The 55,461-nt window shown below is 64.0% G+C and carries 53 protein-coding genes and 2 tRNA genes (2 of these 55 running past the window's edge); 22 read left to right on the top strand and 33 right to left on the bottom strand.

Going from position 1 to position 55,461, the window contains the following annotated elements:
• A protein-coding gene (locus ASG39_RS03025) for a hypothetical protein (protein ID WP_062592647.1) crosses the window boundary here: on the top strand, positions 1–41 show its 3' end. 142 nt of this gene lie to the left of the window's left edge; 41 of the gene's 183 nt are visible here — the last part of the coding sequence; its start codon lies beyond the left edge, outside the window; it ends in the stop codon at positions 39–41.
• On the opposite strand, the gene ASG39_RS23610 is transcribed toward ASG39_RS03025, so the two are convergent.
• Positions 38–448 carry a hypothetical protein gene (locus ASG39_RS23610; RefSeq protein ID WP_156467988.1) on the bottom strand — a complete coding sequence of 137 codons (411 nt, stop codon included), beginning with the start codon at positions 446–448 and terminating at the stop codon, positions 38–40. The genes ASG39_RS03025 and ASG39_RS23610 overlap by 4 nt on opposite strands.
• A 41-nt stretch (positions 449–489) precedes the next feature.
• On the opposite strand from ASG39_RS23610, the gene ASG39_RS03020 reads away from it, so the two are divergent.
• Positions 490–1,173 carry a TerC family protein gene (locus tag ASG39_RS03020; protein ID WP_062592645.1) on the top strand — a complete coding sequence of 228 codons (684 nt, stop codon included), beginning with the start codon at positions 490–492 and terminating at the stop codon, positions 1,171–1,173.
• A 483-nt stretch (positions 1,174–1,656) separates the two neighbouring features.
• Here the strand turns inward: ASG39_RS03020 and ASG39_RS03015 are convergent, their stop codons facing one another.
• Positions 1,657–2,697: a glutamine synthetase beta-grasp domain-containing protein gene (locus tag ASG39_RS03015; RefSeq protein ID WP_062592644.1), complete on the bottom strand. Its 1,041-nt coding sequence runs from the start codon at positions 2,695–2,697 to the stop codon at positions 1,657–1,659.
• Positions 2,698–3,120: 423 nt separating this feature from the next.
• On the opposite strand from ASG39_RS03015, the gene ASG39_RS24055 reads away from it, so the two are divergent.
• Positions 3,121–3,297, top strand: coding sequence for a DUF2735 domain-containing protein (locus tag ASG39_RS24055; RefSeq protein ID WP_162242405.1), 177 nt, complete (start codon positions 3,121–3,123; stop codon positions 3,295–3,297).
• A 108-nt stretch (positions 3,298–3,405) separates the two neighbouring features.
• Here the strand turns inward: ASG39_RS24055 and ASG39_RS03010 are convergent, their stop codons facing one another.
• On the bottom strand, positions 3,406–4,392 hold the full coding sequence (locus tag ASG39_RS03010; protein WP_062593378.1) for a YihY/virulence factor BrkB family protein: 987 nt from the start codon (positions 4,390–4,392) through the stop codon (positions 3,406–3,408).
• A 63-nt stretch (positions 4,393–4,455) separates the two neighbouring features.
• Positions 4,456–4,797, bottom strand: coding sequence for a hypothetical protein (locus ASG39_RS03005; RefSeq protein WP_062592642.1), 342 nt, complete (start codon positions 4,795–4,797; stop codon positions 4,456–4,458).
• A 114-nt stretch (positions 4,798–4,911) separates the two neighbouring features.
• Between ASG39_RS03005 and ASG39_RS03000 the strand changes: the two genes are divergently transcribed.
• From ASG39_RS03000 to ASG39_RS02990, 3 genes are all read left to right on the top strand, one after another.
• Entirely contained in the window at positions 4,912–5,511 is a 600-nt protein-coding gene (locus tag ASG39_RS03000; protein ID WP_156468020.1) for a DNA-3-methyladenine glycosylase, read from the top strand.
• A gap of 74 nt (positions 5,512–5,585) precedes the next feature.
• Entirely contained in the window at positions 5,586–5,738 is a 153-nt protein-coding gene (locus tag ASG39_RS02995; RefSeq protein WP_062592638.1) for a hypothetical protein, read from the top strand.
• Between the two features lie 176 nt (positions 5,739–5,914).
• On the top strand, positions 5,915–7,405 hold the full coding sequence (locus ASG39_RS02990) for a PAS domain-containing protein (protein ID WP_062592636.1): 1,491 nt from the start codon (positions 5,915–5,917) through the stop codon (positions 7,403–7,405).
• Between the two features lie 21 nt (positions 7,406–7,426).
• On the opposite strand, the gene ASG39_RS02985 is transcribed toward ASG39_RS02990, so the two are convergent.
• Positions 7,427–8,218, bottom strand: coding sequence for an aldolase (locus tag ASG39_RS02985; protein ID WP_062592634.1), 792 nt, complete (start codon positions 8,216–8,218; stop codon positions 7,427–7,429).
• 16 nt (positions 8,219–8,234) lie between these two features.
• Positions 8,235–8,939 (bottom strand): haloacid dehalogenase type II, encoded by a 705-nt coding sequence (locus ASG39_RS02980; RefSeq protein WP_062592632.1) that lies wholly within the window; start codon positions 8,937–8,939, stop codon positions 8,235–8,237.
• A gap of 91 nt (positions 8,940–9,030) precedes the next feature.
• Here ASG39_RS02980 and ASG39_RS02975 point away from each other — a divergent pair, with 91 nt between their 5' ends.
• Positions 9,031–9,888 carry a LysR family transcriptional regulator gene (locus ASG39_RS02975; protein WP_062592630.1) on the top strand — a complete coding sequence of 286 codons (858 nt, stop codon included), beginning with the start codon at positions 9,031–9,033 and terminating at the stop codon, positions 9,886–9,888.
• A 59-nt stretch (positions 9,889–9,947) separates the two neighbouring features.
• Here the strand turns inward: ASG39_RS02975 and ASG39_RS02970 are convergent, their stop codons facing one another.
• The 3 genes from ASG39_RS02970 to ASG39_RS02960 are packed head-to-tail and all read right to left on the bottom strand — an operon-like array spanning position 9,948 to position 15,204.
• Entirely contained in the window at positions 9,948–13,058 is a 3,111-nt protein-coding gene (locus ASG39_RS02970; protein ID WP_062592628.1) for an efflux RND transporter permease subunit, read from the bottom strand.
• Positions 13,055–14,122 carry an efflux RND transporter periplasmic adaptor subunit gene (locus ASG39_RS02965; protein WP_062592626.1) on the bottom strand — a complete coding sequence of 356 codons (1,068 nt, stop codon included), beginning with the start codon at positions 14,120–14,122 and terminating at the stop codon, positions 13,055–13,057. The genes ASG39_RS02970 and ASG39_RS02965 overlap by 4 nt, the downstream gene beginning before the upstream one ends.
• A complete protein-coding gene (locus tag ASG39_RS02960; protein ID WP_162242404.1) occupies positions 14,119–15,204 on the bottom strand; it encodes an efflux RND transporter periplasmic adaptor subunit in 1,086 nt (361 codons plus the stop codon). Before ASG39_RS02960 ends, ASG39_RS02965 begins: the two co-directional genes overlap by 4 nt.
• A gap of 128 nt (positions 15,205–15,332) precedes the next feature.
• Between ASG39_RS02960 and ASG39_RS02955 the strand changes: the two genes are divergently transcribed.
• Positions 15,333–15,986: a TetR/AcrR family transcriptional regulator gene (locus tag ASG39_RS02955; protein WP_062592621.1), complete on the top strand. Its 654-nt coding sequence runs from the start codon at positions 15,333–15,335 to the stop codon at positions 15,984–15,986.
• 191 nt (positions 15,987–16,177) lie between these two features.
• Positions 16,178–17,824, top strand: a complete 1,647-nt coding sequence (locus ASG39_RS02950) for a Na/Pi cotransporter family protein (RefSeq protein WP_062592619.1) — start codon at positions 16,178–16,180, stop codon at positions 17,822–17,824.
• Between the two features lie 59 nt (positions 17,825–17,883).
• Here the strand turns inward: ASG39_RS02950 and ASG39_RS02945 are convergent, their stop codons facing one another.
• A complete protein-coding gene (locus tag ASG39_RS02945; RefSeq protein ID WP_062592616.1) occupies positions 17,884–19,113 on the bottom strand; it encodes an ROK family transcriptional regulator in 1,230 nt (409 codons plus the stop codon).
• 222 nt (positions 19,114–19,335) lie between these two features.
• Between ASG39_RS02945 and xylF the strand changes: the two genes are divergently transcribed.
• The 3 genes from xylF (at position 19,336) to ASG39_RS02930 (ending at position 22,686) form a co-directional block, all read left to right on the top strand.
• Complete coding sequence (gene xylF, locus ASG39_RS02940; RefSeq protein WP_062592614.1) at positions 19,336–20,376, top strand: D-xylose ABC transporter substrate-binding protein; 1,041 nt, start codon at positions 19,336–19,338, stop codon at positions 20,374–20,376.
• A gap of 142 nt (positions 20,377–20,518) precedes the next feature.
• Positions 20,519–21,832 carry a sugar ABC transporter permease gene (locus ASG39_RS02935; RefSeq protein WP_062592612.1) on the top strand — a complete coding sequence of 438 codons (1,314 nt, stop codon included), beginning with the start codon at positions 20,519–20,521 and terminating at the stop codon, positions 21,830–21,832.
• Positions 21,833–21,930: 98 nt separating this feature from the next.
• Positions 21,931–22,686, top strand: a complete 756-nt coding sequence (locus ASG39_RS02930; RefSeq protein ID WP_062593376.1) for an ATP-binding cassette domain-containing protein — start codon at positions 21,931–21,933, stop codon at positions 22,684–22,686.
• A gap of 9 nt (positions 22,687–22,695) precedes the next feature.
• On the opposite strand, the gene ASG39_RS23605 is transcribed toward ASG39_RS02930, so the two are convergent.
• The gene (locus tag ASG39_RS23605) at positions 22,696–22,872 is read right to left on the bottom strand and encodes a hypothetical protein (RefSeq protein ID WP_156467987.1); all 177 of its coding nucleotides are present in this window, start codon (positions 22,870–22,872) and stop codon (positions 22,696–22,698) included.
• Here ASG39_RS23605 and ASG39_RS02925 point away from each other — a divergent pair.
• Positions 22,871–23,857: an aldo/keto reductase gene (locus tag ASG39_RS02925; protein ID WP_062592610.1), complete on the top strand. Its 987-nt coding sequence runs from the start codon at positions 22,871–22,873 to the stop codon at positions 23,855–23,857. The genes ASG39_RS23605 and ASG39_RS02925 overlap by 2 nt on opposite strands.
• Positions 23,858–23,938: 81 nt before the next feature.
• Here the strand turns inward: ASG39_RS02925 and ASG39_RS02920 are convergent, their stop codons facing one another.
• A complete protein-coding gene (locus ASG39_RS02920; protein ID WP_062592608.1) occupies positions 23,939–24,874 on the bottom strand; it encodes a dihydrodipicolinate synthase family protein in 936 nt (311 codons plus the stop codon).
• A 175-nt stretch (positions 24,875–25,049) separates the two neighbouring features.
• Between ASG39_RS02920 and ASG39_RS23600 the strand changes: the two genes are divergently transcribed.
• Positions 25,050–25,208, top strand: coding sequence for a hypothetical protein (locus tag ASG39_RS23600; protein WP_156467986.1), 159 nt, complete (start codon positions 25,050–25,052; stop codon positions 25,206–25,208).
• Here ASG39_RS23600 and ASG39_RS02915 read toward each other — a convergent pair.
• The 6 genes from ASG39_RS02915 to ASG39_RS02890 form a co-directional block, all read right to left on the bottom strand.
• Positions 25,199–25,274: transfer RNA gene (locus ASG39_RS02915), tRNA-Lys, on the bottom strand. The two genes, ASG39_RS23600 and ASG39_RS02915, sit on opposite strands and share 10 nt — an antisense overlap.
• Positions 25,275–25,408: 134 nt before the next feature.
• A complete protein-coding gene (locus ASG39_RS02910; protein WP_062592606.1) occupies positions 25,409–26,296 on the bottom strand; it encodes a dihydrodipicolinate synthase family protein in 888 nt (295 codons plus the stop codon).
• 59 nt (positions 26,297–26,355) lie between these two features.
• The gene (locus ASG39_RS02905) at positions 26,356–27,972 is read right to left on the bottom strand and encodes an ABC transporter ATP-binding protein (protein ID WP_062592604.1); all 1,617 of its coding nucleotides are present in this window, start codon (positions 27,970–27,972) and stop codon (positions 26,356–26,358) included.
• Positions 27,965–28,888 (bottom strand): ABC transporter permease, encoded by a 924-nt coding sequence (locus ASG39_RS02900; RefSeq protein WP_062592602.1) that lies wholly within the window; start codon positions 28,886–28,888, stop codon positions 27,965–27,967. Before ASG39_RS02900 ends, ASG39_RS02905 begins: the two co-directional genes overlap by 8 nt.
• Positions 28,889–28,898: 10 nt before the next feature.
• A complete protein-coding gene (locus tag ASG39_RS02895) occupies positions 28,899–29,813 on the bottom strand; it encodes an ABC transporter permease (protein ID WP_062592600.1) in 915 nt (304 codons plus the stop codon).
• 97 nt (positions 29,814–29,910) lie between these two features.
• Positions 29,911–31,410, bottom strand: a complete 1,500-nt coding sequence (locus ASG39_RS02890) for an ABC transporter substrate-binding protein (RefSeq protein ID WP_062592599.1) — start codon at positions 31,408–31,410, stop codon at positions 29,911–29,913.
• 318 nt (positions 31,411–31,728) lie between these two features.
• Here ASG39_RS02890 and ASG39_RS02885 point away from each other — a divergent pair, with 318 nt between their 5' ends.
• From ASG39_RS02885 to ASG39_RS02875, 3 genes are read left to right on the top strand one after another with little or no spacing between them, the layout of a single operon-like run.
• Complete coding sequence (locus ASG39_RS02885) at positions 31,729–32,925, top strand: exo-alpha-sialidase (protein ID WP_062593374.1); 1,197 nt, start codon at positions 31,729–31,731, stop codon at positions 32,923–32,925.
• A complete protein-coding gene (gene pdxA, locus ASG39_RS02880; protein WP_062592597.1) occupies positions 32,922–33,887 on the top strand; it encodes a 4-hydroxythreonine-4-phosphate dehydrogenase PdxA in 966 nt (321 codons plus the stop codon). The genes ASG39_RS02885 and pdxA overlap by 4 nt, the downstream gene beginning before the upstream one ends.
• Positions 33,884–35,017: an iron-containing alcohol dehydrogenase gene (locus tag ASG39_RS02875; protein WP_062592595.1), complete on the top strand. Its 1,134-nt coding sequence runs from the start codon at positions 33,884–33,886 to the stop codon at positions 35,015–35,017. The genes pdxA and ASG39_RS02875 overlap by 4 nt, the downstream gene beginning before the upstream one ends.
• A 105-nt stretch (positions 35,018–35,122) precedes the next feature.
• Here ASG39_RS02875 and ASG39_RS02870 read toward each other — a convergent pair whose 3' ends face one another.
• The 3 genes from ASG39_RS02870 to ASG39_RS02860 form a co-directional block, all read right to left on the bottom strand.
• Entirely contained in the window at positions 35,123–35,818 is a 696-nt protein-coding gene (locus tag ASG39_RS02870) for a FadR/GntR family transcriptional regulator (protein ID WP_062592593.1), read from the bottom strand.
• 3 nt (positions 35,819–35,821) lie between these two features.
• A complete protein-coding gene (locus ASG39_RS02865) occupies positions 35,822–36,850 on the bottom strand; it encodes a four-carbon acid sugar kinase family protein (protein WP_062592591.1) in 1,029 nt (342 codons plus the stop codon).
• Between the two features lie 138 nt (positions 36,851–36,988).
• On the bottom strand, positions 36,989–38,689 hold the full coding sequence (locus ASG39_RS02860; protein WP_062592588.1) for a PAS domain-containing methyl-accepting chemotaxis protein: 1,701 nt from the start codon (positions 38,687–38,689) through the stop codon (positions 36,989–36,991).
• Positions 38,690–39,023: 334 nt separating this feature from the next.
• Here ASG39_RS02860 and ASG39_RS02855 point away from each other — a divergent pair, with 334 nt between their 5' ends.
• A complete protein-coding gene (locus ASG39_RS02855) occupies positions 39,024–39,695 on the top strand; it encodes a GntR family transcriptional regulator (protein WP_244481103.1) in 672 nt (223 codons plus the stop codon).
• A 133-nt stretch (positions 39,696–39,828) separates the two neighbouring features.
• On the opposite strand, the gene ASG39_RS02850 is transcribed toward ASG39_RS02855, so the two are convergent.
• The 4 genes from ASG39_RS02850 to ASG39_RS02835 all read right to left on the bottom strand — a co-directional run bounded on the left by ASG39_RS02850 (position 39,829) and on the right by ASG39_RS02835 (position 42,875).
• Positions 39,829–39,904 (bottom strand) — tRNA-Lys (locus ASG39_RS02850).
• A gap of 98 nt (positions 39,905–40,002) precedes the next feature.
• Positions 40,003–40,920 (bottom strand): PhzF family phenazine biosynthesis protein, encoded by a 918-nt coding sequence (locus ASG39_RS02845; protein WP_062592583.1) that lies wholly within the window; start codon positions 40,918–40,920, stop codon positions 40,003–40,005.
• Positions 40,921–41,008: 88 nt separating this feature from the next.
• Entirely contained in the window at positions 41,009–41,779 is a 771-nt protein-coding gene (locus ASG39_RS02840; RefSeq protein WP_062592581.1) for an NUDIX hydrolase, read from the bottom strand.
• On the bottom strand, positions 41,772–42,875 hold the full coding sequence (locus tag ASG39_RS02835; RefSeq protein WP_062593372.1) for an endonuclease/exonuclease/phosphatase family protein: 1,104 nt from the start codon (positions 42,873–42,875) through the stop codon (positions 41,772–41,774). Before ASG39_RS02835 ends, ASG39_RS02840 begins: the two co-directional genes overlap by 8 nt.
• Before the next feature lie 167 nt (positions 42,876–43,042).
• Between ASG39_RS02835 and ASG39_RS02830 the strand changes: the two genes are divergently transcribed.
• Positions 43,043–44,101, top strand: a complete 1,059-nt coding sequence (locus ASG39_RS02830) for an aldo/keto reductase (protein WP_062592579.1) — start codon at positions 43,043–43,045, stop codon at positions 44,099–44,101.
• Positions 44,102–44,153: 52 nt separating this feature from the next.
• On the opposite strand, the gene ASG39_RS02825 is transcribed toward ASG39_RS02830, so the two are convergent.
• The 5 genes from ASG39_RS02825 to ASG39_RS02805 form a co-directional block, all read right to left on the bottom strand.
• On the bottom strand, positions 44,154–45,092 hold the full coding sequence (locus tag ASG39_RS02825; protein WP_062592577.1) for an SHOCT domain-containing protein: 939 nt from the start codon (positions 45,090–45,092) through the stop codon (positions 44,154–44,156).
• Positions 45,093–45,212: 120 nt separating this feature from the next.
• Entirely contained in the window at positions 45,213–46,442 is a 1,230-nt protein-coding gene (locus tag ASG39_RS02820; RefSeq protein ID WP_062593370.1) for a PLP-dependent aminotransferase family protein, read from the bottom strand.
• 572 nt (positions 46,443–47,014) lie between these two features.
• On the bottom strand, positions 47,015–48,034 hold the full coding sequence (gene ilvC / locus ASG39_RS02815; protein WP_062592575.1) for a ketol-acid reductoisomerase: 1,020 nt from the start codon (positions 48,032–48,034) through the stop codon (positions 47,015–47,017).
• Between the two features lie 37 nt (positions 48,035–48,071).
• Positions 48,072–48,716, bottom strand: coding sequence for a TetR/AcrR family transcriptional regulator C-terminal domain-containing protein (locus ASG39_RS02810; protein WP_244481102.1), 645 nt, complete (start codon positions 48,714–48,716; stop codon positions 48,072–48,074).
• 168 nt (positions 48,717–48,884) lie between these two features.
• Complete coding sequence (locus ASG39_RS02805) at positions 48,885–49,349, bottom strand: Lrp/AsnC family transcriptional regulator (protein WP_062592571.1); 465 nt, start codon at positions 49,347–49,349, stop codon at positions 48,885–48,887.
• 164 nt (positions 49,350–49,513) lie between these two features.
• On the opposite strand from ASG39_RS02805, the gene ASG39_RS02800 reads away from it, so the two are divergent.
• A complete protein-coding gene (locus ASG39_RS02800) occupies positions 49,514–50,248 on the top strand; it encodes an aspartate/glutamate racemase family protein (protein WP_062592569.1) in 735 nt (244 codons plus the stop codon).
• A 9-nt stretch (positions 50,249–50,257) separates the two neighbouring features.
• On the opposite strand, the gene ASG39_RS02795 is transcribed toward ASG39_RS02800, so the two are convergent.
• Positions 50,258–50,662: a helix-turn-helix domain-containing protein gene (locus tag ASG39_RS02795; protein ID WP_062592567.1), complete on the bottom strand. Its 405-nt coding sequence runs from the start codon at positions 50,660–50,662 to the stop codon at positions 50,258–50,260.
• 167 nt (positions 50,663–50,829) lie between these two features.
• Between ASG39_RS02795 and ASG39_RS02790 the strand changes: the two genes are divergently transcribed.
• Positions 50,830–51,714, top strand: coding sequence for an SDR family oxidoreductase (locus tag ASG39_RS02790; RefSeq protein ID WP_062592565.1), 885 nt, complete (start codon positions 50,830–50,832; stop codon positions 51,712–51,714).
• Positions 51,715–51,748: 34 nt separating this feature from the next.
• Here the strand turns inward: ASG39_RS02790 and ASG39_RS02785 are convergent, their stop codons facing one another.
• A complete protein-coding gene (locus ASG39_RS02785; protein ID WP_062592562.1) occupies positions 51,749–52,504 on the bottom strand; it encodes a pyridoxine 5'-phosphate synthase in 756 nt (251 codons plus the stop codon).
• Between the two features lie 605 nt (positions 52,505–53,109).
• On the opposite strand from ASG39_RS02785, the gene ASG39_RS02780 reads away from it, so the two are divergent.
• Positions 53,110–54,393, top strand: coding sequence for a hypothetical protein (locus ASG39_RS02780; protein WP_156467984.1), 1,284 nt, complete (start codon positions 53,110–53,112; stop codon positions 54,391–54,393).
• A gap of 86 nt (positions 54,394–54,479) precedes the next feature.
• Here ASG39_RS02780 and ASG39_RS02775 read toward each other — a convergent pair whose 3' ends face one another.
• Positions 54,480–55,461, bottom strand: partial view of an ATP-dependent RecD-like DNA helicase gene (locus ASG39_RS02775; RefSeq protein WP_062592559.1) — the 3' portion only. 146 nt of this gene lie beyond the right edge of the window; only the last 982 of its 1,128 coding nucleotides appear in the window; its start codon lies beyond the right edge, outside the window; it ends in the stop codon at positions 54,480–54,482.

Raw genomic sequence — 55,461 nt, 5'->3', positions numbered from 1 at the left:
ACCTCTTGATGGCCGCCAAGCGCCGTGTTCCCGCGCTTTAGGCCTGGAAACTTGGATTTATCCTGAACGGCAGGGCGACCTCTGGGCAAAAAAGGTCGTCCTGTCCATCGTTGAACCGGGGCGTTCTCAAGAGAGACGCAAAATGGACAGAGAAATCCTGATCTTCGCCGCCATGAACGTGATCGGCGGCCTGCTCGCCTTTGTCTTCGTCCACGTCTACTATCTCCCCAATGTAGAAAATAGCACCATCGAGCCGGCGCTCTACGAGTTGACGCAACGCGATCACCTGGCCGTCGATCCGACGCGCCGATAGGACGTCCCAAGGCTGGCGGGTTCCGGCCATGCGGAATTGCGACAGGGCGACCTCCGGAAGCACGCTGGAAACGGAAATGTGGCGATTTCCCCTTGCCTTGATGGTTTGAATGGCTTTAGCGAACAGGTAACGCAATTGTCATTCGGAATGAACGGCACGAGGGAGACAGATCCGACATGGAAATTTTTACAGCAGCCGGAATGGCTGCCTTTCTGCAGGTCATTGCCATCGATCTGGTGCTGGCCGGCGATAATGCCATCGTGATCGGCCTCGCTGCTGCGGGCCTGCCCACGGATCAGCGCCGCAAGGCCATCCTCGTCGGCATCATCGCCGCCACGGTCCTGCGCATTGCCTTTGCCGCCATCACCGTCCAGCTTCTCGCCATCGTCGGCCTGCAGTTCGTCGGCGGTCTCCTGCTGCTTTGGGTCTGCTGGAAGATGTGGAGCGAGCTTCGCCAGGCGGATCATAACGCCGCGCACGAAACCGGGGACGCAGCCGACGAGACGCGCGTCCGCAAGACGTTCCTCCAGGCGGCAACGCAGATCGTCATCGCCGACGTTTCCATGTCGCTCGACAATGTTCTCGCGGTCGCTGGTGCTGCGCAGGATCACCCGACGGTGCTGGTCATCGGCCTGATCGTCTCCATCGCGCTGATGGGTCTCGCCGCCAGCTTCATCGCCAACCTGCTGCACAAGCATCGCTGGATCGCCTATGTCGGTCTCGCCGTCATCTTCTACGTCGCACTCAGCATGCTCTACCATGGCGGCCTGGAGATCCTGCCTTACATCGACGGCAGCGCCGCCACGACGCCCGCGGTAACGACACCCGTCACGCCGCCGGCAGCGACACGGGCGCCGTAACATTCTTGCAGCGACGACACCCGATCTCGGCCAAAAGAGATCCCGGGGATTGAGAGCCAAGCCCTTCTGCCATCCCCGGCAGAGGGGTTTTTTCGTTTCTCCCTGCGGTCCACGCGACGAACGACCTGTGACCAGAAGCACGCTATGACGGCGCACAGGGCCTCGCGACGCACTGCCCTCAAAAGCGTTCCACCGGGATCTGTCGCAGACCGACCATAATGACCTTCGCGTGCGGTGATCGATGCGGAACGCCAGTCACACGACAGGCCTGTCGCACCGCAGGTCTGTCACGTGCAATGTCACCAGAGCTAAGCACTCCGCAGATAGCCAAAGGCCTTTCGCACACGGCAAGAATCGCGCCGGATCGCATCAACAAAAAAACGACGCCAGTTTCCCGGCGTCGTTTTACATTTTGTCACATCAGCCCGTCTTGCAGGCCAATCGCGCATCATTCCCACCGATCACCCGGCGAGGACGATCCGATCAGGCAGCGGCCGAGGCGAAGCCTTCGGTCGGGACTTCCGAAATCGTCTTGAGAACGGCGGAAGCGATCTGGTAGGGGCAGCCCTGCGAATTCGGGCGACGGTCTTCCAGGTAGCCCTTGTAGTCGTTCTTGATGAACGAGTGGGGAACGCGGATGGACGCGCCACGATCGGCGACGCCGTAGCTGAACTTGTTCCAAGGAGCCGTTTCGTGCTTGCCCGTCAGACGCTTGTCATTGTCGGGGCCGTAGACGGCGATGTGGTCCATCAGGTTCTTCTCGAAGGCACCCATGAGCGCTTCGAAATAGGCCTTGCCGCCGACTTCGCGCATATAGGCCGTCGAGAAGTTGCAGTGCATGCCCGAGCCGTTCCAGTCGGTGTCGCCGAGCGGCTTGCAATGGTACTCGATGTCGATGCCGTACTTTTCGGTCAGGCGCTGCAGCAGGTAGCGAGCGATCCAGATTTCGTCGGCAGCCTTCTTGGAGCCCTTGCCGAAGATCTGGAATTCCCACTGGCCCTTGGCCACTTCGGCATTGATGCCTTCGTGGTTGATGCCGGCTTCCAGGCAGAGGTCCAGATGCTCTTCGACGATCTCGCGTGCGACGTCGCCGACATTGCTGTAGCCGACGCCGGTGTAGTACGGGCCCTGCGGTGCGGGATAGCCCTGCTCGGGGAAGCCGAGCGGACGGCCGTTCTGGTAGAAGAAGTATTCCTGTTCGAAGCCGAACCACGTGCCTTCGTCATCGAGGATGGTCGCGCGGGAATTGCTTGCATGCGGGGTGACGCCGTCCGGCATCATGACTTCGCACATGACCAGAACGCCGTTCGTGCGGGCGGGATCCGGGTAGAGCGCGACCGGCTTGAGAACGCAGTCGGAGCTGCGGCCTTCGGCCTGCATGGTCGAGCTACCGTCAAAGCCCCAGAGCGGCAGCTGCTCCAGTGCCGGGAACGCGTCGAATTCCTTGATCTGCGTCTTGCCGCGCAGGTTCGGTACCGGTGTGTACCCGTCGAGCCAGATGTACTCGAGCTTATACTTGGTCATGGCAAATCTCTCATAAGTGGTGAGCAATCCAGGAGATCGACGCCGAAACCGGCAACCGAACCCTCTGACCAGAAGGGAATGCACATGCCGTGCCAGTTTTGTGACGAAGAGCGCCTCAAGCCGATTATTCTGTGTGTTCCAGCGCAGGAAATCGCAGCCTCGCCGCCTCCCGCTTGAAAAGATGCAGCAATTTGCGCCCTGCAGCACAGCACTTTGGCAGCCGGGCGGAACCCTGCAGGACCACGACGAGTTCGTACGGGGAAAATGCAGGCAGAAAAAATGCGCATTCAGCGCAAAATTGGCCGCCGAAGCAAAAATTGCGCGAAAACCCGACAGGAAATTGATTTATTTTTAGACATTCAGCGCAAAATATGTGCATATGAACGTCATATAACTCGGACAAATAAAAAGGGAGCCGATGCCATGCCAATGACACCACAGCGCCAGTCGGCAACGATCTACCAATTCCCGGTTGGAGGCCTGAAAGGATTGAACAGCTGGAAGACGGCCCCCGACGTCAAAGTCGAGACCCCCGCCTCCCCTGTCATCATCGACAGCTGGTATCACGAAGCCGCCATGAACGAGACGAAGCCCCAGTAAGGGTCGACATGCCATATTCTTCGAAACGTTAGGAGCGATTGCCGCAGGGATGCGACAGTCGCTTTTTTCATGGTCGCCAAATGCGGGCCTTGGACGTTTCAGTGCGGCTCAGGACGCGGGATCGCCGATCGTGTCGGCCACATAGGCACCGCGCTCTCCCATCGGCCTCGGATGCCCGGTGGTCGAATCGATCGTGGTCTGGTGCTCCAGCTCCGCATTGATTTCCGCCCCGACGATCAGGATGATCACCGACATCCAGGTCCACACCATGAAGCCGATCAAGGCGCCGAGCGTGCCGTAAGTCGCGTTGTAATTGGCAAAATTCTCGATGTAGTAGGAAAAGCCGAGCGATGCGCCAAGCCAGGCGAAACTGGTGAAGGCGGCGCCCCAGGTGAGCCAGCGGAGCTTGGCCGTCTCCCGGCTCGGGCCGTAGCGATAGAGCATCATCGTGGCAAAGCAGACGATCGCCAGCATCAGCGGCCAGCGCGCGAAACGCGCCAGAAGCTCCACCCAGCGGTCGAGCCAGAGAAACGCCAGAACGGCCGGCAGGATGCCGATGGCCGAGATGACGACGACCGCGACGCCGAGCGCACCGAGCGTGAACAGCAGCCCCAGACCGGTCAGCTTGAAGAACCCGCGCTTCTCCGTCTCGCCATAAGCGATGTTCATCGCGTCGAACAAGGCGCGCATGCCGTTATGCGCACTCCAGAGGGCGACGCCGAGGCCGAACACGAAGCCGATCGACAGCGTCGATGCCTTCTGTGTGGCGAGCGTCTTCAACTGCTCGAGAATGATATCGAGCGAGCCGGTCGGAACGACATCGGCAAGCAGGGTCACCTGCGCGCCGATCGCACCGGGATCCGCGACGAAACCGTAGATGGAGACGAGAGCGGCGAGCGCCGGGAACAACGCGAGCAGGAGATAATAGGTGACCCCGGCCGCAATCAGCGTCACGCGGTCCTCGCTGATCTCGGCAATCACCCGCCAGAAGACGTCCTTCAGCCCATGAAAGGGAATGGCGGACGGCGTCTCGGCGAGCCGCCCGCGGATATCGCTTTCCGGAGCCTGATCCCCGAGCGATACTGCGCCGCTCACTGCCTGCCTTCCGGCCTGATGTCCGTCTGCCATGAAACCCTCTCTCGGCCTTATGAGTGAGACTTACGGCTGTTGCGGCGGATTTCCATCCTTGGGCAGTTCATTTGGCGTGATCACCGGCATCTGGCCGGTCTGCGGTGCAGGCTCGACGATCTCGCTATCGCCGACGGCCGGTGGCTTGAGCACGCCGTTGCAGTCGTCGAGTTTTTCGGTCAGCGAGCCGCTGCCGGGATTTGCGTTCGGCGCCGTGCCCTTCTGCGGCGTGCCGACGGCGCACTCGCCCTGCTGCGCCTGGGCGAAGGCGGCACGGGTGGGCACGATCACGACGGACAGGACGGTCGCCGTAAAAGCTGCGGCGCCGGCGGCGGTCAGCAGCGCGTTTCGAAGGGAAGACTTGACGAGCATGGGGAATCTCCTTTTCCTCCCCAACGAGAAATCGTGCCGGATCGTTCCCTTGGGTTCGCGCCAGAGGACGATCCGAACCCCCTCGCTCAAAGGGCTGGACCACAGACGACCATGATGATCCACGCCGATTTTTTCGACCGTTCCGCTTTCGATGCCGCCCGCGACCTCGTCGGCGCGTCCCTGCTCGTCGACGGGATCGGCGGCGTCATCGTGGAAACCGAAGCCTATGAGCCGGACGATGCGGCCTCCCATAGCTTTCGCGGCCCGACGCCGCGCAACCGCGCCATGTTCGGGCCGCCGGCGCATGCCTATGTCTACCGATCCTATGGCATGCACTGGTGCATGAATATGGTCTGCCGCCCGGGGAGCGCCGTGCTCGTTCGCGCGCTGCAGCCGACAGCCGGCCTGCAGGCGATGGTCGATCGCCGCGGGCTCGACAATCCGAGGCTCCTCTGCGCCGGGCCGGGTCGCCTCTGCCAGGCGCTCGGCATCGATGCCGGTCATGACGGCCTGTCGCTGCTGGCCGCGCCCTTTCATCTCACAGCAGCGCAAAGTCCCGTCGACATCGTCGCAGGCCCGCGGATCGGCATCACCAAGGCAATCGATCATCCCTGGCGGTTCGGTCTGGCCGGCTCGCATTATCTCAGCCGCAGCTTCGCGGCGAAGAAACGCGGTCCGATGCCGGCGTCAGGCGAACCGCACGTCGAGGATTGACAAAGTCGCGGCTCGCCACATTTTCCGGATCGAGACCTGAATAACCCAACCGAACCTTGTCCGAAGGAGAAACCATGCGCCCGATCTTCATCGCCATCCTCACCATCTCCGCCCTGACGCTGGCCGGCTGCGGCAACACGGCCAACGGCTTGAAGCGTGACGGCCAGGACAGCAGCCGCGCTCTTGACGATGCGTCCAGCCGCGTGCTGTCGACGGGCAAGAAATAAGGCCGCAAGATCTCCGAGGCGGCCCTTCCCGGGCCGTCTCACACGATCCATCGACGTCCGACCGATCATGACGACCCAGATCCTCCGTTTCCCCAAGTTTTTGACTCGGATATTGTTTTTTTAAATGGCCGCCCTGAATTAACCGTCTAGGAGAAAGGCCACCGAGAGGACAGTCATTGAACGACGTCACAGAGCATCAGCGTATCGAGGCCCAGATTGCCCGGAGGGATGTCGGGCACGACCCCTTCGCAGCAGCGGTGCGCGCAACGCGCATGCCCATGCTGATTACCGATCCGTCGAGGCCCGACAATCCGATCGTGTTCGTCAACGAAGCCTTCCTGCGCTTCACCGGCTACGAGCGTCACGAGATCATCGACAAGAACTGTCGCTTTCTCCAGGGCCCGGAAACCGATCGCGACGATATCCAGAAAATTCGCGATGCGATCGACAATCTGTATCCGATCGAAATCGATGTCGTAAACTACAAGAAGAATGGCGAAAAATTCTGGAATCGCCTGCTGATCTCGCCCGTGTTCAACGAGGAGGGCGACCTCACCTACTTCTTCGCGTCGCAGCTCGATGTCACGATGGAGCGCGACCGGGTCGTGCGGCTGGAACGGGACCGCGACCTGCTGGAGGGTGAAGTCCAGAAGCGCACGGCCGAGCTGAAGCGCAACGAGACGCAGCTTCGCTTCGCCATGGAAGCGGGCCATCTCGGCTACTGGACCCTCAATATCGCGACCATGGAACTCGTCGCCTCACCGGACTGCAAGGCGAACTTCGGCTTCGCACCCGACCAGGATTTCACGGTCAGCGATCTCCTGAACGCCGTCCTGCCGGAGGATCAGGCGCGGGTCCACGAGGCGTTTCGCAACGCCGTGGAACGCCACGAGGAGTATGACGTCGAGCATCGCTGTGTCCTGCCCGATGGTCGGCTGCGCTGGGTGCACATCCGCGGGCTGGTCTATTACGAGCAGGACGGTCACGCGTCGCAGATGTCGGGGCTGTCGGTGGACATCACCGACCGCAAGCGCACCGAGGAGGCGCGCGCCATCACCGTGCGCGAACTCAGCCACCGCATGAAGAACCTGATGACCACGGTGCAATCCGTGATCAACCAGACGCTTCGTCAGGCCCCGGACAAGGAAGCCGCCGGCAAGGCCATCACGTCGCGCCTCCAGTCGATCGGCGCTGCACAGGACCTGCTGGTGTCCGGCAACTTCGCGGGCGCCGATCTCGGCCGCATCGTGCGCGCGACGCTCGATCCGTTCTGGGACAGCTACCCGAACCGGATCGATATCGACGGGCCGGATCTGCAGGTCTCCTCCAATCTCGTGCTGACGCTCGCCATGGCGCTGCATGAACTGGCGACCAACGCCATCAAGTACGGCGCGCTGTCCAACCTCGCCGGACGCATTCGCGTGCGCTGGCATGCCGTGCCGGACGCGCCGCTGAAACGCCTGAAGCTCACCTGGGAAGAGCGCGACGGACCGCCCGTCGCACCCCCGACCAGCCGCGGCTTCGGCACGCGCATGATCGAACGCGTGCTGTCCAACAGCCTCGGCGGCAGCGCCGAACTGCGATTCGACGTGACGGGCGTGGTCTTCACCATGGAAGCGCCGATCGGCGACGAGGACGAGGACGGCGAGGAAATGCACCCGCGCTGAGCGCGGGCTTCGCCGAATGCCTCAGCTCGTATAGTCCGGTTGCTGCCGGTCCAGAACCCGCCGCACGCTTTCCAGATGGAGCCTTGCACTTTCCGGGTCGCCCTCGCGCATCTGCCGTGCGGCAAGGGTCGCGATCTCCGGCGAGACCGGCAGCAGGCGGCGCCCGGTGCTCATCGCCTTCAGCTGCACCTCCGCCGCGCGCTCAAGGTAATAAAGGTCGTCCCATGCCTCCGCGATCGTCGGCCCACAGACCATGACCCCGTGGTTCTTCATGAACAGAATGTCCTTGTCGCCCAGGACCGCCGCGATGCGGTCGCCTTCGCTCTCGTCCAGCGCCAGCCCGTTATAGGCGGCGTCCACGGCGACGCGACCGTAGAATTTCAGCGCCGTCTGCCCCGCCCAGACCAGCGGCTCGCCTTCGACCATGCTGAGCGCGGTCGCGTTCGGCATGTGCGTGTGAAAGGCGGCGCCGACGCGTGGGTTCTGCTTGTGCAGCCGGGCGTGAATGTAGAAGGCCGTCGCCTCCGGCACCCCGTCGCCCGCGATCACATGGCCCTCGAAATCGCAGACGAGCAGCGACGAGGCGGTCGCCTCCTGAAACGCCCAGCCGAGCCGGTTGACGAGGAAGAGATCGGGATGCCCGGGCACCACGGCGGAAAAATGGTTGCAGATACCCTCCTCCAGCCCGAGCCGCGCCGCCATGCGCAGGCAGGCGGCAAGATCGGCACGCGCCTGCCAGATCTCGTCGGTCTCCAGCGACACGTTGCGCAGCAAGGCAGGGCCGGTCTTCGGGATCGTCAATTCATGCGCCATATCGGCCTCCAAAGTCTCATGTCATCCATCCGGCCGCCCGGAGCAGGCCGGGCACGTGGTCGAGCGAGGGGACGCGCGCCTCCGGCCGGTAATCCGAAGGCGGCTTGCGACCCGTTCCACGGTCGATCCAGATCGTACGAAAGCCCAGATCGCGCGCCGCGACAAGGTCGAGATGCGGGCTCGCGCAGATATGCACCAGTGCGTCGCGCGAAATGCCGAGGCTGTCCCAGGCATGCTGAAAGATCTGCGCCGTCGGCTTGTAGGCGCCGGCCTGCTCGGCCGTGATCACCCGATCGATGACCCCTCCGAGCTGGGAGACGTTTCCGGCGATGATCGCATCGTCCGTGTTGGAGATGATCGCGAGCTTGAAGCCGGCCTCCTTGAGCCGGCGAAGCGTCTCGACCACCTCTGGAAAAGGCGGCATGCGGCCGATCGATCCGGTGAGGATCTCGGCATCCGCGGCATCGAAGCGGAGGCCGAACGCCGCCATCGTCTTTTCCAAGGCGAGCGCGCTGACCGCGCGGAACGATCGGTGCGGCCGCTCCGCTTCCAGCGCGTGCTCGTGACCGTCGAAGGTCGCAATGAAGGCTGCGGGATCGACGGTCGCAACCTCGTCCGACAGAATTGTCTCGATCGCCGCCATCAGCCCCTCGTCCCACTGGATCAAGGTGCCGTAGCAATCGAATGTCAGCCATTCCGGCCGTGGTCCGGATAATGTCATCCCGGGTCCTCCTTTGCGTTCCGGCTCATGTTGACAAAGATCGACGTCATCGGGAAATTAAATGTTCCGATAAACCGAATTGCGGAATCCAATGAGCTACCCGTTCGACCTCGACCTGCTGCGCACCTTTGTGGCCGTCATCGACAGTGGCGGTTTCACCCGCGCGGCCGAGCGCGTTTTCCTCACACAATCCACCGTCAGCCAGCAGATCAAGAAGCTGGAAACCGGCCTGTCCCAGACCCTCATCCTGCGCGACCGGTCGAGCGGGACGCTGCAGACGACGGAAGCCGGCGAGCTGCTCCTGAGCTATGCCCGCCGGTTGCTCGCCACGGCCGACGAGGCGACCGAGGTGATGCGCCGGCCCTCGGCGCCACGCACCGTACGGCTCGGCGTTCCCGAAGATTTCGCCGGTCGGCGGCTGATCGATCTGCTGTCGGGCTTCGCCGATGCCTCGCCGCATCTTCGCCTGGATACGACGAGCGGCTGGAGCACGGGCCTCGGGCGGCTTCTGGAGGCGGGCGAGATCGATCTGGCGCTCGTCAAGCGCGAGCCGAGTGTGGGCGCCTGTCTCGCGAGCTGGAAGGAGGACCTCGTCTGGATCGGCAGCGAGAACCGCGCCGTCGAGGACGACATCGTGCCCCTCGCCGTCTTCCCGGTCGGCTGCATCTATCGGGAGCGCGCCATGCGCGCTGTGGAACGCAGCGGTCGGCGCTGGCGGATCGCCTATACCAGCCAGGGCCTGATGGGCGTGCAGGCCGCCGTCGCTTCCGGCCTCGGCGTCAGCCTCGTGCCGGCCAATGCCGTCCTGCCGGATCATCGGCGGCTGACGCCGGCCGAAGGCTTCGAGCCGCAACCCGAAGCGGAACTCGCTTTGGTGAAGGGCCGTGCGACGCTCGGACCCGAAGCGCAGGACCTCGCCGACTTCATCACGCGCAACCTTTCGCTCTGACGAAAACGCCGCCCGTCGGGTGGAGGGGCGGCGCTGAAAGATTGGGGCGCGGAAGGCCTTCAGGTCTGGGTCTGGGCCTGGGCCTGGGGCTGGGGCGCCGGATGGACATCCGCCTTGGGCTCGGCCTCCGGCGTGTCCTCATGGATGCGGAACCAGGCGACGTAGAGCGCCGGCAGGAACAGCAGGGTGAGGATCGTGCCCACGATGATGCCGCCGATCATGGCATAGGCCATCGGCCCCCAGAAGATCTCACGCGCGATCGGGATGAGCGCAAGGCTGGCCGCGGCGGCCGTCAGCATGATCGGCCGCATGCGATGCTCGGTCGCCTCCACCACCGCCCGCCAGGGCGCAACCCCCTCCCGACGCAGCGTCTCGATCTGGTCGATCAGGATGACCGAGTTGCGGATCAGAATACCGATCAGCGCGAGGATGCCGAGAATGGCGACGAAGCCCATCGGCGCGCCGCTCGGCAGCAGGGCCGCGACAACGCCGATGATGGCGAGCGGGGCGACCGCGAAGACGAGGAAGAGGCGGCTGAAACTCTGCAGCTGGATCATCAGGATCGTCGCCATGACGAACAGCATCAGCGGCACGACGGCGGCGATCGGCCCCTGGGCCTTGCCGCTTTCCTCGACGGCACCGGCCACCGCGATCGCGTAGCCGGGCGGCAGTGTCGCCTCGAACGTCTTGACCGCCGGGGTAAGCTCGGCCACGGCGGTTGCCGGCTGCACCTTGTCGATCATGCCGGCCCGCACGGTGACCGTGGGAATGCGCGAGCGCGTCCAGATCAGCGGCTGCTCGACATCGTAGCGGAACGTGGCGACGGCTGCGAGCGGCACGGATCGCCCGTCGCCGACCGGAAGCTGCAGGTCGCGCAGCGTCTCGATCGAGCTGCGCTCGGCCTCGACCGCGCGTCCGACGATGTTGACGAGATAGATATCGTCGCGCACCTGCGTCGCTGTCGTGCCGCCGACGATGCCGTTGATGGTCGTCGCGATGGCCTGCGAGGTGATGCCGAGCTGGCGCGCCTTGTCCTGCTGGACGTCGATCTTGACCACGCGGGACGGCTCGTTCCAGTCGTAGGCCACGTCGCCGAGATGCTTGTTCCCGCCGACGATGTTGCCGAGATCGAGTGCGAGCTGCCGCACCGTCTGGATCTCCGGCCCGCTGACGCGATAGGCGACGGGGCGGCCGACCGGCGGACCGATGTCGAGCAGCTTCACATAGGCATCCGTGCCGATGAAGGTCTTCTTGAGATAGGCCTCCAGATCGCCCTTCAGCCGGTCGCGCGCCTCGATGCTCTTGCTGACGATGATCGTCTGCCCGAAGGCCGGGCTGTTCGGCTGGACGTCGAACGAGAGTACGAAGCGGACCGCGCCCTGCCCGACATAGCTTGACCAATGCTCGACGTCCGGATTGCCCTTCAGCTTTTCGTTCTCGAACTGGGCGATCTGGCGCTGCGTCTCGCGGATCGAGGCGCTCTGCGGCAGGTTCCAGTCGATGATCAGCTCGTTGCGGTCCGACGAGGGAAAGAACTGTTGCTGCACGAACTGCATGCCGTAAACGGAGCCTGCGAAGACGATCAGCGTGACGGCGATGGTCACCCAGCGAAAGCGCATGCAGATCAGCAGAAGGCGCGAAAAGATCCGGGCGACGATGCCCTTGGAGCCGTGATGCTGCTTCATCGTCTTCGGCAGCATCAGCACGCCGAGAAGCGGGGTGAAGAGCACGGCGACGATCCAGGAGAGGATCAGCGATGCGGCGATCACGATGAACAGGGTGAAGGTGAACTCGCCGGCCGCACTGTTGTTGAGGCCGACCGGAATGAAGCCGGCGACGGTCACCAGCGTGCCGGTCAGCATCGGGAACGCCGTGGACGTGTAGACATAGGTGGCGGCCTTGCGCAGGTCGTCGCCAGCCTCCAGTCGCGCCACCATCATTTCCACCGCGATCATCGCGTCATCCACCAGCAGGCCGAGCGCGATGATGAGCGCGCCGAGCGAGATGCGCTGCAACGAGATGCCGAGATATTCCATGATGACGAAGGTCATCGCGAGCACGAGCGGGATCGCCACCGCCACCACCAGCCCGGCCCGCAGGCCGAGGCTGACGAAGGAGACCGCGAGCACGATGGCGATGGCCTCGAACAGCGCGCGCGTGAAGCCCGACACCGCCTCGTCCACGATCTTCGGCTGGTCGGACACCAGATGCGCATCGATGCCGACCGGCAGCTTCTGCTCGATCGTGTCCATGCGTTCGGTCAGCGCCTCGCCGAAGGCGAGAAGGTTGGCGCCCTGCTTCATGTTGACGGCCAGCGCGATCGCCGGCTCGCCATTGTAGCGGAAGATCGTGCTTGGCGGATCGGCATAGCCCCGGCGGATCGAGGCGACGTCGCTCAAGCGGAAGAACTGGTCGTTGACGCGCAGATTGAGGTTGCGCAGGCTCTCCTCCGAGGAAAACTGGCCGGAAACGCGGACGCTGATGCGCTCGGGGCTATCCTGCATGACGCCGGAAGGCGCCACCGCATTCTGGGCCTGCAGCGTATCGACCACGCTCTGCTGGTCGAGCCCGAGGGCGGCAAGCTGCCGCGAGGAGAATTCGAGGAAGATCACCTCGTCCTGCGCCCCGATGATATCGACCTTGCCGGCATTGGGCACGGTCAGCACCTCGGCCCGCACGGCTTCCACCGTGTCGCGAAGCTCGCGCTGCGAAAAGCCGTCGGAGGTGAAGGCGTAGATATTGCCGTAGACGTCGCCGAAGCTGTCGTTGAAGAACGGCCCCTGAACGCCCGAGGGGAAACTGCCCTTGATATCGCTGACGAGATTGCGCACCCGCACCCAGGTCGGCGCGACCTGGGCTGCCGGCGTCGTTTCGCGCAGATAGACGAACACGGTCGTCTGCCCGGCCACCGTCTGGCTCTTGGTGTAGTCGAGCTGCGGCAGTTCCTCGAGCTTCTTCTCGATGCGCTCCGTCACCTGCTTGATCGTATCCTCCACCGTGGCGCCGGGCCACTGGGCGGTGATGATCATCGTCTTGATGGTGAAGGATGGGTCCTCCTCGCGTCCGAGATTGAGGTAGGACAGGAGGCCGGCCAGCGAGAAGACCAGCATGAAATACCAGAGAAGCGAGCGGTGCCCCAGTCCCCAGTCCGACAGGTTGAACGGCTTCATTTCAAATCTCCGGAAATGCGGATTTTCTGCCCGTCGGTCAGGCTGTTGACCCCGGCGACGACGACGCGGTCGCCGCGCTTGAGGCCGGACGAGATGGAGACGCGGCCACTGCCGGCGTCACCGGTCGTGACCTCGCGCATCGCGACGGCCTCGGTGCCCTCCGGGATGATCCAGACGAAGGTCTTGCCGTCGCGCGTGACGATGGCGGCCGCCGGCAGCAGCAGTTCGGACGGGCGCGTGTCCGGCAGCGTGACGGAAATGACGGAGCCGAGACGAAAGGCGGCAGGCGCCGCCTGCAGCGCGATGCGGATGCGTTGCGAGCGGGTGACCGGGTCGGCCGAAGGCTCGATCCGCCGCACACGGCCTTTGACGACCGTCGTCGGATCGGACTGGAGGACGACGCGGAAGGGATCGCCGATCTTGGCGCCGGACGCGGCCGACGACGGAAGATCGACCACCGCATCGCGAAGATCGGGCCGCGCCACCGTCACCACCGTCTGCCCGGCCGCAACCACCTGGCCGGGCTCGGCGGCCGTGCTGGTGACCACGCCGGTATAGTCGGCGGAGATTTTCGCGTAGCTCAGCCGCTCCTTCGCCTTGGCGAGGTTCGCCCGCGCCCGAACCTCGGCGGATTGCGCGGCCTGCGCCGCCTGCACGGCATCCTCGACGGCGGCCTGCGATACGACCGTTTTGGCAAAGAGGCCCTGCTGGCGCTGCTCGACCACGCGGGCGTTGTTGGCGGACGCCTGGGCGCTGACGAGCGACGCCTGCGCGGCCTGAACGTCCTGTTCGAGCGCCGTCGCTTCGAGCACGGCCAGCAGCGTTCCCCGCTCCACGGGATCGCCCACCTGGACATTGCGCGAGATCATGCGCCCGAGGATCTGAAAGCTGTAATTCGTGACGATCTGCGGCTCGACGGTGCCGGCAAAGGACAGAGGCGCGGAATTCGTCTCTTCCAGCACCAGCGACTTGACCGGCCGCGGCGGTGGCGGCGCCGTTTCGCCGTCGTCCGAGCAGGACGCGAGCATCAGGGCGAGCGGCAGGAGGATAAGGACGGGCTTCATGGGGCGTTCCCCTCGGCAAGAAGGACGGTCTGGCCCTGACGCAGGAGCTTGGTGCCATCGACGACGACCCGGTCGCCGGCCTTCAGCCCAGTCGCGATGATCATCGCGTCGGTCTGGTACTCGGCAACCGTCACCGGCCGAAGCGACACGGTGGTCTTGGCAGGGTCGAGGACCCACACGGCCGGCTTTCCGCCGGACGCGGCAAGCGCGCTCGGCGGCAGCGTGAAGGCTGGCGGGCCGGCGAGCGAGACCGTGCCCCGCACGACCGAGGCAAGCGTCATGGCAGCCGGCGGCCGGTCGAGCCCGACCTTGACCCGCACGGTTCCCGTCTGCCGATCGACCGTCGGCGCGATTTCGCGCACCGGTCCGCGCGCGGCGACGGAGGGGTCGGAGGCGAGGCTGACGGTCACCTCCGGCGGCTCGCCGCTCCGCAACAGGGACTCGTAGATATCGAAGACCGCATCGCGCGGTCCATCGACCGCAACCGAGAAGACGGCCTGCGCCGCCTGCACCGTCTCGCCGACATCCGCATTTCGCGCTGTCACGACCCCGTCCGCGTCGGCTGTGAGCTTCGTATAGGACAGCGTCTCCTCAGCATTGGAGAGCGCCGATTCCGCCGATTTGACCGAGGCGCGCGCGACCTTCAGGTTCTCTTCCGCCAGATCATAGGTCGTCTGCGCCGTGGAGTTCGCGCGGAGCAGCGTCTGCTGCCGGGTAAAGGCGGCCGTGGCATGCGACAGGTCCGCCGTGGCGGCTAACAGCGTCGCGCGGGCCGATTCGAGATCGGCTTGCTGCACCTCGTCGTCCATCTGGGCGAGCAGCTGTCCCCTGCGCACGGCATCGCCCACATCGACCAGACGCTCGATGATGCGTCCGCTGGTGCGGAAAGACAGATGGGTTTCCGTCCGCGCCGCGATCGAACCCGTCAGGCTGATCTCGGTCACGGAAGGCTTGGGGGCGACGGTCTCGACGCGGACGCGCGGCAGCGGCTTTGGCGGCGGCACCTCCTCGTCGGAACAGGCGGTCAGCGACGTCACCGCCAAAGTCGCAGCAAGCGCCATGCGGGCGAAGGAGAAGGTCATGATCGGATCCATATTGCCGTTCTGCCCGAGGAAGAGGCCGAGGAACAGGCCAATCGGACTTGACGAGAAACCCTGCGGTTTCCTATCAATAGAAAACCCATCGGTTTCCGTAAGTCAAGAGGGACCTCATGAGCTGCTTCGGAATCGGCAAGAAGAGAGGACCGGGCCGTCCCGCGACCTTGAGCGAGGAGGACCGCCGGGACCAGATCCTCGACGCGGCAGAACATTGTTTCGTGTCTCAAGGCTATCGCTCGACCCAGATGAACGATGTCGTCAAAGCCTGCGGCATGTCGAAGAAGACGGTGTATCGCAGCTTCGGGACGAAGGAAAACCTGTTCGTCGCCCTGATCGACCGCGTCATGCACGAGGACATCACGCTCGACATGCCCGAAGAGGATCAGGCGGCCGATGTCGTCATCGCCGATGTCCTGTCGCGCCTTTCGGCCTTCGTGCTCTCGGATCGCCAGGTGAGCATCGCCCGCCTCGTCATTTCGGAAAGCGCGCATGCGCCGGAGCTCGCCGGCGCCTTCCACGACAACGGCCTGCGCTGCTGCAAGGAAAAACTCACCGATATCATCGCGCGCCTGCAGGCGACGGGTCGCCTGAACGGCGACCGTCCGGCGGACCTTGCAAGCCTCCTTGTCGGCGCCGTGATCGGCGAATCGCTGGTGACCGCGCTGATCAGGCGGCCGCAACCGATGACGGACCGGGAACGCGAGGGCCGCATCGAACACCTGCTCGCGCTCGTCCGGCCCGCCCTGATGCCCGATAGGGCACCTTGAACGGTCGGGAAACCGCGTCTCCGCCCCTTCGATCGAGGGAGAGCGACGGCCGACGTCGCAGGAACGCCGTGAAAAACGTGCCCAAGCTGCTACTTTCGGCCGTATCGTTGCCCCTCTTCGTCTCGCGTCCTATGCTCCGACATGTGTGCAGGCGAAGCCCCTTCTGCACGACATGCCGGGAATGAAGACGGATGCAATCCACCATCGTCATGATCAACCTGTTCGGCGCGATCGCGCTCCTTCTCTTCGGCCTGTCGCTGGTGAAGGACGGGGTCTCGCGGGCCTTCGGCGCCCGGCTGCGCACGGGCCTGGCGACGGGCACGAAGCATGGCTGGCGGGCTTTCCTCTCGGGTTTCGTCGCGACCGTCGCATTGCAGAGTTCGACCGCCACGGCCCTCATGGTGTCGTCTTTCGTGGAACGTCGCATGGTCAAGCAGCGGCTCGCCCAGATCGTGCTTCTCGGCGCCAATATCGGCACCGCCGTCACCGCCTGGATCGTGTCCACCGGCATCGAATGGCTGTCGCCGCTGCTGATTCTCTCCGGCACCGTGCTGTATCGCGGCAAGCACAGCGGACGGCAGGGTGGCGGCACCGCGCTGATCGGCATCGGCCTCATGCTGCTGTCGCTGCATCTCCTCAGCCTGGCGACGGAGCCGATGCGCACCTCGCCCGCGCTGGCCGCCTTCATTGCGCTGCTCGACGGCGCCTGGCTGGTCGCGCTCGTTTTCAGCGCCGTGCTCGCCTTCGTCTCGTCCTCGAGCCTTGCGATCGTCGTCCTCATCCTGTCGCTCGCCTCGACCGGCATCCTCTCGCCCGGCCTGATCGTCGTGCTCGTGCTCGGCGCCAATCTCGGCGGCGCCATCCCGCCCTTCGTCGCCACGCTCAACGGACCACCGGCCGCGCGCCGGGTGACGCTCGGAAATCTGATCGTGCGCACCTGCGGCTGTCTCATTGCCCTGCCGCTCGCCGGCATCGGCGCCGATCTCCTGCGGCAATTGCCGCTGCCGCCGGAAAAGCTGCCGGTGGACGCCCATCTGATCTTCAACATCCTTTTGGCAGCTGCCGCCTGGCCCTTTGCCCGCAGCCTCTCGATCCTGATGATGCGCCTGGTGCCGGACCAGCCCGAGCGCGAAAACGCACCGAAGTTCCTCGACGACCACGAACTGTCCACGCCCGTCGTCGCCCTTACCAGCGCCACGCGCGAGGTGCTCGGCGTCGGAGATCTCATCGAGCGCATGCTCATCCTCGCATCGGACGCCTTCCGCACGAAGGACATCGCGCCGCTGCGGCAGATCCCGGCGCTGGAGCACAGCGTCGACATCCTCCAGCAGGAGGTGAAGATCTATCTCTCCAAGCTCGGCCGGAAGGGTCTGGACGAGGAGAACGGCCGGCGCTCCATCGTCATCATCGACTATGCGATCAATCTCGAACATGTCGGCGATATCATCGAGAAGGGATTGCTCGATCAGGTGACGAAGACGGTCACGCTCGGGCTCAAATTCTCCGACGAGGGTTTCAAGGAGTTGCAGACCCTGTTCGACATGACGATCGACAACCTGCGCATCGCCCAGACGATCTTCGTCACCCGCGATATCGACCTAGCCCGCCAGCTGATGGAGGTGAAGGTCGAGGTGCGCAATCTCGAGAAGCAATCGGCGGAGCGGCATTTCCAGCGCCTGCGCGACGGCCATGCCGACAGCCTGCAGACCAGTTCGCTGCATCTCGACATGCTGCGCGACCTCAAGCGCATCAATGCCCACATCGTCTCCGTCGCCCATCCGATCATGGATGCAAGCGGCCTCCTGCGCGAAAGCCGGCTGAAGACGCTCGGGGTCTGAACATCGTCACGAACGGACGCAAACCGCTTTTCACGAAGAGGCCCCAAGAAAACGCCGCTTCAGGCCGACCGCTTTTCGGAGGGGGAAAGCCGGGCTTCGGCGATGGCCTGGTCGATGCCGGTCAGGGCCCAGTCGAGATGTCCCTCGAACACGAGGCGCTGCTCGTCCGGGTGCACGGCGATCTCCGGCCGGCCCTTCAGCCGCACCTCGTGCGAGGCGGAAAGCCCCTCCTCGATCCCCGGCGACAGAAGATCGAAATAGCGCGTTCCCGGACCGGTGAACACGACCGGCAGGCGACCGTGGAAACTCATCAGCCGTGACAGGCCGTTGCCGAGCGCGAGCCCCGCCTGCCGGAAGGCATAGCCCGCCATCCGGTTTCCCGCACGCGCCGTCTGCGCGATCTTGTCCATCTCCGGCAGCGGCACGAATTTCGCCGGAATCGTATCCGCCGGCACCTGAAAGGCCGTGCGCAGGATGCCGTAGAACCCGGCGGTCGCCTCGATGCATCCCTGCCCGCCGCAGCGACAGAGACCGCCGCCCGGTGCGTGCAGCATGTGCCCGAAATTCGGCGCGCTCGCTTCCACCTCGTCGTGCTGCCGCCGCCGGGCGATGCCGAGCCCGATGCTGTGGCCGAGCGAGACGACCGCGAGGGCGTGGCCCTCCGTTGCGGGCTTCAAGGCAATGCCGAGCGCCTGCGCCACCAGCAGCGTCTCGTTGCTGAGGGTCACCACGGCACGCCAGTCGGGGGACAGGAGCGCGGCAAAATCGATCTCCTGCCCGCCCAGGAGCGGCGACCAGAGAAGGCGGTGCCCATCGGCATCGACCGTGCCCTTGCTGCTGATCGAAATCGCCATGACCGCGTCGCGTGCAAGCCGCGACCGCTCGGCGAGCCGGGCCAGCGCCTCGCGAAATTGCGGCGCGAACCGCGACGTGCTCTGCTCGTCATGCCGCCGCGCCTCGTCGAACCGGTCGATCAGGCGACCCGCATAATCGACCAGCGAATATTGAACCGCATCCGAGGAAATCTGCGCGGTGATGAGGTAGCCGCAATCGCGTCTCTGCGAAAACAGAACCCGCGGTCGTCCCCGCCCTGCCCCCGGCTGCTGCTCGCTGCGCTCCAGCACACCTGCCTTTTCCAGCTCCATGGTGATCGCCGAGACCGTGGCCGACGACAGGCCGGTTCGTGTCGCGAGGTCCGTATGCGCCTGCGGTCCATGGCGTCTGAGCGCAGAGAGAACGAGCAGGATATTCTGCTGTCTCATCTGCTCGGAGCCAGCCTTGATGAGCATGCGAAGCTGACCTCCCCTGGGGCCATAAGCGCGGGAACCCGCACGAAAACGATGTCGAAATCCGAAACAGGAGGACGTGTTGACAGCCTCAAATTTCTCTGACATCTATTTTCTCGACTGTCGAGAAAAAACTCTCAGGAGGAGAGATCGGCAGGTTTTCGGGCTGGGCGGGGGTCGTGCGGGAGGTTCGCGCGAACGGTCAGCCGCGTTTGGGAGGTTTTGATGAAATCCGTTCTGAAACTCATGGCCGGCGTCGCCGTCATCGTATCCCTGCACACGGCCGTGCAGGCCAAGGACCTCGTCGTCGGCGTGTCCTGGTCGAACTTCCAGGAAGAGCGCTGGAAGACGGACGAGGCCGCCATCAAGGCAGCGCTCGAAGCATCCGGCGACAAGTACATCTCGGCCGACGCCCAGTCGTCCGCCGCCAAGCAGCTGACCGATGTGGAGTCGCTGATCTCGCAGGGCGCCAACGCCCTGATCGTGCTCGCCCAGGACAGCGAGGCCATCGGCCCGGCGATCGAAAAGGCCGCTGCGGAAGGCATTCCGGTCGTCGGCTACGACCGCCTGATCGAAAACCCTGCCGCCTTCTACATCACCTTCGACAACAAGGAAGTCGGCCGCATGCAGGCCCGCGAAGTGTTCAAGGCGAAGCCGGAAGGCAACTACGTCTTCATCAAGGGCTCCTCGTCCGACCCGAATGCCGACTTCCTCTTCTCCGGTCAGGTCGAAGTGCTGAAGGAAGCTATGGACGCCGGCAAGATCAAGAATGTCGGCGAAGCCTATACCGACGGCTGGAAGCCGGAACTGGCCCAGAAGAACATGGAACAGTTCCTGACCGCCGCCGACAACAAGGTCGATGCCGTGGTCGCCTCCAATGACGGCACGGCCGGCGGCGCGATCGCAGCGCTCGACGCGCAGGGGCTCGCAGGCTCGGTTCCGGTCTCCGGCCAGGATGCCGACAAGGCAGCCCTGAACCGCGTGGCGCTCGGCACGCAGACCGTATCGGTCTGGAAGGACAGCCGCGTCCTCGGCAAGCGCGCCGCGGAAATCGCCGTCGACCTGGCCAACGGCAAGAAGATGGACCAGATCGCCGACGTCCAGACCTTCGAAGGCGGCCCGAAGAAGGTGGCCATGAAGTCGGTCTTCCTGTCTCCCATGCCGATCACCAAGGACAATCTGAACGCCGTGATCGACGCCAAGTGGATCAGCAAGGAAGAAGCCTGCCAGGGCGTGAAGGCCGGCTCGGTCGCCGCCTGCAACTGATAGGCCTATCGACGTGAAACGGGGCGGACGGGGCATCGAGCATGCCGCGTCCGCCCCGATCGCGCACGGCAGGGGGCATGGCGAAGGGCACTGCCAGCCAGACGACATGCCTGCCCGGCTCATGAGGGAGAATGACGAGGCCATGGCCGAAACCACCAATACGATACCCTTCAACACTGCGCGGACGGCGACCGAGAACCCGGTGCGTCGCTTCTTTCGCGCCACCGAGATCGACACGCGCCTGCTCGGCATGATCGGCGCGCTGCTGATCATCTGGATCGGCTTTCACCTGCTGACGGGCGGCCTGTTCCTGACACCGCGCAACCTCTGGAACCTCACGGTCCAGACCTCCTCCGTCGCTGTCATGGCGACCGGCATGGTGCTGATCATCGTCACCCGCAACATCGATCTCTCCGTCGGCTCCGTACTCGGCTTCTGCGGGATGGTCATGGGCGTCATGCAGGCGCAGATCCTGCCGCAATATCTCGGGCTCGACAGCTCTCTCATCTGGATCGTCACGCTTGCCTGCGGCGTGGTCGTCGGCGGCCTCATCGGCGCGCTGCACGGCGTCATCATCGCCTTTCTCGGCGTGCCCTCCTTCATCGTGACGCTGGGCGGCCTGCTGGTCTGGCGCGGCGCCACATGGTTCGTCACCTCGGGCCAGACGGTCGCCCCGATGAACGCCACCTTCCGCCTCATGGGCGGCGGCACGGAAGGCTCCATCGGCGCCACCGCCAGCTGGGTCGTCGGGCTCATCGCCTGCCTTGCCATCGTCGGTGCCATCCTCAACGCCCGCAAGCAGCGCAAGCGCTTCGGCTTCCCGCGTCGCCCGGTCTGGGCCGAATACGTGCTGGCCACCCTCTCCTGTGCCATCGTCATCGGCGCGGTCCTCGTCGCCAACAGCTATTACTGGCCGATCAACATCGCGACGCGCTATGCCGAGGCCAACGCCATTCCGGTGCCGGAAGGCGGACTGAAGATCGCGCACGGCATCGCCGTTCCCGTCCTCATCGCCATTGCCGTCGGCATCGTGATGACCTTCATTTCCACCCGCCTGCGCTTCGGCCGCTATGTCTTCGCCATCGGCGGAAACCAGGAAGCGGCGGAACTGGCAGGCATCAAGACCCGCTGGGTCACGGTGCGCATCTTCGCGCTGATGGGCATCCTCTGCGCCATCGCCGCCGCCATCTCCACCGCCCGCCTCAACGCCGCCACCAATGCGCAGGGCGAACTCGACGAACTCTACACGATCGCCGCAGCGGTCATCGGCGGCACATCGCTTGCCGGCGGCGTCGGCACCATTGCCGGCGCCATGCTGGGCGCCTTCGTCATGCAGTCCCTGCAGTCGGGCATGGTGCTTCTCGGCATCGACAGCCCGCTCCAGCGCATCGTCGTCGGCTTCGTGCTGGTCGTCGCCGTCTGGCTCGACACCGTCTATCGCGCGCGCGCCAAGTAAGGAGGCCGATCATGACCACAACAACACCCCAAGGCATCCCGGCAACCGCCGCCGGCGGCAGCGCCGCGACGACACCATCCGGCACGCCTCTGGTCGAGATGAAGAATGTCTCGATCTCGTTCGGCGGCATCCACGCCGTCGACAATGCCTCGATCGATCTCTACCCCGGCGAGGTGGTGGCGCTTCTCGGTCATAACGGGGCGGGAAAATCGACGCTGATCAAGATCCTCTCCGGCGCCTACAAGCGCGATGCCGGCGACATCCTGATCAATGGCGAGCCTGCCGACATTTCCAACCCGCGCGACGCCAAGAAATACGGCATCGAGACGATCTACCAGACGCTGGCCGTCGCGGACAATGTCGATGCGGCCGCAAACCTCTATCTCGGCCGCGAACTGCGCACACCGTGGGGCACGCTGGACGACGTCGCCATGGAGGCGAAAGCCCGCGAGGTGATGGGACGGCTGAACCCGAACTTCCGCCGCTTCAAGGAGCCGGTGAAGGCGCTCTCGGGCGGGCAGCGGCAATCCGTGGCGATCGCCCGCGCGATCCTGTTCGACGCCCGCATCCTCATCATGGACGAGCCGACGGCGGCCCTCGGGCCGCAGGAGACCGCACAGGTGGGCGACCTCATCCGCCAGTTGAAACGCGAGGGGATCGGCATCTTCCTGATCAGCCACGACATTCACGACGTCTTCGATCTCGCCGACCGGGTCTCCGTCATGAAGAACGGCCAGGTCGTCGGCCACGCCCGCACCGAGGACGTGACCAAGGACGAGGTGCTCGGCATGATCATTCTCGGCAAGGTTCCGCCGAAGGCCATCCCCGGTCCCGGCGCCATGCAGACGGCCTGAGACGCCTCCTCACGCATCATCGAGCCGGGCATGTCCGCAATGCCCGGCTTTGTTTTTCGGAACCAACACCGCGAGCATGGCTTTGCTTGCCATGGCCCTATCCTTCGGCCATAGCCTTCGACCGGAAGGCGCTCTGAGGCCCGACATCCGGGTCGCCGAGGAGACTTCGACAAGGGAGATCACCATGAAAAACCATTCCTTCGGCAGACTGCCGTTCACCGTGTCCAATGTCGGCTTCGGCGCCTGGCAGATCGGCGGCTCCTGGGGCGATGTCAGCGAGGCCGATGGACGCGATGCGCTGAACGCAGCGCTCGATGCCGGCATCACCTTCATTGACACCGCCGACGTCTATGGCGACGGCCGCTCGGAAAAGATCATCGCCGACGTGCTGAAAACCCGCGGGGACACGCGCCCGATGGTGGCCACCAAGGCCGGCCGCCGGCTGAACCCGCATGTGGCCGACGGCTACACCAAGGCCAATCTGGAAAGCTTCATCGACCGAAGCCTGTCCAATCTCGGCGTCGACGTGCTCGACCTCGTGCAGCTGCACTGCCCGCCGACCGAGGTCCTCTATCGTCCGGACGTGTTCGAAGGCCTCGACGAACTGCAGTCCGCAGGCAAGATCCGGGGCTATGGCGTCTCGGTGGAGAAGGTCGAGGAGGCCTTGAAGGCGATCGCGTTTCCGGGCGTCGTGAGCATCCAGATCATCTACAACCTCTTCCGCCAGCGCCCCGACCACCTGTTCTTTGCGGAGGCCCGCCGCAAGAACATCGCCGTTATCGCCCGCGTGCCGCTCGCAAGCGGCCTCCTGTCCGGCAAGATCACGGCGGACACGCATTTTGCCAGCGACGACCACCGCAACTTCAACCGCAACGGCGATGCTTTCGACGTCGGCGAAACCTTTGCCGGCGTTCCCTTCGAGGTCGGCCTGCAGGCTGTCGAAGAGGTGCGCAAGCTGGTGCCGCAGGGCGCGACCATGGCCGCCTTCGCGCTCCGCTGGATCCTGATGAGCGATGCCGTCACCGTCGTCATTCCCGGTGCCCGCAATGCCGAACAGGCCCGTGCCAATGCGGCCGCCGCGGATCTCGCCCCCCTTTCGGACGACGTGATGGCAGCATCGCGCGAGATCTACACGAGCCTGATCGCGCCGCACGTCCATCAGAAATGGTAGTCTGAAACGCCCCGTTCGAAAAACAAAGAGCCCATGCCGCAGAACGCGGCATGGGCTCTTTCATGGCGGACCATCGTCGTCTTATGCGGGGTAGCGCGACGCGTACCAGGCCTTGAACAGCGTGTACTGGTTTTCGATATGCCGGCGCTGCGAGGCGCTCAGCGTGTCGCCTTCGTTGAAGTGCAGCTCGTATTCCGCGTCGCCGTTCAGCACCATCAGATACTTGTAGTGGAGAACGAGGTCCGGACCCTCGTCATAGGTCGAGAGCACCCAGAGCGCCTCTTCCAGTTCCTTGGCGTCCCGGCGCGCCTCGGCGTTGCCCTTTGCCGCCTTTTCGCAGAGGGCGACGAGGTGCAGCACTTCCTTGGGAAGCGCGTTGCCGATGCCGGTGATCGCGCCGCCCGCGCCGCAATTGACGAAGCCGTGATAGACGCCGGTATCGACGCCGACCATCAGAATGAGATCGTCATCGCCCGTGGTGATGTTTTCGGCCGCATAGGTCATGTCGGCTTTGCCGCCGAATTCCTTGAAGCCGACCAGATTCGAGAAGCTGGCGCGCAGCGCGAAGAAGAGATCGGCGCGCGTGGCAAAACCGTAATAGGGGCTGTTGTAGATGACGGCCGGCAGACCGTCGGCCGCCGTGAGCACGGCGGAGAAGTGATCCTTCTGGGCGGCGAGCGACGAGCCGCGCGACAGGAGCCGCGGAATGACCATGAGGCCCTTGGCACCCACCTTCGCCGCGTGCGCCGCATGGCCTGCAGCCGAAGCCGTGCTGACCGCGCCCGTACCCACGATGACCGGAACACCGGCCTTGACCAGTCGGCGAACGCCTTCCTGGCGCTGCTCGTCGGTCAGGAGCGGCCAGTCGCCCATCGATCCGCAGTAGACGACGGCGGACATGCCGAGGTCGATCAGCTCGCGCCCCTTGCGCACCAGCGCATCGAAATCCGGCGTGCGGTCGGGACGGCAGGGGGTCATCAAAGCGGGAATGCAGCCGGCAAAAACGGGCTCGGTCATCTCATCTCTCCAAGAAAAGCGCGAACCGAAACGATGTGCCACCGCTCGCCCGCTGTCCGGAATGGCTCTAGCAAATCGGCGCATCTCTGTCGACAAAATAAATACAGAAGATTTTCCCACACAGATCTGCGCTCCGACTGGGCACGGCTGTCAGAAGCAGAGGATCCTGCGACGGATGGAAAATGCGGTCGCGCGGGATCGTCTTGCGAGAAAAGATCGCAACAGTCAGGCGGTCAAGGCGGCGGAAAAAACGTCGGTCATCGCTCAGCCCGACCGCGCCCGAGGCGCTGTCGAAGACGAGAAAACGATGATCTTAGAAAGATTTGGTGGGTGATGTAGGGTTCGAACCTACGACCCGCTGATTAAGAGTCAGCTGCTCTACCAACTGAGCTAATCACCCATCCCGCACCGCATGTTGCGGTGCCGCACTGCATCGCTGCGGTGTGACCGGGCGTATAAAGGCCTTCGCCCGGCTTGTCCAGCGACCATGGGCATCTTTTTGCCGATGCCCATGGGTTTTCTTGTGAGGTCCCCTCAGGCGGCCATCAGGCCGTAGCGCTTGAGGATGACGGCGATCTTTTCGTCCTGCTCGCGGTCGGGAAGCAAGGCCGGCTGACGGCTGGCGCCAACCGAGGGATCGGTGAGGTAGAGCGCCCGCTTGACCAGCGCCGGCGGGAAACCCAGCGCGTAGAGATCGGTGCGGAAGGCCGTATAGATCGTCTGCTGGCGTTCCGCCTCGGCGATATCGCCGGCGTTGAAGGCATCCAGAATGCCGGAGAGCACCGCGGGCATGGCGTTTCCGAGGCCGGAAATGCAGCCCGCAGCACCGTTCTGCAACGACCAGAGCACGAGATGGTCCGGGCCGGAATAGACCTCGAAGCCTTCCAAGCTCTTGCCGACGGCGAGATAGGCCTCCAGCGTCTCCTTGGCGCCGCCCGAATCCTTGATCCCGGCGATGTTGCCATGCGCGGCCAGGGCCCGGGCCGTCTCCGGCTCGATATGGTTCTGCGTCCGGGCGGGAATGTCGTAGAGATAGACCGGCGTCTGCACGGCGTCCGCAACCGTCGAGAAATGGCGGATCAGGCCATCCTGCGTGCAGGCGATGAAGAAGGGCGTGATGACGGCGATGCCGGTGACGCCGATCCGGTCGAAGGCGCGGGCGAGCTTCAGCGTCTCGAAGGTCGCCGGCATGCCGGCATTGACGATGACGTCGACCTTGCCGTCGACCTCGTCCACCACCTCTTCCGTCAGCCGCACCTTCTCGTCATAGGTCAGCGCCGAAAAATCGCCATTGGTGCCGGCGCACATGATGTTGTTGCCGGCTGCAACCTGCCGGCGGACCTGCGCGCGCGTCGCTGCATAGTTGATCGTTTCATCATCGTTGAAACAGGTGACGAGCGCGACGAAAGCTTTCTTGGACATGATATTCTCCTGAATTCTCGAATGTTGCCGCAAGGGCCTCCTACCCGAGGCCCCAGGCCTCAGGCCCGCTGCAGGCGGGCGGCGCGATGGGCGGCCTGGACATCCGGATCGGGGTTGAGACCGGCTGCCAGCAAAGACTGCGTATAGGCCTCGCGCGGGGTCTCGAACACCTCGCGAACGGTGCCGAGCTCGACCACCTTGCCGTTCTGCATCACCATGACATGGTCGGCGAAGTCGCGAACGACGGGCAGGTCGTGCGCGATGAAGATGAAGGCGATGCCCATGGTCTTGCGCAGATTGTCGAGCAGCGCGATGACCTGTGCCTGCACCGAGACGTCGAGCGCGGAAACCGCCTCGTCGCAGATGATCAGCTTCGGCTCCAGCGCCAGCGCACGGGCGATCGCGATACGCTGCCGCTGCCCGCCGGAAAACTGGTGCGGATAGCGCCCCATATGCTCCGGCCCGAGACCCACCTGCACCAGGAGTTCCGCCACCCGGGCACGCCATTTTGCCTTCGGCAGGATATCCGGATGGATGACCCACGCCTCGGAGACGAGCTGGTAGACCGTCATGCGCGGGTTCAGCGATTGCGTCGGGTCCTGAAAGACCATCTGAAGATCGCGGCGCAGCTTGTAGAGCTCGGCGGCCCCCATCTGGAACAGGTCCCTGCCCTTCCAGAGCGCCGTGCCGCCGGTCGGCTCGTCGAGCCGCAGGAGGATGCGTGCGAGCGTCGATTTGCCCGATCCGCTCTCCCCGACCACGGCCAGCGTTTCGCCCGGCATCAGGTCGAACGAGACGCCTTTCAGCGCATCGAAGGCGCCATAGGTCTTGCGCGCGTCGCGCACCGACAGCACAGGCTCGATGCGCGGCAGCGGCGCATGCATCTCGCCCTTGCCGGGGGCGGCGGCGATCAGCTTGCGGGTATAGGGATGCTGCGGATTGCGATAGACCTCGCGCACCGTGCCGCTTTCCACAAGCTGGCCCTTCTCCATCACGACCACGCGGTCCGCCACCTCGGCAACGACGCCGAGATCGTGCGTGATGATGAGAATGGCCATGCCGGTTTCCTGCTGCAGTTCTTCGAGCAGAGCCAGCACCTCCGCCTGCACGGTCACGTCCAGCGCCGTCGTCGGCTCGTCGGCGATCAGCAGGTCGGGCCGCAGCGCGAGCGCCATGGCGATCATGACGCGCTGGCGCTGACCGCCGGAGAATTCGTGCGGATATTTGCCGAGCGAATGCTCCGGATCGGGAATGCCGACGCGTCCCATCAATCGCAGGGCTTCGGCCTGGGCGGTCGCGCCATCCGTCCCATGCGTCGTCAGCGCCTCGCGGATCTGCCATCCCACGGTATAGACCGGATTGAGGTGGCTCAGCGGGTCCTGGAAGATCATGGCGATGCGGCGTCCATTGACCTCGCGCCGAGCGTGCGCCGGCATGGTCAGGAGATCGACGCCGTCAAGCAGGATCTGCCCGCCGCTGATCCGGCCCGGCGGCATGTCGATCAGGTTCATGATCGCCGAGGACGACACCGACTTGCCCGAGCCGCTCTCGCCGAGAATGGCCAGCGTTTCCCCACGGTCGAGATGATACGAGATATCGCGGACCGCCTTCACCACACCGAGGGCGGTGTGGAATTCGACGGACAGGTTGCGGACTTCAAGGAGATGGTCAGCCATTCTTGCGACCCTTCATTTCGAGGCGCCAGCGCTGCACGGGATCGAGCGCGATCCGCATCCAGTTGGACAAAAGGTTCAGCGACATGGTCGTGAGGATAATCGCAAGCCCCGGCCAGAACGACAGCCACCAGGCGTTCTGCAGATACTGGCGACCCTGCGCGATCATCAGGCCCCAGGTGATCTCCGGCGGCTGGATGCCGATGCCGAGAAAGGACAAGGCGCTCTCCGCCAGCATGACATAGGCAAAGTCGAGCGTTGCCAGCGTGGTCAGCGTCGGCAGCACGACGGGCAGGATATGGCGGAACAGGATGCGCTTGCTGGACGCGCCCATCACCCGTGCCGCCTGCACGAACATGCGCTCGCGGATTTCCAGAACCTCCGCCCGCGTGGTGCGCAGGTAGACGGGGATGCGGGTGATGGCGAGGACCAGCATGAGATTGAGGATCGAGGCGCCGAGGACGTACAGCACGATGACCGCGATCAGCAGCGACGGGAACGACATGATGACATCGGCAAGCCGCATGATGAACTGGTTGACGCGGGGCGAGGAGAAACCGGCGATGAGACCAAGCAGCGTGCCGGTGATCGAGGAGATGGCGACCGCCCCGGCCGCCACCATCAGCGTATTCTGCGTCGCCACCACGATGCGAGCGAGCAGCGGCCGGCCGAGCGCATCGGCGCCCATCCACCACACCCAGCCGCGGCTCCAGTCGAACGGCGCGGCATTGCGGCCGCGCAGGTTCTGCTTGGTCGCGAGATCTCCCATCCAGTGCGGACCGATGATGGCCAGCAACAGGATGACGAGGAGGAAGATGGCGGCGCAAAGCGCGAACTTGTCGGCCCACAGCATGCGGCCCATGCGCTTGAGAAAGGAAGGCTCTTCCAGGAGCGGCGCGTCGATGGTCTGGAGTGTCATGGTCTGCGCCTCAATGCCGGATGCGCGGATCGAGCAGCGCGTAAGCGAGGTCGATCAACAGGTTCATGAGGAAGATCGCGAGCGCGGTCACGAGGATCGCAGCGAGCACGACGTTGAAGTCCCGCTGCAGGATGCTGTCGATCATCAGCTTGCCGACCCCGGGAAAGCCGAAGATCGTCTCGACGATCACCGCGCCGTTCAAGAGGCTCGCCGCCTGATCGCCGATGACCGTGATGATCGGCAGCATGGCGTTGCGCAGCGCGTGGATGAAGATGATCGGGCCCGACTTCACGCCCTTGGCCCGCGCCGTCTTGACATAGGCGGACGACAGCGCGCCGATCATCGAGCCACGCACGATCTGCACGATGATGCCGAAAGGGCGCACGAACAGCACGCAGATCGGCAGGATCCAGTGCCAGATCGAGCCGGTGCCCGACGTCGGCAGCCAGGCGAGATTGACCGAGAAGACGACGATGGCGACGATCGCCAGCCAGAAATCCGGCACCGACGCGCCGATGAGAGAGACGACCGAGGAGAACCGGTCGAAAAAACCGCCCGCCCGGAACGCGGCAAGCGAGCCGACGAGGATGGCCGCGCCGGTGACGAGAGTCATGGTGATGGTGGCCAGCCACAGCGTCCAGACGAAGGCTTCGAGCACAACGTCGAGTGCGGGGCGCGCCTTGCGCAGCGATTCGCCGAAATCGCCGGTGACGACATCGCCGACATAGTTGGCAAACTGCACCAGCAGGGGATCGTTGAGGCCATGCAGCTCGCGGAATTGCTGCTTCAGCTCGGCGGATGCTTCGACGGGGAGAAAGAGGGCCGCGGGATCGCCTGTCAGGCGCGACAGGAAGAACACCATCACGATCAATCCGACGAGGGAGATCAGGCTGGCGACGGCGCGTTTTCGAATGAAGCTGAGCATGGCATCCTCGCCAGTAAGTCCTGCGGCAAGGGCGGCGGGATCATCCCGCCGCCGCCGCAACCTCGGCTGCGGGCGCCGGAGCGCCCGCAACGGTGTCTTATTTGATCTTGATCTCGGACAGCTGGAGCGTCGAGTTCGTGGCGATCGTCGGCGTGAATTCTAGACGCTCGGAAACCCGGGCAAAGCCGACCATGTGGAAGAGCAGCACGTCGGCCACCACATCGTCATGCAAGTAGGCGATCACCTCGGACCAGAGCTTGGCACGCTCGTCGCCGACGGCCGCGGACGCGCGCTTGATCAGGTCATCGACCTTCGGGTCCGAGAAGCCGGACTGCGTGCCCTCGGTCGCGTATTTGAAGAACATCGAGAACGACGGATCGCCCTTCGAATTGTCGTGCATCGCGGCGACGATCTGCGGTCCACGGCCTTCCTTGAAAGGCTTGGAATAGTACTGTTCGTGTTCGGCCACCTCGACGAACTTCAGGTTGATCTTGAAGCCGACATCCTGAAGCTGACCCTGGATGGCTTCCATGATTTCCGTGACGTTCGGGAAGTTTGCCGAGCGGGCGATGATCTCGATCGGGGTCTCGACCGGCACGCCGTCAGCCTTGGCTTCGGCGAGAAGCTTCTTGGCGCCGTCCGGATCGAACGGGAACTGCTTGACATCCGGGTTCCAGCCGAGCGTCGTCGGCGGCACGATGGCCGTGGCGAGAACCGCACTTTCCGGAACAAGGGTGCCGAGGAACGCCTGCCGATCGATGGCGATGTTGAGCGCGCGGCGGACGCGAACGTCGGAGAGCGGCGGGATATTGTGGTCGATGCGGAGATAGACGGTCTCGCTGTCGAGATAGGACAGGTCGGTTGCGGCATTCGTCGCTTCGAGCTGCGAGATCGACGGCGCAAGGTCCGCCTCGCCGGCCTGCACCATGGCGGCGCGGACGGAGGGATCGGCACGGAACAGATAGGTCGCCTCGGTGACGTCGGGCTTCGCACCCCAGTAGTCGTCGCGCGCGGTCAGCACGATCTGCTGGCCCGGCGTCCAGTTAGAGAGCTTGTAGGGCCCGGTGCCGACCGGCTCGCGGATGAACTCGAGCGGCGTCTCCTCGGGAACGATGGTGACGAGCGACATCAGGAGCGGCAGGATCGGCTGGACCGGATCGGCGGTAAAATCGACCGTGTTCTCGTCGACGATCTTCGCCTCGATCTTCATGCCGCCGAAGTAGCGGCGGGATTCGCAGGCGTTCTTGTCGCTCATGATGCGGTCGAAGCTGTGCTTCACATCCTTGGCATCGAAGGCGGTGCCGTCCGAAAACTTCACGCCCTGGCGCAGGTGAAAGCGCCACGAGCCGTCCGCGTTCTGCTCCCACTTCTCCGCCAGACGCGGCTTGATGCCCTGCTGGCCGCGAACGTCGAGCTCGGTCAGCGTCTCGCTGACATTCTGCATGATGACGCGGCCGATATTCGAGCGGGTCGCCATGCAGGGTTCCAGCAGGTCGGCCTCTTCGGCCAGCACGATCTTGATCGGGCCGGACGCGGCAAATGCCGGCGTCAAGGCGGTGCACAACATCAGCGCGCCGAGAATCAGTGTTTTCTTCACGATAGTCTCCTCCCTTTTATCCATTGATCGCGACGCCGGCCTCTCAAGGCACGGGTGTCGCGCTGCCGCTCCAAACGTCCGGTCGGCGATGATCCTCGTCCCGAGCATCCTCCCGCTAAGGCTGCCCATACCATCGGACCTCACCACGACTTTGTCAAATTAATTTCGAATGTCATTTCGATCAAAAAATTAATTTCAAAAATAAACAGCAATTACAGTATTATGGTATTTTAGAACATATCGAAATCAACGCGCACTAACATCGTAAAACTTGACAACTCAAAAATTTCCATGGCTTTTGAGGCGATGGAGGACAAGATGAATCCCGAAGAAATCGCCCGCGGCATGAGCGGAGCCCTTGCGTCCGTGGCCTCAGGACGGGAGGAAGCCCTGCTCTCCTCGCCGATGATCCAGAATCACGCCGCCTTCCTGCACAGGCTTGCAGACGGCGCGCTCGTCTGCGCCTGGTTCGGCGGAACGCTGGAAGGCAAGTCGGACATTTCCATCTTTGCCTGCGTCCTTCAGAAGGGCGCATCGCAATGGGGCCCGCCCCAGCAACTGAGCAACGACCCCGCCCATTCCGAACAGAACCCGATGTTCTTCGCCGCGCCGGACGGCAGGCTCTGGTTGTTCCACACCTCGCAGCCCTCCGGAAACCAGGACGAATGCCGCATCCGCATGGTCGAGGTTCTGCGCGACGAAACCGACCCGCATGGTCTGAGCGCACCGGGCGGACGCTATCTCGACCTGCCCCGCGGCTGCTTCGTGCGCGCCGGCATCGTCGTCAGAACGGACGGCGCCTGGCTGCTGCCGATCTTCCGCTGCATCCAGCGGCCGAACCAGAAATGGAACGGCAGTCACGACACCGGAGCCGTCGCGATCTCGGAAGATGGCGGGGGCACCTGGCGCCTGCAGGATATCGACGCCTCCATCGGCTGCGTCCATCTCGGGCCCGTCATTCTGGGAGAAAATCGCTACGCCGCCTTCTTCCGCCGTCGCCAGGCGGATTTCATCTACCGCACGGAAACGGTGGACGGTGGCCGCACATGGTCGCCGCCGGCCCCGACCGATGTGCCGAACAACAATTCCTCCATCGCCGCCACCCGCCTGCGCGATGGCCGGCTCGCCATCATCTGCAACCCTATCAATGCGGAGCAATCGCCGGAACGCCGTGCATCGCTCTATGACGAGCTTGGCGAATCCGACGACCGGCCGGACGCGGACCCGACCGGCGGCTGCGTGCCGATCTGGGGCGTGCCCCGCGCACCGGTGGCATTGTGCCTGTCGAGCGATGACGGCCTGACCTTCCCGGAAAGGATCGTCATCGAAGCGGGACCGGGCACGTGCCTCTCGAACGATTCCATCGACGGCCGCAACAAGGAGATGTCCTATCCCTGGCTGCTCGAAGAGCCGGACGGGACGCTGCATCTCGCCTACACCTATCATCGTCGCGCGATCAAACATGTCCGCCTGGCTCCCGGCTGGGACAGTGCGGCTGGACGGAGAGTTTCATGAGCAACATCATCGGCATCACTATGGGCGACCCCTGCGGCGTCGGTCCGGAGATTTCCGTCCGCGCCCTTCTCGACATGTCGAAGGAAGACCGGGACCGCACCCGCATCTACGGCAACCTGCCGACGCTGGAGGCCGCGCGCGATGCGCTGGGGCTCGATATCGATCTCGCACCCCATGTCGTCGACCTGCCGATCGAGGGCGCGCCGCTCGCCTGGGGACAGTTGAGCCCGGTCGCGGGCGACGCCGCCTTCCGCTTCATCGAAAAGGCCGTGCGCGATGCGGAGGCAAAGACCATCGGCTGCATCGTCACCGCGCCGATCAACAAGGAAGCGCTGAACCTTGCCGGCCATCATTATGACGGCCATACCGGCATGCTGCGCAGCCTGACAGGATCGAAGGCCGCCTATATGCTGCTCGCCTCCGAGAAGCTGAAGGTCATTCATGTTTCCACCCACGTCTCGCTGAAGGAAGCCATCCAGCGGGCGACGACGGAGCGTGTTCTCGCCACCATCCGCGCGGGCGACGCGCATCTGAAGCGCATCGGCTATGCCGCACCCCGCATCGCCATTGCCGGCATCAATCCGCATTGCGGCGAAAACGGCCTGTTCGGCACCGAGGACGACGACCAGATCGGCCCCGCCGTCGTCGCGGCGCGTGCCGAGGGCATCGATGCGCACGGCCCGATCTCGGCCGATACCGTCTTCCACCGCGCCTACACCGGCGCCTTCGATCTCATCGTCGCGCAGTACCACGATCAGGGGCACATCCCGATCAAGCTCGTGGCCTTCGACACCGCCGTCAACGTCTCCGTCGATCTGCCGATCGACCGCACCTCGGTCGATCACGGCACCGCCTTCGACATCGCCGGCAAGGGCATCGCCAATCATGGCAACATGAACGAAGCCATCGCCTATGCCCGCAAGCTCGTGGCCGGCCGCGCCGACCCCGCACAGCAAGGATGACCGCCATGGCGATCGCTCCCATCACCCTTCACCAGCCGCGCCGCCTCATCGTCGGCGCCGGCACCATTCGCGAGGTCGGCGGCTGGGCCGCGGATGCGGCCTCCGTGCTGGTCATCGCCACCCCGATCACCGCCGGTTTCATCGACCGGCTGCAACTGAAGGGCCGCATCACTGTTTTCGACGCCATTCCCGGCGAGCCCGATATCGCCACGCTGAACGCCGCGATCGAGGCTGCGCGCAGCTGCCGTCCGGATTTGATCGTCGGCCTCGGCGGCGGCTCGGTTCTCGACGTCGCCAAGCTCGTGGCCGCGCTCTGGGATGGCGACCAGACGCTCGCCGATGTTGCCGGGCCGAACAAAGTCGCCGGACGCCGCACGCGCCTCGTGCAGGTCGCGACCACCGCCGGCACGGGATCGGAAGCCGGCATCCGCTCGCTGATCACCGACCCGGAGAAGGGCAACAAGATCGCGGTGGAAAGCCCGCATCTGATCGCCGATGTCGCCGTGCTCGATCCGGAACTCACCTACTCCGTACCACCGGCCGTGACGGCTGCCACCGGCGTCGATGCCATGGCGCACTGCGTCGAGGCCTTCACCAACCGCCGCGCCCATCCAATGATCGACGGCTTCGCCCGCATGGGTTTCGGCCTCGTCGGACGGTTCCTCGCCCGCGCCGTGCGCGACGGCACGGATACCGAAGCCCGCGAGGGCATGATGCTCGCCTCCTATTACGGCGGCATCTGCCTCGGGCCAGTCAACACCGCCGCCGGTCATGCCATCGCCTATCCGCTCGGAACCCGGCTCCGCCTGCCGCACGGTCTGGCGAACGCCATCATCTTCCCGCAGGTCCTCGCCTTCAACCAGCCGGTCGCAGCCGAGAAATCCGCGGAGGTCGCGCAAGCCCTCGGCCTCGGCGCGGGCGAACGGCTGTCGCAGGACGACCTCCTGCGTCAGGCGCACATCTTCTGTCGCAATCTCGGCATCGAGATGTCGCTGCGCGCGCACGGCGCCACGGAGGCGGATCTGCCGATCTACGCATCCGACGCCCATGCCAACCGCCGCCTGATGGACAACAATCCGATCGACATGAGCGTCGAGGATGTCCTGGCGATCTACCGCGCCGCCTACTGACCGGCCACGGAGCGCGACGCCCAGATATCGCCCCCGACATAGCCCCTGACATCGGCGTCGATTTCGGGGGCGAACCTGTGACCGAAGATCAAGACTTGTCTGGCGTCAGTTCGGAAACAGCCGCTCGCGCGACCCGGTCAGATGCTCCCGCATCAACTCGCCCGCAAGCGGACCATCGCCGGACGCGATCGCCTTGGCGATCGCCTCGTGCTCGCCGAACACGCGGGCAAGCCCGGCGCTGTCGCGCTTGACCGAGGCGCCGTGGAATTTCATGCCCACGGCGATATGCTCCTTCAGGGCCTCCATGGCGGTCGAGAAATAGGAATTGCGCGCCGCGCGGGCGATCGCGAGATGGAACTCGAAATCCGCATCGACGCGATGGGACTGCCGGTTGGTGGCGTCCCGCATCAATTCGAGAGCCTGACGGATGGCCGTCAGGCTCGCCTCCGTGTGCCGCGCGGCAGCCGCACTCGCCGCCGCCGGCTCGAGCGTCAGGCGAAACTCGTAGCAGTTCAAGAGATCGGCGACGTTTTCGAGCTGCCCGAACCCGAGCGGCTCCTTCAACCCCAGCGCCCGCACGAAGCTTCCCGCACCCCGGCGCGAATAGATCAGGCCCTGCTCCCGCAGCCGCCGCAGCGCCTCGCGGATGATCGGCCGGGACACTTCGAACTCCGCCGCCAGATCATGCTCCGTCGGCAGGCGCTCGTCCGGCTGGTAGGCGCCCGACTTGATGGCACGGTGCATCCGCTCGAAGACGACGTCGCCGAGGCTCTTGCGTGTCGTTCCCGCTTCCAGTCCCATTCCTCAACCCCCGTCGCGAAGCATCTGGGCCGCGATCTCGCTTAGAGTTTCCGCGCCGCCGAAACCGCCGGATTTCGCGATAATGCAATGCCCGTTCGCAAAAGCAACGCCAAGCCCCGGCAGGCATTCGCCGAGCAGGCGGAACCGATGGATCCCCATCCGCGCCAGAACCGCTTCCGCCGTCGCCCCGCCCGAAAGCACCAGCGTGGCAGACGCCGGCATCAACTCCGGAAAGACGCCGGCGGCCAGATGCAGCGCCACGTCAGCGGACGAAATGTCCTGCTCGCCGGGCACGGCCTGAACGAGCGTGAGGAACGCGCCCTCGACGCCTCGGGAGGCCGGGCGTCCATTGGGCGCCGCGCGATAGGCCGGTGCATGGCGGGCGCGGAGATGGTCGATCTGTGCAAGCGTGATCGGATCACGCGAGCCGATGACGAAGAGGCCGGGTCCGGCCGGGATCGTCGCGGCCCGCGCCGGCACGTGTCCGGTCATGCGCATGGCCAGGGCCTCGGCCAGTCCGCGCGCACCAACCAGGAGATCGACGCCCTCCGCCAGCGCCGCATCGAGCTGCGCCGCCATCCCGGCCATATCGGCGGTCTCCGGAATCCGCGCTTTCCCGGCATGGACGCCGAGACGGTCGGCGATCGGGATCGGCACATCGACGCCGAAGCCCCGGACCTCTCCGTTCATGACGACGCGGCCGAAATCCGGGATCGCCGGCGCCACCAAAGCAGTGCGAAAGGGCGTCACGTCGAGCTCGGCGGCGATATGGCCCTTCAGGCGCGAATCGACCTTCTTGAAGAGCACGACTCCGGCAGGCAGGGCAGCCAGAATGGTCCGCGTCGCCCCCTGCGCAGCCTCCGCCCCGACTTCGCGCGACTGGACGTTGATCGACAGGACGTCAGGGCTGTCTGCCAGGGCCTCGGGGATAGCAGCGGGAACGAGGGCGACCTCGACAGTCAGGCCCCGCGCGGCAAACGGCGCGGCGGCATCGAGCGTGCCTGTGAGATCGTCGGCAAGTATGACCAGCAAGATGACGGCCTCCGCAATAAGTTGTCATCTTTATTCGACCATGATCTGTTGTTTTGTCAACATTTTTGGCGTCGAAATGACAGGTATCGCGAAGGGAGCCTTTGGAAGATGGAGAAGGCGTCGGGGAACGCCGCTTAATCAGGCGGCGAACCTGCTGCGGGCGTCACGCGGCGTCGAGGTTCCGCGCTGCGCACTCTTGTCGTCGAACCGGAACTGTTCCAGCAGCTGGAAGAGCGCGCTTGCTTCTTCGGCAAGGCCGTGGCTCGCAGCCGTCTGTTGCTCGACCATCGCCGCATTCTGCTGCGTGCTCTGATCGACCGTATTGATGGCCTGGTTGATCCCGCCGAGCGCGGTCGACTGTTCCCGAGCCGCCTCGACGATGGCCCTGATATCCTCGTTGATGTGCTGGACATGGCCGGCAATCGTCTGCAGCGCTTCGCCGGCCTTGCTGACGAGCGACACGCCGCTCTCGACATGCGCGCTCGACGTGGTGATGAGCGCCTTGATCTCCTTGGCCGCACCGGCGGACCGCTGCGCCAGTTCCCGCACCTCGTGTGCGACGACGGCAAAGCCCTTGCCCGCCTCTCCGGCACGCGCAGCCTCGACACCGGCATTCAGTGCCAGAAGATTGGTCTGGAACGCGATCTGGTCGATGACGCCGATGATATTGGCGATCTCGCGGGAGGAATTGTCGATCTTGTCCATCGCCGAAATGGCTTCGCGCACGACATCGCCGGAGTGATCGGCACTTTCCTTGGCGCGACCGACGAGAACGCCGGCACCTTCGGCACGCTTGCTGGACCCCTTGACCGTTGTGGTGATCTGTTCGAGCGCAGCCGCAGTTTCCTCGACGGAGGCGGCCTGCTGTTCCGTTCTGCGGGCGAGATCGTCCGCCGACGTCCGCACCTCGTCTGCGCCCGACGCGATCGCTTCCGCATTCGTCCGGACCGCCTTGAGGGCGGTTTCAAGCTTGCGACAGGCCGCGTTGAAATCGGTTCGCAGCTTGTCGAGGCTCGGCAGGAACGGCTTTTCGATCTGCTGGCTCAGATCGCCCTCGGCAAGCCTGGAGAGACTGTCCGCCAGGCGATCGACGTTCATGACGCGCTCGGTGACATCGGTTGCGAATTTCACGACCTTGATGACCCGGCCTTTGAGATCGAAAACCGGATTGTAGGATGCCTGGATGAAGACGGCCTGCCCGTTCTTGCCGATCCGCATGAACTCGTCCGACACGAATTCGCCGGCGTTCAGCTTTGTCCAGAACGCCGTATAGGCGGCCGACGCGCGGTACGCCGGATCGACGAACATGCTGTGATGCCGGCCGGCGATTTCGCCGAGGCTGTATCCGAGCGCCGTCAGGAAATTGTCGTTGGCGGTGATGATCGTCCCGTCCGGCTTGAACTCGATCATCGCCTGAGCGCGCGAGACCGCATCGATCTTGGCGCCGGTATCCATGCCTGCAAGCTTCGTCGCCGTGATGTCGTTGGCGAATTTGACGACCTTCACGACCTTGCCGGACGCGTTCTTGATCGGGTTGTAATTGCCGCGGATAAAGATCTCGGAGCCATCCTTCGCAATGCGCATGAATTCGCTGCAGACGAAGGTGCCATCCCGGAGCTTCTTCCAGAAAGCGGCATAGTCGCCGCTCGCGGCATAGTCCGTATCGACGAAGATCCGGTGGTTCTGCCCGACGATCTCACGCTCGGCATAGCCCATGAGATCGCAGAAATTCTTGTTCGCCTTCAGGATCTTCCCCGAGGGATCGAATTCGATGATGGCGAATGAAAGATCGAGCGCGTCCAGGACCTTGTCGGATGTCGAAGTAAAAAGCCCAGCCACGTCACGCTCCCCCTGAAAGTGTGACGTATAATCGCTCTTTTAGATGAAGAGTTTGCTAACATGAAAGTCGGGACTTAAATTTCATCGCCACCCTTCGCTAAGGCTCGAGGCGACGGAAGCGTCGGCGGCCGTGCGGACTACCAGCACCCGGCGGTGACGCCTTTCCAAATTAATATACTACCATATCACCCGATTGGGGTGCAGGGCGTGGAAATCCGTCCGAAACTATGCAATTACAATAGGAATGACAAAAATAGGGTTTTCCGAAATGGTGACAAAGCGCGTCGCAGACATATCGGCTCAAGAGACAGGCACGTTTGCACCCGCGCTGGATTTGACCATCAATCCCCGCCTTCCCATCACTGCGCAAATCTACGAGAAGCTCCGGCGGGCGATCATCACGCTGGCCATGATGCCGATGGAAGCGCTGAGCGAGAAAGAGCTTTCGCTGCAGCTCGGCGTCAGCCGCACGCCCGTTCGCGAGGCCCTGATCCGGCTCGCCGACGAGGGGCTGATCGACATCCTTCCGCAACGCGGCAGCTTCGTCGCCCCCATCCGTCTCAGTGATGTCGAGGAAGCGCAGTTCATCCGCAAAAGCCTTGAAGTTGCAGTCGCAAAGCGCCTCGCGGCCGGCTGCTCCAAGCACTTCCTGACCGAGATCAAGAGCAACCTCTACGACCAGGAAAAGGCGGTCGCCGCGGAGGCGCTCGATCAGTTCCGCGAACTCGACGAGACCTTCCACCGCAGTTTCTGCGAAGAGGCCTCCCTGTCGAAAAGCTGGCGCATCATCCAGTCCGTCAAGCTTCAGGTGGACCGCGTCCGGTATCTCAACCTGCCCGATCCGTCGCATTTGAGACTGCTGCTCCAGCAGCATCGCGCCATCGTGGACGCCATCGAGGCGGGCGACGTCATCGCCGCCGGAGACAACATGACGGCCCATCTGCGCGACGTTCTGCTGACCGCCCGCCGTCTGCGGGAAGAGGGCGTCGATCTGATCGAAGCCTGATTCCACCGCTCGCATGTAAGGTGAAGCCTGCCTTCTCGATATACTACCATGGCAGATTTGCGCTGCCGCAGACATCCTGCACCAGATCGGCACAGGCCATAAACAATTGATAAAACAGGATTCCGAAAGGATTTGGTGGGTGATGTAGGGTTCGAACCTACGACCCGCTGATTAAGAGTCAGCTGCTCTACCAACTGAGCTAATCACCCACGAAGACGACATCGCTGCTGTCTGACGCGGCGTATAAAGGCCTTAGCACGGCTTGTCCAGTTGCCCCGCATAGGAATTCGTGGAAAGGGCGAACTTATCAGAGATAAAGTTCGCCGGCGGCGATCTTGACCGCCTGCCCGCCGATCCGCGCCCCAACGATGCCGCCATTGCCGATATCCAGATGAAGATGAAGGTAGGACGGACGGCCCATTTCCACGCCCTGCTCCACGAGATAGCTATGATGCCCTTCCGGAAGCTGGTCGAAACAGTGGATGGCCGCCGAGAAGGCGGCGAGCGCCGACCCGGTCGCGGGGTCCTCGTGGACGCCCATGGCGGGCGCGAACATGCGCGTGTGGAAACGGGCATGATGATTGATGCCGCCGCGGCAATAGAGATAGGCGCTGGCCAGCCGCCCGTCGGCCATGGGCGCGATCTGCTCCCATCGCGCCGCATCGAACTCCAGCTCGGCCATGGCCTTGAGGTCGTGCAGGGGGATTGCCACGAAGGGCACGCCGGCGCTCCAGAGGGCGGGGACGTGGTTTTCGAACCCGATCTGCGTCGTCTTCAAACTCAGGGCATCGGCGATCCGGCCGATATCGAAACGGGCATCGAGCCGCACGGATTTGCGCGGCAGGTCGAACTCCGCAAAGCCGGCCTCCCCCGGCCGCAGCTTCACCGCGCAGCGCACCGGACCGACATTCTCCTCCAGCACATGCACGAGATCGCGATTGACGCCCTCGCCGGCCTGCGCCGCTTCCGCCAGGGCCACGGCCGCGCCGACGGTCGGGTGTCCGGCAAAGGGAAGCTCGGTGCCCGGGGTAAAGATCCGCAACCGCGCGGCTGATGTTGGATTGTCCGCCTGGCAGATGAAAACCGTCTCCGAAAGGTTGAATTCGCCGGCAATCGCCTGCATCGCCTCGCTCGAAAGCCCGTCGCCGTCGAACACCACGGCAAGCGGATTGCCCTGAAGCTTTTCCTTCGTGAAGACGTCGTAGATCGCGTATCGGCGTGCCAAATCCGTTCTCCCATTCCTGCGACCGCCTCTGACGGTCAGCCGCCACCGGACCTTGCCTTCGCGCTCCGCCGCGGGCAAGGCAAAATCGTCATCGATGCCTTCCGAAGATGTGCGCGAGAATCACCCGCATGAAGGGCTGGTAGTTGTGCGCCTGCGGATCGGCGTCGAAGATCGCGACCGCACCGTCGATCTCGTCGTCTTCGGCGGTCTCCACATGGCGCGCGATGCGCGACAGGATGGAGGCCGATGTTTCGGCGAAGCGAAGCCTGCGAAACAGCGTGGCGGAGCCGCTCATCTGTAGCGCCTCAAACGGCCCCGGCACGGCCTCGCCGATATCCAATCCGGTCTCCTCCAGAACCTCGCGACGCATGTTGCCAGCCACGTCGCACACGAGACCGCGCGCGTCCTCCACGAGATCGGAGGCGTCGATGGACCCGGCCGCGCAATAGACCTTGCCGGGATTGGCGGTATGCGCGCCCATCCGCACGGCAATGACGGCACCGTCCGAGGTCTCGATCACCGGCACCGCGGCAAGATGGCAGGCAATGGCCGGACGCGCGACCGAACGCCACCAGAGGAAGGCCGCGTAGGGCGCGAGATAGCCTTCGCCGACGATGGTTCCGGATCGAACGGTGAGGCGATGCTGCAGCACCATCTCGCCATTGAAGAGCGCGGGATTGGCGGCATGCTCCCGCTCCCAGTTCTGCGCAATGTCAGGTCCATGCTGCGCGATAACGGGATGCGGGCCCGGCAGGACGCGCAGGTCGATGCCGGTGACCGGGAAGATGACGCCCTCCCCGGGCCAACCGTCTGCGATCCCGGATGGGACTGCCGGGGGAATATGCGGCACCTCAGACATCGAGCGCCACCACGACGGGGCAGTGATCCGACGCCTTGGGCCGGTCCCAGCCGATGCGGGGATATCGCTCGACATCCTGCCCGGGCGGAAAAACGGTGCGGTAAGGTTGCCCGGCGCGGATGATCTCCGGCACGGCATGCGGATTGCGGGCCGCAAGAGCGGGCGACAGCCAGATGTAATCGAGCTGGCAGAGATGGCGCTCGGCCGGACCCCGGCTGTGGAACAGCGTCCAGCGATCGAGCACCGGCCGCCGCTGCACGACGTTTTCAACAAAGCCGTCCGCCGCGAGCACGTCAAGCGCGGCGGATGCGTCCACGGCCGGGACGAAACCATAACCGCTCCGCCGATCGCCCGTCACGTCGATGCGTTCGCGATAGTCGTTCATGTCGCCGCAGATCGCGAAATTTGCCGTCCGCGTCTGGCCCGGAAACCGCTTCTCGACGATGCGCCGCACGGCAAGCGCCTCCGCACGCCGCACCGGCATGGTGGACGACCTGCCGTCCACGCCGTCCCGGTTCGGACCCATCGATTTGAAATGCACCACGAACACGGTCAGCGGTCGTCCGCCGATGGTCAATTCGAGTTGCAGGCAGTCCCGCCGGAAAATTCGGTCCTCCGGAACGTTCGTCCGCTTGATCTCCGCATCGTGCAGGCCGAGATCGGCATAGGTCAGGGCGGCATGCGAGATTGCGCTGGTGCAGACGATCGCCTCGCCGTCCCGCGTCGTCTCCCGCATCATCACGGCCACGTCGATGCCACGCCCGTCATTCCCCTCGATCAGCACCTTCTTGCGATAGCCGCTGCCCATCATCCGATAGAGATAGCCATATTCGAACGCCTCCAGCGCGGCCATGTCGTCGGCCTCCTGCAGGCAGAGAATATCCGCGTCGCAATCGGCAATCGCCAGCGCCGACATCTGCCGGGTATCGTCGGCGTGCGTGATCGTGCGCGCTTCCTCAAGACGCTCATAAGCCGCCTCGTTGCCGATATCGAACAGCCGCAGCACGCGATCCTGCTTGGACGGGTTGCGGAAGCCGGAAAAATCGAACCGGCGCATGAGGTTTTCGATGTTGAAGGTGGCAAGTCGAAGGGTCATGAAGGCATCCGCTGTCTCGTCCCCGACCATAGACGGGCTGGCCCGAGAGGCAAGCGCTGAAGGCAGCCATGCGCGCAAGCATGTGCTCATCTGCCGGCCGCCGCATTTCCGGACGACCGGCACCGCCCTATCTGCCGCGGCACGACGCATCAACAGGAGGAAACAGCATGGAATACCGCAATCTCGGCCGCTCCGGTCTCAAGGTCTCCACCATCACCATGGGCACGATGACCATGGGTGGAAAAGGCTGGGCCTCGATGGTCGGCAGCCAGGGTGTGGACGAGGCGCGACGGCTGATCGACCTGTGTCTGGACGCCGGCGTCAACCTGATCGACACCGCCAATGCCTATTCCGCCGGCGCCTCGGAGGAGATCATCGGCGAGGTCCTCGGCGGCAAGCGCAAGAACGACGTGCTGGTTGCGACCAAGGCCCGCTTTCCGATGGGCGACGGCATCAACAATCAGGGCCTCTCGCGCCACCATCTCATCCGCGAATGCGAGGCGAGCCTGAAGCGGCTGAACACGGATGTGATCGACCTCTATCAGGTCCACCAGTGGGACGGGCAGACGCCGCTCGAGGAAACGATGGCGGCGCTCGACACGCTCGTGCAGCACGGCAAGGTGCGCTATATCGGCTGCTCCAATTTCTCGGGCTGGCACATCATGAAGGCCATGGGCATCAGTGCGAGCGATCACCGTCATCGCTTCGTCAGCCAGCAGATCCACTACACGCTGGAAGCCCGCGAGGCCGAATACGAGCTCTTGCCGATCTCGATCGATCAGGGCCTGGGCGTCCTCGTCTGGAGCCCGATCGCCGGCGGGCTTCTGTCCGGCAAGCATCGCCGAAACCACACCCCGGAGGGCAGCCGACAGGCCGCCGGCTGGACAGAACCACCGATCCGCGACGTGGACCGCCTCTGGGCGATCGTGGACGTGCTTATCGAGGTCGCCGAGAGCCGCGGCGTGTCGGCCGCGCAGGTGGCGCTGGCCTGGCTGATCGGCCGCAAGGCGGTGACGTCGGTCATCATCGGCGGGCGAACGGAGGCGCAGTTTCGCGACAATCTCGCCGCCGCCGATCTCAAACTCACGGCTGAGGAGCGCACCCGGCTGGACACGGTCAGCGCCCCGCCCATCCTCTACCCCTACTGGCACCAGATGCAGACGGCAGCGGATCGCCTCGGCGAGGCCGACCTCTCGCTGCTCGGCCCGCATATCGCCAAGGCGTGAGCGGAAAATCGAACGGCGACGGATCGCATATCCGCCGCCGTTCTGGCGTCGTCTAGAGACGCTTGAGAAGTTCGGCCTTCTTCGCCGAAAACTCTTCTTCCGACAGGATGCCCGCCGTTTTCAGCGCCGCGAGCTTTTCGATCAAGGCGATGATCTGCAGGCCATCGGAGGACGACGGAGCGGGCGCCTGTGGCCGAGCCTCTGCCGCGTCCACGAGACGCTCCTCGAGAGACGTCTTCGCGGGATCGATCGCGGCGAGCGGCGCCGACTGGGCGGCAGACCAGCTTTCGGCCGCATATCCGCTGGCAGCGGCGTCCGGCTGGTAGGCCGGCGCGGATGAGATCGGCGCGGATGAGGCCGGCGCGGATGAGGTCGGTGCAGCGGTGTAGCCCGCCCCGGCGTGGCTCGTGGCTTGATCGGGCATCGGCTCCGCGCCGGGCAGGTCGCCGCCATTGTTGAGACGGCGGAGGCTGGACACCGAAAACGAGCCGCGCTGGCTGGTGAAGGTCTGCGAGCCCCCGACGCCCTGTTGCTGGCCGACGCCCGAGATCAGATGGTCCTCAGTGTCGTAAAGCGTCACGCCGTCGCCGTCCTTGATGGCCAAGCAGTGCTGGGAGGGAAAGACGGCATAGGCGCTGTCGTTCTGCGCGCCGGTGCTGGAGGGCACGCCCAGCCATTGCGGCCACCAGGCATGCTGGCCGGTGGAGGCGCCGGCGACCTCGATCCGCCCGGACGACAGGGCTTCGGCCAGACTGTTGCAAAGATTGTCGACCGTGTTCTTCAGTCCGTGATTGAACATATCGCCAACCATGGTCATGCCGCCGCGCATCCACTGCCCGTGACCGCCGAGCTCGGCGATATCGAACTGGGCCATGGTGCCGTGTCCGCGCTTCACCGCGACGAGCATCGCCGTCACGGCGTTTTCGCTCAGCTGGAAGCGCCCTGCGAGTTCGGAAAGAAAAGCTTTTGTGGCATCGCTCTGGCCCTGCATCGATCGTCCTCTTCGCTTTCACCACGCGGAGAAGCCGCGTACCACCCTCATGACAGAGTGGTACGCGAATATATAGAGCAAGGCTTGCAGACGATCAGGTCTACCAGATGATCAGGGCGATCAGGCGACCTTGGCGAGGATTTCGCCGCGGATGAGCGTGGCGAGGCGCGAAATGCCTTCCTCGATCATCGTCTCATTGGCGCAGGAGAAGCTGACACGCAGCGTGTTGGCACCCGATCCATCGGCGAAGAACGCCTTTCCGGGCACGAACGCGACCTTGGCGGTGACCAGCGACTTCGCGAGAAGCGCCCCCCCCTCCATGCCGACCGGCAAGGTCAGCCAGACGAACATGCCGCCTTCCGGACGCGTCCAGGAGACGCCGTCAGGCATGTGCGTCTCCAGCGCCTTCAGCATCGCATCGCGGCGCTGGCTGTAGACGGAGCGGATCTTGTCGACCTGCCGGTCGAAGCCGCGCTCGGCCACATGGCAGATCGCCATCTGGTTGATGGTCGAGGAGTGCAGGTCGGCCGCCTGTTTCATCAGGACCAGCTTGCGAATGACCGGCATGGCGGCCACGACGAACCCGACCCGGAGACCGGGTGCCAGCGTCTTGGAGAACGAGCCGCTATAGATGGTGCGGGTCTCGTTGATGGCGCCCTTGCGGGCGATTTCAAGCGCGAGGATCGGTGGGATCGCATCGCCGTTGAAACGCAACGACTGGTAGGCGCCGTCCTCGATGATGGCGATATCCATCTCGTCGGCCATGTCGATCAGCGCCTCGCGCTGGCTGCGCGTCACGGTCTCGCCGGTCGGGTTGGAGAAGTCCGCCGAGAGATAGGCGAACTTGACGCGACCGCCGGCCTTGGCCGCCGTCTCCTGATAGGCCGCCGGCGTCCGGTTGCCGCCGGGCGTCAACTGGTCGTAATTCGGCTCATAGGCATTGAAGGCCTGCAGCGCGCCGAGATAGGTCGGCCATGTGACCAGTGCCGTATCGTTCGGCGACAGGAACAGCTTGCCGAGATAATCGAGCGCCTGCTGCGAACCCGAGGTGATGAGAATGTTTTCCGCTTCGCAGGGGATGCCGATTTTCGCCATCTCGCCGACCAGCCATTCGCGCAGCGGAAGGTAGCCTTCGCTCACCGAATATTGGAGCGCGGCACCGACGGCCGGCCCGGAGAAGATGTCGGCATAGGCGGTCTTGAATTCCGCGTCCGGAAACAGCGCCGGGTCCGGAATACCGCCGGCAAAGGAGATGATGTCGGGGCGATCGAGCAGCTTCAGAAGTTCGCGGATTTCCGACGCGCGCATACGGCTCGAGCGCGTTGCGAAAATGGATTCCCAGTCCAGCATGGATATTTCCTCGATGATGCTTTTGCCGAACCACATCACGGCAGGTGGAATAAGTCAACAATGCTGACCTAAATCAGCGTAAAAAATCCGCATCGATCGACGCGGCCAGAGAGAGGCTGCAGATCATGCGGAGAGCGATGGCGGAAGGGCTTGCAGGAGCGGACCGCGTGGCAGCAGACACCGTGGACCACCGGGCACGAATGCCCGGCGTGTTCTTTCCAGAGGCAACGGGACGTCTAACCCGTTGTCGCCGGATGTCAGCCTAGCCGACAGGCCTCAAGCGCTGCCAGATGTCATGCTGCACGCGATCAGGGCGCCGATGGCGCAGAGAATCGCAAAGTCGAACCAGGCGAAATACTCCATCACGGTCGTCATCACACTATCCTCCTCGATGTGGAACGAGACAGGCAAAGTGTGCGCTCAACCGCGCGATCATGCAACCCATAATTATCTATTTTGCAAGGCACAATCGATTTTGCGCTGCAAAAACAGTCTCCGGGAGGTGCAGGCAGCGGGAACGAAAATGCCGGGCAAGGCTGCCCGGCATCGCCGTTTCCGATGAAGGAAGAGGCTTAGTTGCGGGCCTTGTCGACCAGCTGGTTCTTGGCGATCCAGGGCATCATGCCGCGCAGCTTGGCGCCGACTTCCTCGATCTGGTGGGTGTCGTTCATGCGGCGGATACCCTTGAAGCGCGCAGCGCCCGAACGGTATTCCTGCATCCAGTCGGAGGTGAACTTGCCGGTCTGGATGTCGTGCAGGACGCGCTTCATCTCGGCCTTCGTTTCCGAGGTGATGATGCGCGGGCCCGTGACGTATTCGCCCCACTCGGCCGTGTTGGAGATCGAGTAGTTCATGTTGGCGATGCCGCCTTCATAGATCAGGTCGACGATCAGCTTCACTTCGTGCAGGCACTCGAAATACGCCATCTCCGGCGCATAGCCGCCTTCAACCAGCGTTTCGAAGCCGGCGCGGATCAGCTCGACCAGACCGCCGCAGAGAACGACCTGTTCGCCGAAGAGGTCGGTTTCGCACTCTTCCTTGAAGTTCGTCTCGATGATGCCCGAACGGCCGCCGCCGACGCCGCAGGCGTAGGACAGCGCAAGATCGAGCGCGTTGCCCGAAGCGTCCTTGTCGACGGCAACGAGGCAGGGAACGCCGCCGCCCTTCTGGTATTCGCCGCGCACCGTGTGGCCCGGGCCCTTCGGCGCGATCATGACGACGTCGAGCGTCTCCTTCGGCTCGATGAGGCCGAAATGGACGTTGAGGCCGTGTGCGAACGCGATGGCTGCGCCGTCACGGATGTTGCCGGCGATGTCGGCCTTGTAGATGTCGGCCTGAAGCTCGTCCGGCGTCGCCATCATCAGGAGGTCGCCCCACTTGGCGGCTTCGGCGACGGTCATGACCTTGAAGCCGTCGGCTTCGGCCTTCTTGATGGTCGGGGAGCCGGCCTTGAGCGCGATGACGACATTGGTGGCGCCGCTGTCCTTGAGGTTCAGCGCGTGGGCGCGACCCTGGCTGCCATAGCCGACGATGACGACGTTCTTGGACTTGATGAGATTGAGATCGGCATCACGATCGTAATAGACGCGCATGGAATGTATCCTTCCCTTGTTGAAATCTCGGCCGCCTTCAGGGCTTGGCCGTTTGTCTTTTCGTGCCGTAGAGATCGAGGAAGGCGTCGACCGCCCGCTCCGCCCTGCGGCTGAAATCCTGCTGTGTCGGTTTCACGTCCTCGCCGAGCAGCATGCGAAGATGCAGGTCGGTGACGATGAGCCCGTAGAGAACGCCATAGGCCTCCTCGCCATTGTCGAACCGCAGGAGCCCTGCCCTGCGGCCGGCATCCAGCAACCCTCCGGCCCGCTTGCCGATCTGGCGACGACCGCGCTCCTGCAGCATCTGCCCGAGATGCGAGCCGTCGCGGCTCGCCTGTCCGATCGCAAGGCGGTTCAGCGCCAGCGAAACGTCGCCGCTGAGAACGTCGAGCAGATCGCGCGCGAAAACCACGAGATGTGCCCGCAGGCTCTCTCCGGTCAGCGTTTCCGCCCGCTCTTCCAGCGTGCGCACCTTGCTCGCCTGATAACCGATCATCGCCGACAGAATGCCGTCTCGATCGCCGAACCATTTGTAGAGGCTTTCCTTGGAGCAGTTCGCCGCCCGTGCGACGCCCGCCGTCGTCAGCGCCCGCTCGCCGCCATCGACCAGCAGCCGCAACGCGCTATCCAGAACGGCGTTCTGGCGCGGCGAAAATTCCGGCTGGGTGGACAGGGACGACACGACGAGAACCTCCAGGTTAGTACCGTACGGTACGGTTCTTCTTATGCCGAATGTGGGTCAGGCGGTCAACCCGGCGAGGTGGAAAATTCTTGCGTGAACCAAAAGGCGCGACGGTGCCCTGTCCGAGGCAACGGAGATATGCCCCCTCACCGTGCCGAGAAAGAAAAATTACACGGCGTAATCGACCGGAAATGCGGCCCCGCTTTTCAAGACCTCCATGGAGATCGACGCGGAGACGTCGAAGAGCTCGGTTTTGCGCACGATCTGCTTGTAGATGACGTCGTAGTGCTCGACGCGCGGCAGCACGATCTTCAGGATGTAATCGTAGTTGCCGGTCAGGCGGTGCACCTCCACGATCTCGGGAATGTCGCGAATGATCCGGCGAAACCCGTCGATCCAGTCATCGGAATGCTGGGTCGTCTTGATCAACGCAAACACCGTCGTCGGCACGCCGATGCGGTCGCGATCGAGCACCGCGATGCGGCGCGCAATATAGCCCGCCTCCTCCAGCCGCTGGATGCGACGCGAGCAGGCCGAGAGCGACAGGCTGATTTTCTCCGCCAGCACGGTCACGGACTGGTCGGCATCCTCCTGCAACAAGCCGAGCAGTTTTCGGTCACGATCATCCAGCATTCAGGCGCCTCCACAGGATCCGGCGCCGAAATATTGCATGAAATTCTTCTATGGCGCAATTCCTGTGCGCCAAACAGTGTTCTTTAGCCGGGAAATGCAAGCACATGCCGCTGGTTCCGCCGCATCATGGTCGTCAACGCAAACTCAGCAGGGGAAACGGCGTCATGCGAAAGATCGGTCTGATCGGTGGAATGAGCTTTGAAAGCTCGGTGGTCTATTACCGCATGGTCAACGAAGCCGTGCGCGCGCATCTCGGCGGCCTGCATTCGGCCGAAGTGCTGCTGCACTCCGTCGATTTCCAGTCGATCGTCGATCTTCAGATGGCAGGTCGCTGGACGGATGCCGCCCAGCGTCTTGCCGATGTCGCGCGCGCATTGGAAGCGGCCGGCGCGGATTGCGTCCTGATCTGCACGAACACGATGCATCTCGTAGCTGAGGAGGTGCAAGCCGCCATCGGTATCCCCCTCATCAACATCATCGACGAAACCGCGCAGGCGATGTCCGCCGCCGGCATCCGGCGCCCGCTGCTGCTCGCCACGCGCTACACGATGGAGCACGGCTTCTATGCGGAGCGCATGGCCGGTCACGGGATCGACGTCATGGTGCCCTCGGCCGAGGATCGCACGCTCGTCCACGACGTCATCTTCAAGGAGCTTTGCGCCGGCCATGTCCTCGACGCCTCGCGCGCCGCGCTGCATGCCGTCATCGCCAAGGCGAAGGCGCAGGGTGCCGATGCCGTCATCCTCGGCTGCACCGAAATCTGCCTCATCCTCGATCCGGATGCGCTCGCTCTGCCCGGCTTCGATTCGACCGCCATCCATGCCGGCGCTGCCGTGGCCTTCGCTCTGGATGCGTCCGCGGAGAGGAAAACCGAGGCCGGTTGCCGCAAGGCGGCCTGATACGGCAGATCAGCCCGCGGCGTCGAAGACGTCGCGAGACTGGCGGATCGTGCCGTGGTGTTTCGTCGACCAGTCCACGAGCGGCAGGAGAACATCCAGAAAAGACCGGCCGAGATCCGTCAGCGCGTAATCGACGCTCGGCGGATTGGTCGGATAGACGGTCCGGGCGATGTATCCGTCACGCTGCAGGTCGCGCAGCGTCTGCGTCAGCATGCGCTGCGAGATGTCCGGAATGGTGCGCTTGAGCGCCGAAAACCGCATCGGCCCCTCGCTGAGCGCGTGGATCATCAGCGTCGTCCATTTGCCGGCGATATTGCCGAGCACGTCGCGCATGGGGCAATTGGCGGCATCGAACACGACGCCGCCGATGATGACGGCGCTCGTACCCTGGGCCCTTCGGACGTTCGTGTTCATGGGTCGGTTCCCTTTCTGTGCCTATCGGCGAAAAAACTGCCGCCTTTACAGATGCGTCCAAGTGAAGAAGAAAGAGCAGGTCTCTTTTCGAGACTATATCTTTCATAGGCTCCCGCTGCAATGCGGCACCCGTCATTCTTGAGCCTGTCATCTGGAGAAGCAAGTCCATGTCCAAGATCCTCGTTACCGGCGCCGCCGGCCAGTTCGGCCGCCTCGTTCTCGACGAACTCCTCGCCTCGGGTCAGGTCGCTCCCGCCGACATCGTCGCGGCCAGTCGGGACCCCGCAAAGCTTGCCGCCTATGGCGAAAAAGGCGTGACGCTGCGCAAGGCCGATTTCGACGATGCCGCCACGCTCGACGCTGCCTTTCAAGGCATCGACAAGGCGCTGATCATCTCGACGGACGCGCTCGCCGTTCCCGGCCAGCGCCTGAGCCAGCATAAAAATGCGGTCACCGCCGCCAAGAAGGCCGGCGTCGGCCGCGTGTTCTACACCTCGCTGCCGAATGCCGCGACATCGGCGGTCAGCTTCGCACCGGATCATCTCGGCACCGAGGAGGCCATCAAGGCCACCGGCCTGCCTTACACCATCCTGCGCAACAGCTGGTACATGGAGAACCTGTTCCTGTCCGTGCCGACCGCGCTCCAGTCCGGCACCTGGTACACGTCGGCCGGCGACGGCAAGACGTCCTACGTCGCACGGGCGGATCTCGCCGCAGCGACGGCCGCAGCCCTTCTCGGCGATCGAACCGGCAATGAGACGCTGACCCTCACCGGCCCCGTCGCCTACACCAATGCCGAGATTGCAGATCTCGTCAGCGAGATCTCCGGCAGGCCGCTCGCCGTGGTAAACCTGACGGACGAGCAGCTCGCAGGCGGGATGGAGGCAGCCGGCGTCCCCGCTTTCCTCGTCCCGACGCTCGTGTCGTTCGACGCGAACGCGCGCCTCGGCCACATCGAGATCGTCACGGATTCGGTGGAAACACTGACCGGCCGGCCGTCGAAAAACCTTCGGGCGTTCCTTGAGGAAAACAAGGCCGCGCTCGCCGGCTAAACCATCGGACGGATGCGTCTGAAAGGGCCTGCGGTCAGGCGAAAACCTCGCCGCAGGCCCGACGGAAGCGGCGCACCGTCTCCGTCATGCCATATTCCAAGGCATCGGCCGTCAGACCATGTCCGATCGAGACCTCATCGAGATGGGGGATATGCTCGACGAGCAGCGGCAGATTGTCGACCGTCAGATCGTGTCCGGCATTGACGCCGAGGCCGAGCTCGCGTGCGATTGCCGCCGTGCGGCCCAATTCCCGGGCGATGACGGCCGCCCGATCCGGCGCGCCAAAGCAACCGCCATAGGGACCGGTGTAGAGTTCGATCCGATCGGCCCCGGTCGCGCGTGCAATGTCGAGCGCCTCCCGGTCACCATCGCCATCGGCAAACAGCGAGACGCGAAGCCCGAGATCCTTGAGCCGGGCGATGACATCCGTCAGAAGCTCCCGGTTCGCCCGGAAATCCCACCCGTGATCGGATGTCGCCTGTGCCGGATCGTCAGGCACGAGCGTGACCTGCTCGGGGCGATGGCGCTCCAACAGCCCCAGAAACTCGGCATTGGGATAGCCTTCCATGTTGAATTCCGCCTGCGGAAACATCTCGTCGATCAGCGTCCGCAGAGGGCCGAGATCGGAGAAACGAATATGGCGCTGGTCGGGACGCGGATGCACCGTCAACCCATGCGCTCCGGCCTCCAGCGCCTGCTTGCCGATGCCGACCACAGACGGCCACGGAAGGTCGCGGCGGTTTCGCAGCATGGCGATCGCATTGAGGTTGACCGAAAGCTTGGCGGGCATGTGACACCTTGAAAGATCGGAGACATCGGGACGGCGAGCGGCGCCCGGAGGCGACAGGCCACGTCTATCACTCCCCGGGACGCCGTTCCAGAGGCGGTGGGCGGCTTGCCATCGCCGCCGATCAGCCTTTTGAGATCGCCGCTTCGCAACCCCAGGATGCTCGCTTCCGGGCAGACTGCATCCGGACGATGTTCGCCGACGTCCCATAAAGGTGCGCGAAAGGTTTATTTCTCTATCATTAGTAAGTAAATGACATCATTTTTAAACGCGCATGATATCAGGTCTTGCTAGAAGGATCGCTTGAACCAACAATAGGCCTGCCGGCCGCGCTGTGCGCGCATCGAGTCGGACGCCTCGATGGGAGACGGGTTCGTCGGCAACCTATACCACTGAAGAGTCAGTGGAAAATTACGCAACCTTGAAGAGTTATTCTGAGCATATCTGGTGAGAATATCCTCTTTATGTGGTAGGATGGCGCTTCTCACTCAGATCGAAACGAGAAGCGCGGGTGAAGACCTGCAACGTTACAGACGATGTGAAGCGCCGAAGCATCCGTGAGACGCGATCGATCGGTGCTCGTTGAAAGAGAAAGGAGGCAGTGTGTCTTGAAGCCGTTGGACAGACCCACCGATACGGAAATCCGCACGGCGCTTGCCGATGTCTTGGCGAGCGCAGTTTTCGCGCGCTCCGAGCGCCTGCGTGCCTTCCTCTCCTATGTCGTCACCAAGGACCTTGCCGGCCAGTCCATGCAGCTGAAAGGCTACACGATCGCGGTCGATGTCTTCCGCCGTCCGGACGCCTTCAACGCCGACAGCGACCCGCTGGTCCGCGTCCACGCCGGCAAGCTGCGCAAGCTCCTGACCGCGTTCTATGAGACCGAAGGGCAGGATGCCGTCTGGCAGATCGAGATCCCCAAGGGCGGCTATGCCCCGGTCTATCTGCGCCGTTCGGCCGCTGCATGCTCTGCAGGTGTCACGTCCTTGATGACGGAAGCGGATGTCGAAGGCGAGTCCACTGCCCCCGGCGCGATCGTATCGATCACGCCGTCGAAGCCCGCGCCGGATGCCGTCGTCCACGCAGCGCCCTCGGCCGCTGGATCAAAAGATATGTCCCCTGTCGAAGCGGCGCCGGTGAGCGCCGGTCCGCCTGCAGGATCCCGAGCGTCGATCGGCAAGCGGGCGAGGCCCAGCTGGCTGCCGGCGCCGCTGGCGACGCCCGTCGCGATGATCTCGCTTCTGCCTCTCCTGCTTTTCACCCCTTTGAGTTCGACAGCCCTCGGCGTCAGTCCGCAGATCCAGGCGCGTCTTTCGCTTTCGACAAACGCCGACGATACCGACGTTCCGCGCGTGACAGTTCGGGTCGATGGCCCGGCCGCAAACGGGGACGACGTTTTTGCGACGCGCCTTGCCCAGCAGATCCGCGCGGCGATGGATTATTACACGGTGATCATCCCGGGATCGCAGCCGGACGCACTCGCCTGGCAGGCGCCGTCGAAGAGCCCCCTCTCCTTCACCATTTCGATCGGCCCTGCGGAAACGGATCAGCAGACGCGTGTCCGGGTGTCGAGCGATGCCACGGGCGAGATCGTGTCGCAGATGTGGATCGACAATGAGAATCTCTCGAACGATTTCGACCTGCTGTTCGAGAGCCTCGGCGTGGCCGCCAAGACGCTTGCGACCAATGGCGACCTTTTCCACTACGCGGTCGACAAGGGGATATCGAGCCCGCTGATGCAGTGCATGCTGATCACCGACACCTATCGCCGGGAGAAAAGCCGGGATGCGCTGAAGGAAGCGCGTCTCTGTCAGGAAAAACTTCTGGGCAAGCGGAAGACCGAGAGCGAATTCATCATCAGCGCCAGTGAGTTGAAGCGCAACGTTCATCCGTAAAAAGCGAACGTTCGTGCGGAGGATCGTAGAATGCGCTGATCGCAGATCGGGGATTCAGGTCGTGCCCGGCTCCGTGAATGCCCGGTTCAGCGCACGATCGTCAGCGTTTCCGCCGCTCGCGTGATCGCCGTATAAAGCCAACGCTCGCGCGTGTCGCGAAAGGCCCAGCTCTCATCGAACAGCACGACGTCGTTCCATTGCGACCCCTGCGCCTTGTGCACGGTCAGGGCATAGCCGTAGTCGAACTCGTCATAGCGTTTGCGCGTCGACCAGGGGATCTCGCCTTCGACATCCTCGAAAGCCGTCTTGAGCAGCTTGATCTTGGCCGCGCCCCGATCGAGGTCGTCCTCCTCGGGCCGGATCATCAGATTGATGCCCGGCTTCACCGTCTCCTTGGACGAGGTCATCACCTGCCACAGCGATCCATTCAACAACCCCTTGGCGGGGTCGTTGCGCAGGCACACCAGCTTGTCGCCGGATTGCGGATATTCGGTCGTGAACCCCTTCAGCTCCCGCAGTCGCGTATTGTAGCGCCGCCGGGTTTTGTTGGTGCCCACCAGCACCTGATCGGCCTTGAGAACGAGATCCTGCGTCACCTCGGATTTCGAAATGATCTTCGCCGTGCCGTAGTCGCCGAACATGATTTCCTTGCCTTCGCGCACCTGCATGGCAAGCTTGATGATCGGATTGTCGCGCGCCTGCCGGTGAATATCGGTCAGAAGATAGTCGGGCTCGTCATTCGTGAAGTAGCCCCCGCCGGACACCGGCGGCAGCTGCCCGGGATCGCCGAGCACGAGGATCGGCGTACCGAAGCTCATCAGATCCTTGCCCAGCGCCTCATCGACCATGGAACATTCGTCAACGACGATCAGCGCGGCTTTCGCGACCGGGCTCTGGCGGTTGATCGAGAACATCGGCGAGACCGAGGTCTTGCCGGTTTCCTCGTCGGACACCTCTTCCTCGCCGCGCGGCCGGTAGATCAACGAATGGATCGTCTTGGCGTTCGAGGCGCCCTTGGAGCGCAGCACCTGCGCGGCCTTGCCCGTGAAGGCGGCAAACAGCACTTCG

The organism is Rhizobium sp. Leaf371 (genome assembly GCF_001424045.1).
Classification (GTDB): Bacteria; Pseudomonadota; Alphaproteobacteria; order Rhizobiales; family Rhizobiaceae; genus Ferranicluibacter.
The sequence above is the reverse complement of the archived record's forward strand: the minus strand, read 5'-3'. Positions and strand labels throughout refer to the sequence as shown.

Bases quoted from the DNA above. Each gene is read 5' to 3' on its own strand.
- ASG39_RS02935 (WP_062592612.1), top strand. From the start codon at position 20,519: ATGGCCGAAACCACCAATACGATACCCTTCAACACTGCGCGGACGGCG.
- ASG39_RS02825 (WP_062592577.1), bottom strand. From the start codon at position 45,092: ATGCAGGGCCAGAGCGATGCCACAAAAGCTTTTCTTTCCGAACTCGCA.
- ASG39_RS23600 (WP_156467986.1), top strand. From the start codon at position 25,050: ATGGAAAATGCGGTCGCGCGGGATCGTCTTGCGAGAAAAGATCGCAAC.
- ASG39_RS02875 (WP_062592595.1), top strand. From the start codon at position 33,884: ATGACCGCCATGGCGATCGCTCCCATCACCCTTCACCAGCCGCGCCGC.
- ASG39_RS02785 (WP_062592562.1), bottom strand. From the start codon at position 52,504: ATGCCCGCCAAGCTTTCGGTCAACCTCAATGCGATCGCCATGCTGCGA.
- ASG39_RS02790 (WP_062592565.1), top strand. From the start codon at position 50,830: ATGTCCAAGATCCTCGTTACCGGCGCCGCCGGCCAGTTCGGCCGCCTC.
- ASG39_RS03015 (WP_062592644.1), bottom strand. From the start codon at position 2,697: ATGACCAAGTATAAGCTCGAGTACATCTGGCTCGACGGGTACACACCG.
- xylF (WP_062592614.1), top strand. From the start codon at position 19,336: ATGAAATCCGTTCTGAAACTCATGGCCGGCGTCGCCGTCATCGTATCC.
- ASG39_RS02885 (WP_062593374.1), top strand. From the start codon at position 31,729: ATGAATCCCGAAGAAATCGCCCGCGGCATGAGCGGAGCCCTTGCGTCC.
- ilvC (WP_062592575.1), bottom strand. From the start codon at position 48,034: ATGCGCGTCTATTACGATCGTGATGCCGATCTCAATCTCATCAAGTCC.
- ASG39_RS03005 (WP_062592642.1), bottom strand. From the start codon at position 4,797: ATGCTCGTCAAGTCTTCCCTTCGAAACGCGCTGCTGACCGCCGCCGGC.
- ASG39_RS02835 (WP_062593372.1), bottom strand. From the start codon at position 42,875: ATGACCCTTCGACTTGCCACCTTCAACATCGAAAACCTCATGCGCCGG.
- ASG39_RS02975 (WP_062592630.1), top strand. From the start codon at position 9,031: ATGAGCTACCCGTTCGACCTCGACCTGCTGCGCACCTTTGTGGCCGTC.
- ASG39_RS03000 (WP_156468020.1), top strand. From the start codon at position 4,912: ATGATCCACGCCGATTTTTTCGACCGTTCCGCTTTCGATGCCGCCCGC.
- ASG39_RS02800 (WP_062592569.1), top strand. From the start codon at position 49,514: ATGCGAAAGATCGGTCTGATCGGTGGAATGAGCTTTGAAAGCTCGGTG.
- ASG39_RS03020 (WP_062592645.1), top strand. From the start codon at position 490: ATGGAAATTTTTACAGCAGCCGGAATGGCTGCCTTTCTGCAGGTCATT.
- ASG39_RS02985 (WP_062592634.1), bottom strand. From the start codon at position 8,218: ATGGCGCATGAATTGACGATCCCGAAGACCGGCCCTGCCTTGCTGCGC.
- ASG39_RS02895 (WP_062592600.1), bottom strand. From the start codon at position 29,813: ATGCTCAGCTTCATTCGAAAACGCGCCGTCGCCAGCCTGATCTCCCTC.
- ASG39_RS02930 (WP_062593376.1), top strand. From the start codon at position 21,931: ATGAAGAATGTCTCGATCTCGTTCGGCGGCATCCACGCCGTCGACAAT.
- ASG39_RS02945 (WP_062592616.1), bottom strand. From the start codon at position 19,113: ATGCTCATCAAGGCTGGCTCCGAGCAGATGAGACAGCAGAATATCCTG.
- ASG39_RS02905 (WP_062592604.1), bottom strand. From the start codon at position 27,972: ATGGCTGACCATCTCCTTGAAGTCCGCAACCTGTCCGTCGAATTCCAC.
- ASG39_RS02870 (WP_062592593.1), bottom strand. From the start codon at position 35,818: ATGGGACTGGAAGCGGGAACGACACGCAAGAGCCTCGGCGACGTCGTC.
- ASG39_RS02920 (WP_062592608.1), bottom strand. From the start codon at position 24,874: ATGACCGAGCCCGTTTTTGCCGGCTGCATTCCCGCTTTGATGACCCCC.
- ASG39_RS02955 (WP_062592621.1), top strand. From the start codon at position 15,333: ATGAGCTGCTTCGGAATCGGCAAGAAGAGAGGACCGGGCCGTCCCGCG.
- ASG39_RS02950 (WP_062592619.1), top strand. From the start codon at position 16,178: ATGCAATCCACCATCGTCATGATCAACCTGTTCGGCGCGATCGCGCTC.
- ASG39_RS02900 (WP_062592602.1), bottom strand. From the start codon at position 28,888: ATGACACTCCAGACCATCGACGCGCCGCTCCTGGAAGAGCCTTCCTTT.
- ASG39_RS02795 (WP_062592567.1), bottom strand. From the start codon at position 50,662: ATGAACACGAACGTCCGAAGGGCCCAGGGTACGAGCGCCGTCATCATC.
- ASG39_RS02980 (WP_062592632.1), bottom strand. From the start codon at position 8,939: ATGACATTATCCGGACCACGGCCGGAATGGCTGACATTCGATTGCTAC.
- ASG39_RS02925 (WP_062592610.1), top strand. From the start codon at position 22,871: ATGAAAAACCATTCCTTCGGCAGACTGCCGTTCACCGTGTCCAATGTC.
- ASG39_RS02840 (WP_062592581.1), bottom strand. From the start codon at position 41,779: ATGTCTGAGGTGCCGCATATTCCCCCGGCAGTCCCATCCGGGATCGCA.
- ASG39_RS02960 (WP_162242404.1), bottom strand. From the start codon at position 15,204: ATGACCTTCTCCTTCGCCCGCATGGCGCTTGCTGCGACTTTGGCGGTG.
- ASG39_RS24055 (WP_162242405.1), top strand. From the start codon at position 3,121: ATGCCAATGACACCACAGCGCCAGTCGGCAACGATCTACCAATTCCCG.
- ASG39_RS02805 (WP_062592571.1), bottom strand. From the start codon at position 49,349: ATGCTGGATGATCGTGACCGAAAACTGCTCGGCTTGTTGCAGGAGGAT.
- pdxA (WP_062592597.1), top strand. From the start codon at position 32,922: ATGAGCAACATCATCGGCATCACTATGGGCGACCCCTGCGGCGTCGGT.
- ASG39_RS02820 (WP_062593370.1), bottom strand. From the start codon at position 46,442: ATGCTGGACTGGGAATCCATTTTCGCAACGCGCTCGAGCCGTATGCGC.
- ASG39_RS02995 (WP_062592638.1), top strand. From the start codon at position 5,586: ATGCGCCCGATCTTCATCGCCATCCTCACCATCTCCGCCCTGACGCTG.
- ASG39_RS02830 (WP_062592579.1), top strand. From the start codon at position 43,043: ATGGAATACCGCAATCTCGGCCGCTCCGGTCTCAAGGTCTCCACCATC.
- ASG39_RS02910 (WP_062592606.1), bottom strand. From the start codon at position 26,296: ATGTCCAAGAAAGCTTTCGTCGCGCTCGTCACCTGTTTCAACGATGAT.
- ASG39_RS02965 (WP_062592626.1), bottom strand. From the start codon at position 14,122: ATGAAGCCCGTCCTTATCCTCCTGCCGCTCGCCCTGATGCTCGCGTCC.
- ASG39_RS23605 (WP_156467987.1), bottom strand. From the start codon at position 22,872: ATGGTGATCTCCCTTGTCGAAGTCTCCTCGGCGACCCGGATGTCGGGC.
- ASG39_RS02970 (WP_062592628.1), bottom strand. From the start codon at position 13,058: ATGAAGCCGTTCAACCTGTCGGACTGGGGACTGGGGCACCGCTCGCTT.